The organism is Nonomuraea sp. NPDC059007, assembly GCF_042740555.1.
Taxonomy (GTDB): Bacteria; Actinomycetota; Actinomycetes; order Streptosporangiales; family Streptosporangiaceae; genus Nonomuraea.
Genome location: NZ_JBHYJD010000014.1, coordinates 111,258 through 167,595 on the forward strand (window position 1 = coordinate 111,258; position 56,338 = coordinate 167,595).

A 56,338-nucleotide genomic window follows, 5' to 3' on the forward strand; every position below is an offset into this window, starting at 1 on the left:
GCCCTGGGCCTGGCCGCGGCTCTCGCGGGCGGCACCGTGGCGGTCGCCTCCACCGCGGCGGCCAAGCCGGTCACCGGCTGCGAGGGCAAGCCGCTGTGCGACGACGACGACATGCACTGGCCCAACCCGATCGGCTCGCCCACTCCCAAGACCTGACCGGTCAGCGCGCGCGGGCGAGGGCCTCGGCGGCCTTCGCCCGCCATGGTTCGGCGCCGATCTCCTCGAACAACGCGTACGCCTCCTGAAGGTGTGACTCGGCGGCCCGTTCGCCGCCCTCCATCATCAGCAGCCCGAGGTTCAGCCGGATCCGGCCGGAGATGAGCCGCTCCCCCAGCCGCTCGGCGAGGTCCAGCGCCGCCGCCAGCGTCCCCTTGGCCTGGTCGGGCTGGCCGAGCGCGATCCTGGCCTCGGCGATGCCCTGCATGACGTAGGCCTCGCCGATCCGGTCGCGGACGTCGCGCACGATCACGGCCGCCGCCTCGAACGCCTCCAGGGCCCGCCGGCCCTCGCCCTTCAGCAGCGCGAGGCGGCCGATGGAGTTGAGTGCCTGGGCCTCGCCGCGTGGCACGCCCTCCTCCCGGAAGATCTCCAGCGCCTGCTCCAGCAGGGGGCTGCCCTCGTCGAGCGTGCCCCGTTCCAGGTGGATGACGGCCAGGTTGACCAGCGCGTGGGCCTCGGCGGCCCGGTCGCCGACGGCGCGCAGCAGGGGCAGGGCCTGTTCGTAGCGCTCCCTGGCGGCGGCGATGTCGCCGCGCATCCGCTCGACCATCGCCATGTTCCGCAGGGCCAGGGCGCGGCCGTGGGTCTCGCCGATCTCGTCGAACAGGTCGAGCGCCTCGGTCAGCATGGGGTGGGCCTCGCCGTACCTCTGCTGGAAGACGGCGAGTGAGCTCAGCGAGTAGACCATCGCGCCCTCGCCGCGGATGTTGCCCGCCTCGCGGCAGGCCTTGAGCGCGAGTTCGCTGACCGCGCGCCACTCGTCGAAGTAGCCGTGGGTCTCGAACAGGGTGATCGCGGTCATCGCGATGCTCCAGCACAGCTCGTCCAGGCCGTGCGCGGCGGCCTGGCGCACGAGCGCGAGCAGCGTGGCGCGCTCGCCGTCGAGCCAGGTCAGCGGGTCGTCGCCGATGAGCGCGTCGGCCAGCGTGGGCGCGAAGGGACCGGATCCCGCCTTGCCGCGCAGGAGCGTGAAGTGGCCGCCGTAGTAGCGCTCGTGGGCGCGCTCGCTGAGGCGGACGAAGGCGGAGCAGGCACGCTCCAGGGTGGCCAGCCGCTGCTCGCGGCGTTCCTCGGTCTGCGCGCGCTCGCCGGCGAAGGCGCGTACGAGATCGTGGATGGCGTAGTGGCCGCCTCGGACGGTCAGCAGGGACGCGCCGACGAGCTCGTCGAGTGCCTGCTCGGCGTCGCCGTCGAGCAGCGCGCCGGCCATCCAGGCGGTCGTCTGCGGGCTGTCGAGCAGTCCGATCCGCCGGAAGAGGGTACGCGCCCGCGCGGACAGGCCCCGGTAGGACACCTCCAGGCTGGCCCGGACCTCCAGGTCGCCGTGGCTGAGCACGTCGAGCATGGTACGTGAGTCGCTGAGCAGGCCGACCAGGGTCTCGATCGTCCACTGGGGGCGCACGGCCAGCCGGGCGCCGGCGATGCGCAGCGCCAGGGGCAGGCCGCCGCACTGGGCGGCGAGCCTCCTGAGCGCGTCGGGTTCCGCGGCGGCGCGCCGTTCGCCGACGTCGCCCATGAGCAGCCGGACGGAACCGGCGTCGTCCAGGACCTCCAGCCTGATCACCCAGTGCTCGGCCATCCCGATGGGGCGCTCGCGGCCGGTCACCAGCACGCCGCAGGGCCCGCCGCCGGGCAGCAGCGGCCAGATCTGCTCGAAGGATCCGGCGTTGTCGAGCAGGACGAGCAGCCTGCGTCCGGCGACCGTGGAGCGGAACAGGGCGCCGCGTTCCTCGGCCGAGCGCGGGATGGCGCTGACGCCGAGCGCGCGCAGGAACATGCTGAGCACGTCGGTGGCCTCGGTCTGCCCGTCGCGCAGGTCCACGTAGAGCTGGCCGTCGGGGTAGTGCGAGGACAGCTCGTGGGCGGCGTGCACGGCCAGTTCGGTCTTGCCTACGCCGGCGCGGCCCACGACGGCGGCCATGGGCAGCGGCCCGTCCGCGCCCGAAGTGGCCAGCATGCCGGTGAGCCTGGCCAGCTCGGCGGAGCGGCCGGCGAGCGTGGAGATCATCGGCGGGAGCTGGCGCGGCACCGGCGTGAGCCTGACGGGCGGCGCGGGCCGGTCGAGCTCGTCCTCCTGGTTGAGGATGGCCAGCTCCAGGCGGCGCAGCTCGTCGCTGGGCTCCAGCCCGAGCGTGTCGAGGAGCATCTCGCGGTAGGCGCGGAAGGCGTCCAGCGCCTCGGCCTGCCGTCCCGAGCGGTACAGGGCCAGCATCAGGTGGTTGTGCGGCCGCTCGCGCAGCGGGTGGGCCTCGACCAGCCGCCGCAGCTCGCCGACCAGCTCCAGGTGGCGCCCGAGCCCCAGTTCCAGCTCGACGCACTGCTCGTTGGCCAGCAGCCGGCGTTCCTCAAGATCATGGACCATCGGCCGGATCAGGTCGCTGTCCACGTCGGACAGCGCCGGCCCGCGCCACAGCGCCAGCGCCGCGCGCAGCGTGCGCGCGGCCCGCTCGGGCTCCTCGCCGCGCGCCCGCGTGATCAGATCGTCGAACTCGGCCAGATCCAGCCGCGCCGGCTCCACCTTCACGACGTAGCCGGGCGAGCGCGTGATCAGCGTGTGGTACGGCTGCGCCGTGTCGTGAAGCACGCGGCGTAGCTGCGAGATCCGGATCTGCACCTGGTTGCGCGCGGTGCCCGGCGGGTTCTCCCCCCAGGCCGCCTCGATCATCCGCTCCAGCGGGACGACCCGGTTCGCTTCGAGCAGCAACATGGCCATGACGACCCGCTGGAGGCTGCCCCCGAGATGGAGCTCCTGTCCCTCGTGTTCGACCAGCAGCGGTCCGAGAATCTTGAATCGCATCCGCTCTCCTCCGCCGGTGATGCTTCCAAGCGGGTGTTGCACAAGATCTGCACTCTGATCGCAACCCAGCTAGGCACGGGGATACTACGCGAGCCGAGCTATCTCGGCGAGTGCGGATCGGGCGGATGCGGCGTCGTGAACCCGGAAGACCCGGGCTCCCTGGAGCGCGGAAACGGCGAGTGTCGCGATGGTCCCCGCGTGCCGCCGATCCACCGGCAGCCCGCCGAGCGTCTCGCCGACGAAGTCCTTGTTGGACACCGCCACGAGGACGGGCCATCGCGTGGCCACCATTTCGTCCAGGCGTCTGCTGACCTCCAGCGAGTGGAAGGTGTTCTTGCCGAAGTCGTGGGCCGGATCGATGAGGATCGCGTCGCGGGCCACGCCCGCGGCCACGGCGCGCTCGGCCAGGTCGACGGTGTAGCCGATGACGTCGTCCACCACGTCGGCGTAGGCGATGCGGTGCGGGCGGGTGCGCGGCTCCACGCGACCTGCGTGCGCGCACACCAGGCCGGTGCCGTGGCGGGCGGCCACCTCCGCGAGGCCGGGGTCGACGCCGCCCCAGGTGTCGTTGAGCAGATGGGCTCCGGCGCGGGCGACCACCTCGCCCACCTCGGCGCGCCAGGTGTCGACGCTGATCAGGAGGCCGGGGTGGCGTTCGCGCACCGCCTCGACCAGGTCGGCCACGCGGCGGATCTCCTCGGCGGCGTCGACGTCGTCGCCGGGGCCCGCCTTGACGCCGCCGATGTCGACGATGTCGGCTCCTCCGGCCACGGCCTGGTCCACGGCGTCGAGCGCGGCGGCGAAGCCGTACGTGCGGCCTTTGTCGTAGAAGGAGTCTGGCGTGCGGTTGACCACCGCCATGATGGCGAACTGCCCGGGGGCGAAGGTGCGCTCTCCCAGGCGCAGCGTCCCGGTCATCAGAGGTTCCGCCGTCCGCCGAGGTGGCGACCGGGACGGGCGCGTCGGCCCGCGAGGCCTAGCCCATTACCGGCAAAGTGCGCCGGCAGGCCTTGCGGAGCCGCGTCCGGGTCGTCCAGGCCGGCGCGCGGGCCGGCTGCATCGAACTGGAACCTTGTCTTCTGGGGCCTGAAGCCCCGTCCCGTCGCGGATACCGGATCCCCTCCGCCCTGGCCGGGTGGCGGGCCCGCCTCTCGGACGTGGGTCGCGCGTGCGTCCGGGAAGGCAGTCGGTAGTCGGGTCATGCACAGAATGTTAGGCGGCACTTCCCTTCTCCGCCGTCGCCAGGAAGTCCTGGGCGCTCAGCGGCAGTCTCTTGCGGGCGTGCACGACGGCGATGACGCGCCGCACCGCGGGTTCCAAGGAGCGCACGACCAGGCCCGCACGGACGGCCATCTCGGCCAGGCCCCGATACCACAGCAGGGAGGCCTGTCCCGTTCTGACCGCGTTCAGCCAGCCGTTGCGCTCGTCGGTCTCGAGCACCACCACCGGGGTGACCGCGAACTTGCCGAACATGGCGTCCAGCTCCCTGCGCCGCAACGATCCTCGTGCGGGCAGTGCCAGGCGCATGCCGTGGAGACGGCCCATGGGGACCGGATCCGGCAGGTCGAGGCCCGGCGGGGAGATCAGCACGATCTCCTGCCGTTCCAGCGGATGGGTGATCAGGTCCGTGGGGACCGGGAGGTCCGTCAGGCCGAGGTCGGCCCTGGCCTCCCTGATGGCCGTGACGACTCCGTCGCGGCCGTCACATCGCACGATCTGCACGCGAACCCCTGGATGCTCGGCGGTGTAGGCGGGCACCAACCGGCCCGCCAGTCCGGCTTCCAGGCTGGGAGTGGCGGCGATCCGCAGCTCCACCTCAGGGGATCCGCCGTGGCTCGCGAGCGCTTCGATCTCGCTTACGGCATCGAGTGCCTCCCTTGCCAGCTTGATGACTCTCCTGCCCTGCGCCGTGACCACGACGCCCCGACCCGAACGCGCGAAAAGCGTCATGCCCAGCTCGCGTTCAAGGTCCCGAATCGCCCGCGAAAGCGCAGGTTGCGCGATGTAGAGCGATCTGGCCGCGTCGGTCATTGTGCGGTGCTCCGCAGTTGCGACCACATAGCGGAGCTGCTGCAGATTCATGCCACTGAAGCTAGGACAACAGCCCCCGCCCGGTCCGGCACATAGCGGAGATCACCTCGAATGATTTCGGACCGTAACCGAGTACGCCCACATCCGTGACGGGTGATAAATCAGTATGCTTCTGCCCCAAATTCGGCAAAGGTCCGGTCTTGTCGGCAACGGGGTGAAGGGAGTTCACGGTGACGGGGAACGGGCAGCACCCACCGCCGCCCCACGGGCAGGGGCAGCCCCAGATTCCACCGTCGCGTCCGTGGCCGCCTCCGGGCTACCGAAAGCCGCAGGAACAGCCGTCGCCGCCCCAGGGGCCGTCCTATCCGCCGCCTCCGCCCCAGGGGCACCCGCCGCAGGGCCGTCCGCCGTACGGCCGGCCCGCGCCGCCCCAGGGCCCACCACCGCAGGGCCCGCCCGCGCCGCCCCAGGGCCGTCCCCCTTACGGACAACCGCAAGCACAACCGCCCTACCCGCAGCCTCCTTACGGACAACCGCAAGGACAACCCCAAGCACGGCCGCAAGGGCAGCCCCCGTATCAGCAGGCACCGCACCGGCAGCAGCCGTACCCGCAGCCGCCCCGGCCCCCGCAGGGCGGGTGGCCGCCGCCCCCGCCGCCGCCGGGGCAGTTCCGGCAGTGGCCGCAGCCGCAGCGCAAGAAGTCCGGCAGCACGGCCGCCGTGCTCGGCGCGGTCTTCGGCGTGGTGGCGGTGATCGGGGTGCTGCTCGTGGTCGGTTCCGCGCTGCTGATGGGCGGCGGGTCGCGTACCGAGACCTCGACGCCGATCGCGGTGCCGACCTACACGCCCCCGACGCGCAGCCACACCAGGGAGCCGATCCGGCCCACCCGGCGCCCGACGCCCACCGAGACGCGGTCGGAGGACACCGAGACCCGGCCCGACGACACCGAGACGGTCAACCCGCCCGCCCAGGTGAAGCTCGACACGAGCCTGAAGACCAACTCCATGTACCGGGCGGGCGCGCTGCCGCGCACGACGTGCCGGGCCGGCAACACCAGCATCTTCAGCCACAGCCAGCTCAAGGCACTGATCCTGAAGACGGGCAGGTGCATGGACCAGGCGTGGGGGCCGATCCTGAAGCGCCAGGGCATCGGGTGGAGCCCGCCGGGCTACGCGATCGCCGCCAAGCGCGGCCGGGGCGCCTGCGGGGACTACCCGTCGCCGGGCAGCATCGTGCCGTACTACTGCCCGCGCAACAACACCATCTACGCCTCCACCTCGGCCATGGCCAAGGGGAACGGCAACGCCCTCGGCTACGGCCAGATCGTGCCGTGGAACGGGGCGATCATCAGCATGATGGCCCACGAGTACGGCCACCACGTGCAGAACATCAGCGGCGTCATGAACTCCTGGTGGTCCAGGACCCTGGACTCCACCAGCCGCAGCGGGAAGCTGGCACTGAGCAGGAGGCTGGAGCTCCAGGCCACGTGTTTCGGCGGCATGTTCATGAAGGCCGTGGCGCCCAGTTACCCGATCAGCGCGGGCAACCGCGCCAAGCTCTTCTGGTTCTACTCCCGGGTCGGCGACCATCCCGGATACCCCCGCGACCACGGCTCTCCGGCCAACAACCACCGCTGGTTCCGCCAGGGCTGGGACCGCAACCAGGCCCTCCAGTGCAACACCTGGATGGCCTCTTCGTCCTCGACCTCCTGAGGTCATCCTTCGTTCATCTCAGATTGGCCAGTTGTCTGTGATGTCCCTTTATGGGGGCTAGAATCTGGCAATCTTGTGCAACCGGGGGCAAAGTCATGGGTTTTGCCTGGTAAATGCTTGAAGGAGCCGGTGTGACGAAGGACGAAGAGGTCGGCACCGTGCCCGCGGACAGGAAACGGCGGGCAACACGCCGCACCCGCGGCGCCCGGCCGGCCGGGGAGGGCAGGCCCAAGTCCGCCGCCCCCCGCTTCGCCAAGCCCCTCACGCTCGCCTCCGTCCTCGGCTGGACGATGCTCTCCGTCCTCGTGCCCGGCGCCGCACACCTGCGCGCCGGGCGCCGTCGTATCGGGCTGACGCTCATCGGCGTCTACGCCGTCATCCTGCTGACCGCGCTGGCCATCGTCCTGATCAACATGACCCGGCCCGGTATCTTCATCGGCTGGACGACCGCGATCACGGTCCTCGCGGCGGTGGGCGCGCTGGCGTGGTTCGCGCTCATGCTCGCCTCCTACATCGCGCTGGGCCCCAGCAAGCTCGGGCAGCAGGGGCAGATCGTCTCCGGCATCGCCGTCGGCATCCTCGGCGTCGCCGTCATGTCGCCCTTCGCCCTGACCGCCCAGCTCGTGATGAGCGGCCAGGACGCGCTCCAGCAGATCTTTCCCAGCGGCCAGAAGGACCCCGACATCGCGCCGGTCAAGCAGGAGGACCCCTGGAACGGCCGCGACCGCGTCAACTTCCTGCTGGTCGGCGGCGACGGCGCGGGCAACCGCGACGGGGTGCGCACCGACAGCATGACCGTGGCCAGCGTGCACGTGCAGACCGGCAACACGGTGTTGTTCAGCCTCCCGCGCAACCTGCAGCACATACGCTTCCCGGCCGGCACCCCGATGGCCAAGCACTTCCCCAACGGCTTCCAGGCGGAACTGCCCAACGGCGGCCTGCTCAACGAGGTCTGGAAGTTCGCCAACGACAACCCGCAGGTCGCCGGCGGCAAGAACAAGGGCCCCCGCGTCCTCATGGACGCCATCGGGCAGACACTCGGCCTCAAGATCGACTACTACGCCCTGGTCAACATGTACGGCTTCGCGTACCTGGTCGACGCCATCGGCGGCCTCAAGATCCGCGTCGAGCGGGACATCCCCTGGGGCGGCCTGTACGGCACCGCCGGCACCATCAAGGCCGGCACCCGCGTCCTGTCCGGCGAGGAGGCCCTGTGGTACGGCCGCTCCCGCGTGGGCAGCGACGACTTCTCCCGCATGGCCCGCCAGCGCTGCGTCATCGGCGCCTTCGCCCAGCAGGCCACGCCCATGAAGGTGCTGAGCAACTTCGAGAAGGTCGCCCGCGCCGCCAAGCGCATGGCCTCCACGAACATCCCGCACGAACTGCTGGAGCACCTGGTCAACCTGGCCGTGAAGGTGAAGGGGGCCAGGATCACCAGCCTGCAGTTCGTGCCGCCGGAGTTCTACTCGGGCCGCCCCGACTGGATCAAGATCCGCAAGGCGTCGGCCAAGGCGCTCACCGACTCGCTGAAGCCGGCCCGCAAGACGCAGGTCGCCAACGCCTCGGCCGCCCCCTCGGCCTCCGGCACCCCCACACGGAACGGCGCCGCCGCCCCGGCCGAGACCCCGACCCGCAACACCAACAAGTCCGCCAAGAGCCTGTCGGAGCTCTGCGGGCTGAGCTAACGGGCCGGAAGACCCGGCTAGCGGCCGGCCGGCGAGCCGGCCTCGTCGGGCCAGAGGCCGTTGGAGTCGCGCAGCTCGGCCACCTCCCTGCGCAGCGCGGCGAGCTCGTCCAGGATCAGCCGGGCCGACATCTCGGCGTGGCTCTCCAGCTCGGCGCGCTCCTCGGCCGACTCCTCCTCCATGGCGCTGACGACCACCGCCATGAACAGGTTCAACACCACGAACGAGCACAGCAGGATGAAGACCACGAAGAACACCCACGCGCCCGGGTGGACGGTCATGACCTCGCGGGCGATGTCGGGCCACGCCTCGCCGGTCATGGTCTGGAACAACGTGAACAGGGACGTCTGCAGGTCGCCGAAGTAGGCGGGGGCGGTCGCGCCGTACAGCTTGGTGCTCATGACCGCGGCCACGTACAGGACCAGCGCCAGGAGCACGACGATGGAGCTCATCCCCGGCATGGCGCGGAGCAAGGCGGACACGACCCGCCGCAGGCTCGGGACGGCGGAGATGAGGCGCAGCGCGCGCAGGACCCGCAGGGCCCGCAGCACGGACAGGTTGCCGCTGGCGGGGGCCAGGGCGACGCCGACGATGAGGGCGTCGAAGATGTTCCACGGGTCGCGGAAGAACCGGGAACGCTCCACGTAGAGCTTGGCCAGCAGTTCGGCGACGAAGACGTAGAGGGCGGCGTGGTCGATGACGCGCAGGGCCGTGCCGTATTCGGCGACGATCGAGGGGAAGGTCTCGAGGCCGAGTGTGGCCGCGTTGACGAGGATGACGGTGATGATGATGCGCTGGAAGCGCTGATGTTCGATACAGGCGCGAATGCGGTCACGCACGTGCAGGCTCCCCAAAGGTTGATCAAGACCCGTCCATGATGACGTAACACTTATGGACGGTAGATAAACAGTTGATCAACGCATCGGAGTCAGACGGAACACCCGTAACTCCCGTCCCGATACCCGCGTGTAGTGGTCGTAGACCGGCCACATCGCCAGCAGGTCCGGCCAGGCGGCGGCCCGCGCCTCGCCCTCCAGCAGGGTCGCGAGGACGGGGAAGGTGGCGCCGCGGAAGCTCACGGCGGCCTCGGGGGTCTTGAGCAGATTGCCGGTCCAGGAAGGGTGTTGCGGGCGGCCGTAATTGCTACCCACGACGAGCATGCTTCCGTCCCGCTCGGGAAGGCAGGCCAGCGGCGACGAGCGCTTCTGGCCGCTCTTGGCGCCGGTGGTGACCAGCAGCAGCACGGGGGTGACCACGTCGCTGGCGAGCCGGCCGCGGGTGAGCCGGTGCACGAGGCGGTCCATGCGCGGCACGACCACGGGCGCGACCTTGGGGAACCACGACGTCGCCGACAGCCACTGGAAGAACGCCTTCACCCGGCCCACGCTAGGACACAAGCAAGCGCTCGGTCAACGGTCTCATGTGGTAGAAAACGCTCCTATGGCTTATCCCCACGGCCCCTCCCCCTACGGCCCGCCGCCGATGACCCACCCGAACGGGACCACGATCCTCGTGCTGGGCATCCTCAGCCTCGTGATCTGCCTGTTCCTCGGGCCGTTCGCCTGGGCGATGGGCAACAAGGCGCTGCGCGAGATCGACTCCAGCGGCTACTACTACGAGAACCGCGGCAACGTGAACGCCGGCCGCATCTGCGGCATCATCGGCACCTGCCTCATGGGCCTGATCGTCGGCGGGTACATCCTGCTGTTCGGCTTCGCCCTGCTGGCCGGCGCGTTCAGCTCCTGACCCCGTAGCGGCCGATCCCGTTCTCCAGCAGGTCGAAGGCGGCTTCGGCCTGCCTTCTGACGTCGGGCAGGATCTCCCCCCAGCTCTCGCCCGCCTGCTTGCGGCGTACCGCGAGCCTGGACAACATCCGGGTGACCGACAGGATCTGCGCGGCCACCAGCCGGGGTGACAGGTCGTCGGGGTCGGCCTCGACGTCCTCGGCCACCGTGCGTGCCAGCCGCAGGTCCGTGGCGTCCTCCAGTTCCCGCATCCTGGCCATCAGCGAGGGGCTGTCGCCGACCAGCTTGCCGAACTCCTCGGCGCCCTCGTTGAGCCCGTAGCGCCAGTCGCCCGTGTCGAGGGCGTCGAGGAAGTCGCGGCGGAAGGCGGCCAGCACGCTCTCGCCGCGCCCGCGCTCGCGCACGACCTTGCTCGGCAGGTCCTCGACCTCGTCCCAGCGGTCCATGAACAGGTCTTCCTTCGTGCGGAAGTAGTTGAAGACCGTGTTGACCGAGACGTCGGCGGCCCGCGCGACCTCCGCCACCGTCACGTTCTCGAACCCCCGCATCATGAACAGCCCCATCGCCATGTCCGCGATGCGCTCCCTCGTCTCACGCTTCTTGCGCTCGCGCAGCCCTTCTTCCATGCCTTCAATGCTACCAAGTTTGCAGTGACACCAAAATTTCAGTTACCCTAAAAATATGTTGACCACAAAGGGCCTCGGCAAGACGTTCAAGAGCGGTGTGGAGGCCGTACGCGGCGTCGACCTCCACGTGGACGAGGGCGAGATCGTCGGCTTCCTCGGTCCCAACGGCGCGGGCAAGACCACCACCATGCGCATGCTCACCACGCTGCTCACCCCCACCGCGGGCAGCGCCACCGTCGCCGGGCACGACCTGCTGTCCGACCCGCGCGCCGTACGCCGCCGCGTCGGCTACGTCTCCCAGCACGGCGGGCTCAGCCTCGCCGGCCCCGTCGGCGAGGAGCTCGAACTCCACGCCATGCTGTACGGCCTGTCCCGCCCGGCCGCCCGCGCCAGGATCGCCGACGTCCTGGCCCGCCTGGAGCTGACCGGCCTGGAATCGACGCCCGGAGCCGCCCTGTCCGGCGGGCAGCGGCGCCGCTTCGACATCGCCTTCGGCCTGGTCCACGACCCGGTCCTGCTCTTCCTCGACGAGCCCACCACCGGCCTGGACCCGCAGAGCCGGGCCAACCTGTGGACCCACATCCGCGCCCTGCGCGAGGGCGGCGCCACCGTCTTCCTGACGACCCACTACCTCGACGAGGCCGACGCCCTGTGCGACCGCATCGTCATCATCGACCATGGCGTGGTGGTGGCCGAAGGCACCCCGTCGCAGCTCAAGAGCGGCGGGCGTACCCTCGACGAGGCCTTCCTCGACATCACCGGCCGCTCGCTGCGAGAGGACGTGACCGCGTGAGCGCCGCCGCGATCCGCGAGACCTGGCTGCTGTTCCACCACACGACGCGCAACAGCCTGCGTCACAAGGTCGGCCTGCTGGTCGCCGCCGTGCAGCCGCTGTTCTTCCTGGTGCTGTTCGGGCCGATCTTCGCCACGTTCGGCGACTGGGAGACGTTCGTGCCCGGCCTGATCGTCCAGCTCGGCCTGCTGAGCGCGGGCCTGGCCGGCTTCGGCATCGTCTTCGACTGGCGCTCGGGCGTGCTGGAGCGCCTGCGCGTCACCCCCGCCTCACGGCTGGCCCTGCTGCTCGGCCGGGTGCTCAACGACGCGTTCACGCTGGTGATCCAGACCGTGCTGCTGGTGGCCGCGGCCTACGCGCTCGGGCTGCGGGCGCCGGTCGCCGGGGTGCTGGCGGCGATGGTGCTGGTGGTGGTGCTCGGGGTGAGCCTGGCGGCGCTGTCGTACGCGGCCGCGCTCACGCTCGACGAGCACCTGTTCGCCCCGGTGATGACGACAGCCGTGGTGCCGCTGATGCTGCTGTCGGGGGCGTTCCTGCCCATGTCGATGGCGCCGGGCTGGCTGGAGGCGCTCTCGCGCGTCAGCCCGTTCCGGCACGTGCTGGAGGCCATGCGGGAGTTGTTCGCCGGGCACTACTGGAACGCGACGGTCGTCACCGGCCTCGCCGTCGTCGTGGTGTTCACGGCGGTGAGTCTGGTGATCGGGGCCCGGGTCTTCCATCGCGAGAACGCTTAGGCGGGCCGTAGGGCTCGATCTTGGGGTCGGAGAAGGGCGGGCCGGCTCTGCGGCCCGCCTCCTCTGTCACCCGCAGGCCGTACAGGCCGAGGTCGGGGTCGATGAGCACCAGCCCGTAGGCGATGTCGACGTCCTCCTCGGCCAGGCCGAGCCTGCTGATCGCGTCCTCCAGCGTCGCGCCCGGCGGCAGCCGTACGGTGATGAGGACCATAGCCCTCAGGCTACGCTCTTGGCCCTGCGCTGCAGCGCGGCGATGATCCCCGCGGTGTCGACGATGCCGTAACCGTAGTCGTAGTCGAAGCCGACCTCGCTGCGGTCCTCGGCCGTACGGCGCAGCAGGGCCCGCAGCTGCGCGGGCGACAGCCGCGAGGACGGCCAGCGGGTGCGGACGGCGGCGACCAGGCCCGCGGCCACCGGACAGGCGGCAGAGGTGCCGGAGTCGGGCTCGGTGTCGCCGAAGGCCTTGGAACCGGAGAAGTGGGTGTAGGCGCAGATGTCCGGCTTGCGGGCGGTCAGCCGGCCGGGTCCCTGCGAGGAGTAGCCGACCCGCTCGCCGCCGACGTCGACGCCGCCGATCGACAGCGCTCTCGGGTGGGAGTTGGCGCCGACGATGGGCCGGTCGGGGTAGGCGCAGCGGCCGTCCTTGCACTCGCGCCCGCAGTTGCCCGCGGCGAACAGCACGTCGGCGCCCGCCCGGTCGAGGCTGGCCACGATCAGGTTGAACGGGTGGGCGGCGTTGTCGGAGTAGTTGCCGGGGTGGCCGACGGGGAAGTCCCAGGAGGGCGAGAACGACCCCCAGGAGTTGCTGATCACCAGCGACCTGGAGTCGGCGGGCTGGGCGTCCAGGACGGTGCGCAGGTGCGCGAAGGCGGCCACCGCGTCCGACAGCAGCCCGTCGAGCGCCGAGCCGCCCGGCCGGGTCGACAGCAGCACCGGGATGTCGATGAGGCTGGCCTGCGGCGCGCCGATGAGCGTGTCGAAGGCGCACATCGTGCCGTGGTCGACCTCGAACTCCCCCGGCCGTCCGGTGACCCCGGCGGGGTTCCAGCTGCGCTCGGCGTCGAGGGTGACGCCGCGCCCGAGGTGCCTGGCCACGTGCGCGGCGTTGATGCCGGTGTCGAGCACGGCCAGCGCCACCCCGGAGCCGTCGAGCCCCTCGGCGGCAAGACCGGCGGCGTTGATCAGCCGCTCGACGTCGTGCCAGTCGCCGACCGGAGGGTCGCCGCCGCAGGTCAGGCTGGACTCGATCACCGGGTCGGCGAAGACGCCGACCACGTCGGGGCGGATCGTGGGCAGCATGGTGACGCGGGTGGCCAGTTCGTCGTCGGAGATCGTGCCGCGGACGAGCACCGAGGCGTCCTCGGCGGCCAGGGAGAAGTCGAGCGGCTGGTTGAGCGAGAGGGGGTCGCCGCCGGGCAGGGGGACGGGCCGTGGCACGGCGACGGGAACGAAGGCGGAGTCGAGTTCGACTCCGGGCAGTCCGTCGGCGACGTCTGCCGTGGTGGCCGTCTGGCCGGGGTCGGCTACCGCCGCGACCAGATCGGGAGAAGGGCGGAGCTGAATCAGAACCCGCATGGGGACACCACCGAACGTTTGGAGGGAACGAACCTCCCAACATTCCTTCATCCATCGCGGCGCGTCCAGCGCATCGTCACAGGTTTGACCTGCTGAAATGCCCCATAGCTCACTAACAGGACGACATTTGTTCTGGGGCGTCAGCCTTCCTTGGTTTCGGTCCGTAAACTACGGTGAGTCGTCATGACCACCCAGGTGCTGGCCGCCCCTCAGGAGTCCGCTTCCGGGCATTGGCTGGCCGTGCGACCGCGCCTCATACTCGCCAGCGCGTTCATGCTTTTCCTCGAACTCGCGCTGATCCGGTGGACAGGCTCGAATATCGTCCATTTGAGTTATTTCACGAACTTTGTCCTGCTCGGCTCCTTTCTCGGCATCGGGCTGGGATTCCTGCGGGTCGGGCGGACCAAGCGGCAGCCGTACTATTCGCCGGTCGTGCTCGCGGTGCTGGTCAGCGTGGTGCTGGCCTTCCCCGTGACCGTCAACCGCGACACCGAGGGCGTCCTGTACTGGACGAGCCTGTCCATGGAGGGGCCGCCGGCCTGGGTCACGCTGCCCATCGTGTTCGTGGCCGCCGCGCTTGCGCTCATGGGGCCGGCCGAGCTGGTCGGGCGCTGCTTCCCCGAGCTGCCCCGGCTGGAGGCCTACCGCTACGACCTGATCGGCAGCCTCACCGGCATCGGCGTCTTCACCGGCCTGTCGTTCCTGTCGGCGCCGCCCGTGGTCTGGGGGACGATCGCGGCCGTCTGCTTCCTGCTGCTGCTGACGCCGAAGCCGTGGGTGCCGTACTGGGGGCTGGTGGCGCTGCCCGCCATGCTCGTGGCCGGGCTGCTGGCCGCCGAGAGCGTCACCGCCGGCGCCCTGTGGTCGCCTTACTACAAGGTGACCTACAAGCGGATGCCGTACCAGATGCCCGTCTACGACATCTCGGTCAACGGGATTCCGCACCAGCAGGCCATGCCGGCCGAGACGCGGCTGCAGATCGAGCGGCAGTACGCGCTGCCGTACGAGCGGGCCGCCGCGCCGCCGCGCGAGGTCCTCATCGTGGGCGCCGGCAGCGGCACCGACGTGGCCATCGCGCTGTCCAAGGGGGCCACCTCGGTCGACGCGGTCGAGATCGACCCCAAGCTGCGCCAGCTCGGCGGCGAACTGCATCCGGACAAGCCCTACTCCGATCCGCGCGTGACCACGCACATCACCGACGGGCGGGCCTTCCTGGAACAGACCGACCGCAGGTTCGACCTGATCCTGTTCGCGCTGCCCGACTCGCTCACGCTGGTGCCCGGGGCCAGCTCGCTGCGGCTGGAGAGCTACCTGTTCACCGAGGAGGCGATCAAGGCCGCCCGTGAACGGCTCAAACCGGGCGGGGCGTTCTCCATGTACAACTACTACCGCGAGAGCTGGCTGGTGGACCGGCTGGCCTCCACCGTGCAGAGCGCCTTCGGCCACAAACCCTGCGTGGACGTGGTCAGCACCGCCGGGCACCAGGCCGTCATCACCTCGGGCGTCACGCCGCAGGCCCAGCGCTGCGCCGCCGAATGGGCGGGCGCCGCGGCAGGGACGCCCGCTCCGGCGCCCGACGACCGGCCCTTCCTGTATCTGAAGGACCGGACGATCCCGGCGATCTACCTGATCACGCTGGGCCTCATCCTCCTCGTCAGCCTGCTGGCGGTGCGGGTGGTGGCGGGGCCGTACCGGAGAATGCGCCCTTACGCGGATCTTTTCCTGCTCGGCGTGGGGTTCCTGCTCCTGGAGACCAAGAGCGTGACGGGCTTCGCGCTGCTGTTCGGCACGACGTGGGTGGTCAACGCGGTCGTCTTCGCGGGGGTGCTGGTCGCCGTGCTGGCCGCCGTCGAGGTGACCCGCCGCTTCCGCACCCCTCCCCTGAGGGTGATGTACGGCGTGCTGCTGGCCGGCCTCGTCCTGGCCTGGCTGGTGCCGAACGCGTGGCTGCTGTCGTTGCCCACGCCGCTGCGCGCGGTGGCGGCGGTGACGGTCGCCTTCCTGCCGATCTTCGCGGCGAACGTGGTGTTCGCCAAGCGGTTCGCCGACTCGGCCGACGCCACGACGTCCTTCGGCGCCAACCTGCTGGGCGCGATGGTCGGCGGCTGCCTGGAGTACGTGGCGCTGGTGATCGGCTACCAGAGCCTGCTCATCGTGGCCGGGCTGATCTACCTGGGCGCCTTCGTCCTGCTGCCGCGCAAGAACGCCGCCCTCGTGTGAGGGCGGCTCAGGCCGGGGACGGGGCTGTGGGTGCTGTGGCGGGCGGGCGGTAGGCGACCCGCCACAGCGCGGCGGCGAGCAGGACCGCGACGACCGCCCAGGCGGGCAGCGGTCCGCCCAGCAGCCCCAGCAGCACGGGGACCGCGGTGGCCGGCAGCGCCCACGCCCAGATCCACAGCCGCCGCGCCCCGGTGGCGACGCCGATCACGGCGGAGGCGGCGAAGTACACGGCCAGGCCCGCGCACAGCACCCACCGGATCCCGGGGTGCAGGTGCTCGACGGGCTGGGCCACGACGGCGCCGAGCCCGGCCGCCGCCGCGACGAGCCCGGCGGTCATGACGAAGTGGGCGGGCAGCGCGACGGACGGCGGCAGTCCCCGCTCGCTCGTCTCGGGCACGGCGGTCACGCCGTACTGCAGCGTCACCCACCACAGGCACACGACCAGCGCGAAGGAGCCCGCGGCCGCGAGCTTGAGCTCGGTGCTCCAGTCCTGGCCACCGGCCTCGACGACGATCTGCATGACCGCCTCGCCGAGCACGATGATCACGAACAGGCCGAGCCGTTCGCCGAGGTGCGCGGTGTGCAGGACGGCCTCGTAGGGGGCGGGTATCTCGCGCGGAGGGCGGCGGCCGTCGCCGTCGTGCCGCCTGGCGCGCTCCTTGAGCCGTTCGGACTGCGTCTTCAGAGCCTGCAGGAGCCGTCCGGGGTGGCGGGCGTTCTGGAGGGTGAAGAGCAGGTCGAGCAGGATGCCGAGCGCCCACAGCCAGTAGGTGACGGGGGCGGGGGTCCAGAAGGAGACGATCCAGGGGGCCAGGCCGGCGCCGAGCTGGGCGGCGGGCCACGAGGTCACGACGGCCCCCGAGCTCTGGATGGAGCGGGAGCCGCTGAGCCGGCAGACGACGTAGGCGATGGCGAACCAGTCGTCGTGGTTGCCGCCGCCGGGCACGGCGTGCGCCACGTCGGGCGCGGCGGCGGCCATCACCGCGATGCCGAACATGCCGATCAGCATCGCGCGGGTGCGGGTCTTGCCCGCGCGGACGTTGGCGTAGATCGTGAAGGAGGTCCAGATGCTCCAGATCGCGTAGTAGAGCATCACGAACAGCGCGACGCCCGGCCAGGCCGGATGGAGCAGGCGGTGGGCCAGCTGGGCCACCGCCACGACGACGACCAGGTCGAAGAAGAGCTCCAGCCAGCTCGCGTGGCGGTCCGCCGTTTCAGTCGCGCCTACGTCACTCACGCCTACCGAGAATAGAACTCCACCACGAGCTGCTCCTCGACGGGGATGGCGATCTGCTCGCGCTGCGGCTTGCTCACCAGCGTGAAGCGCAGTTCGGACAGCTCGACGGAGAGGTACCCGGCGGGGCGGTCGTCGGCGTAGATGCCCTCGGCCGCGGCCACGAACGGCTGCATCGCGCGCGACTTCTGGCGTACGGCGATGACCTGGCCGGGCTTGACGAGGTAGCTCGGGATGTCGACCTTGCGGCCGTCCACGGTGATGTGGCCGTGGTTGACGTACTGGCGGGCGGCGTAGATCGACGGAGCGAGCCCGGCTCGCAGCACGAGGGAGGCCAGGCGGGTCTCCAGCAGGGTCACCAGCTCGGCGCCTGACGCGCCTTCCTTGCGTACCGCGAGGTCCCAGTAGCGGCGCAGCTGGCGCTCGGAGACGTCGTAGTACCAGCGCAGCTTCTGCTTCTCCATGAGCCGCATGCCGTAGTCGCCGGTGTTGCGGCGGCTGGTCTTCCTGCCGTGCTCTCCGGGCGGGTACGGCCGCGCCTCGAAGTACCGCACGGCTTTCCTGGTCAGAGGGACGCCTGCCCGTCGGGACAGCCGCACCTTCGGCCCGGTGTAGCGCATGTTCACCTCAATGTGGTTAGGTAATACTTACTTAGGCAAGGCTAACCTACTACAGCGTGTGAACTCAAGGAGACCTGCATGCCGCCGATCGCGGAACGCATCCGCACCCTCGCCTCCGGAGCCGGCGTCGCCAGGCTCACCCTCGACGGCGTCCCCTTCCCCGCCCGCGGCGGCGTGGACGAACAGGGCCGTCCCGTGCTGCTGGTAAAGCCGGGCGAGCGCCTGCACGGCCTGGAGGGCGACGCGGTGATCGCGGTCAACCTCACCGCCACCCGGCTGCTGGGCGCCGTCGAGCACCCCCGCGGGCTGGTCGAGGTGCAGGGGTGGGTGCTGGCCGTACCGGAGGAGGACACGCGCGCCGCCGCCGTCGCGGTCGCCGCCGCGTGCGCCGACGAGGACCTGTTCGAGGCCATCGAGCGGTACGGCGAGCCCGGCGCTCCCCGGCTCATGAGAATGGACGTCGCCCAGGTCGTCTACCTGACCGGCCAGGACTCCGGCGTGCTCGACGCCGACGAGTACCTGGAGGCCGAGCCCGACCCGCTGGCCGAGACCGCCGAACGGGTGCTCGCCCACCTGAACGAGTCGCACCGCGCGCAGCTCCAGGGCGCCGTGGCCGCGCACCTGGGCACGCCGGTCGGCGAGGCGTGGCTGTGGGAGCTGGACCGCTACGGCGCGACCGTACGCGTGGACGACACGCTGGTGCGCTTCCCGTGGCCCGTGCCCGCCCAGACCGGCACCTGCCTGGAGACCGCCCTGCGCGGGCTGATCTGCGCCTGCTGATGATATGAAGTGCTGAAGCGCACATGATCGGGAGGCCGCTTTGGACGCGTACACCCCCACCCCCGGCGACCGCTTCACCTTCGGCCTGTGGACCGTGGGCTGGCCGGCCCGCGACCCGTTCGGCGACGCCACGCGGGCGCCGCTCGACCCGGTGGAGAGCCTGCACCGCCTGGCCGAGCTCGGCGCCTACGGCGTGACCTTCCACGACGACGACCTGCTGGCCGTCGAACCCGACCGCGACCGGGCCGTGGCCGCGTTCACCAAGGCGCTGGCCGAGACCGGGCTCAAGGTGCCCATGGCCACGACGAACCTGTTCACGCACCCGGTCTTCAAGGACGGCGCGTTCACCAGCAACGACCGCGACATCCGCCGGTACGCGCTGCGCAAGGTCCGGCGCAACCTCGATCTGGCCGCCTCGCTCGGCGCGAGCGTGTACGTCTGCTGGGGCGGGCGCGAGGGCGCGGAGTCCGACGCGGCCAAGGACGTACGCTCGGCGCTGGCACGCTACAAGGAGGCGCTCGACCTGCTCTGCGATTACGTCGCCGAGCAGGGCTACGACCTGCGCTTCGCCATCGAGCCCAAGCCGAACGAGCCGCGTGGCGACATCCTGCTGCCGACGATCGGGCACGCGCTGGCGTTCATCGGCGAGCTGGAGCGCCCGGAGATGGTCGGTCTCAACCCCGAGGTCGGCCACGAGCAGATGGCCGGGCTCAGCTTCACCCACGGCATCGCGCAGGCCCTCTGGCACGGCAAGCTCTTCCACATCGACCTCAACGGCCAGCACGGCCCCCGGTACGACCAGGACCTGGTCTTCGGCCACGGCGACGTCAAGAACGCCTTCTTCCTCGTGGACCTGCTGGAGCACGGCGGCTACACCGGGCCCCGGCACTTCGACTACAAGCCCGCGCGCACCGAGGACGCCGAGGACGTGTGGGTCTCGGCCGCGGCCAACATGCGCACGTACCTGATCCTGCGGGAGAAGGCCCGCCGCTTCCGCGCCGACCCCGAGGTGCTGGAGGCGCTGCGCGACTCCCGGGTCGGGCAACTGGCCGAGCCGACGCTGGCGCCCGGCGAGACGCTGGCCACGCTGGAGGATCCCGGCTTCGACCTCGACGGCGCCGCGGCGCGCGGGCTGCACGCCTCGCGCCTCGGCCAGCTCGCGCTGGAGCATCTGCTCGGGGTGCGCTGATGCCGCTGGTGGCGGGCGTGGACTCCTCCACGCAGAGCTGCAAGGTGGTGGTGCTCGACGCCTCCTCCGGCCATCTGGTACGGCAGGGCCGGGCCGCTCACCCGGAGGGGACCTCGGTGGATCCGGCGGCCTGGTGGGAGGCGCTGGCCCTGGCCGTCCGCGAGGCGGGCGGGCTCGACGATGTGGCCGCCGTCGGGGTGGCCGGGCAGCAGCATGGGATGGTCTGCCTGGACGAGTCGGGAAATGTCGTGCGGGACGCGTTGTTGTGGAACGACACCCGCTCGGCCGGCGCCGCCCGCGATCTGGTCGGCGAGCTGGGCGGAGGCGCGGCCTGGGCCGAAGCGGTGGGGAGCGTGCCGCCGGCCTCGTTCACCGTCTCCAAGGTGCGGTGGCTGGCCGAGCACGAGCCGGAACACGCCCGGCGGACGGCCGCGGTGTGCCTGCCGCACGACTGGCTGACCTGGCGGTTGCTGGGCGACTCATCCCGGGCCGGTCTTCTGGCGGAACGGCGCCACACGCTTCCGCCGGAACGGCCCCACGCGCTGGAGCGGCTTACCACCGATCGGGGGGACGCGTCGGGGACCGGGTACTGGTCGCCGTTCACCGAGTCGTACCGGTATGACCTGCTGGAGCTGGCCATGGGGAGCCGTCCGGCGTTGCCCCGGGTGCTGGGACCGGCCGAGGCGGCCGGGGAGGCGGGCGGCCTGCTGGTCGCGGCGGGAACCGGTGACAACATGGCCGCCGCCCTCGGCCTCGGGCTGCGCCCCGGTGACGTGGTGGTGTCGATCGGCACCTCGGGGACCGCGTTCGCCGTCGCCGAGCGGCCCGGCGCGGATCCGGGCGGGGTGGTGGCCGGGTTCGCCGACGCCACGGGGCGTTTCCTGCCGCTGGTGTGCACGCTCAACGCCGCCCGCGTGCTGGAGGCCGCGGCCGCCATGCTCGGCGTCGGCCTCGCGCGCCTGGACTCGCTGGCCCTCGCGGCTCCTGGCGGGGCTGACGGGCTGGTGCTCGTGCCGTACCTGGAGGGTGAGCGCACCCCGAACCTGCCCGGCGCCACCGGCTCCCTGCACGGCCTCACCCTGCGTACCGCCACGCCCGGACACCTGGCCAGGGCCGCGGTCGAAGGGCTGCTCTGCCACCTGGCCGACGCGCTGGAGGCGCTGCCGGTCACGGGCGAACGCGTCCTGCTGATCGGCGGCGGGGCCGGATCGCGTGCGGTGCGGGAGATCGCTCCGGCCGTGTTCGGCCGCCCGGTGGCCGTGCCCGCGCCGCAGGAGTACGTGGCCAGGGGCGCCGCCCGCCAGGCCGCCTGGGCGCTGTCCGGCGCCCCCGCCCCACCGGACTGGCCTGCGCCGGGAACCACCGAGCACGAGGCGACCCCGCAACCGTCGATCCGCGAACGCTACCGGCACGCCCTCGGCCTCTAGAAGCCCCTGTGCCTGTGCGCTCGTTGGTGGCTTTGCGGCGGGTTCCGGGGAGTGTGGGGTACGGCAGGCGTCACGGCTGACCGCCTGCCGTACCCCGTGGAGCTTCTCACGCCCCACCCGCCCCCCGCACCCCTGGGGCCCCGAACCCGCGCGGGCGGCCAGGTGCGGCGAGCGCGAGGACAACGGCGGGGACCAGAGCGGTATGGGCTGGTGGGCGCACGGGCCGGACCTGTCCGCACCACGCCCGGCCCGCGCGGATCTACCAGAATGCCAGCCCTCGATCACGGCCCGCTGTGAGCCTTGTGTGTGCATTCGCTCCGCGAGTGACTACCATCGGCGGCTGTGAACGAGACGCGTCCTCGCGCGAGCCGGGCCCTGATGATCGCCGGAGTACTCCTTGGGGTGCTCCTGCTGGCGACGGCGGCCATCCTCTCCAGGGGCGCGCTCGGCGGAGCCTCCCTGAACGCCGTCGGCTGGCCGGGCTCCCCCGGCCATCCAGGCGACCCGGGCCAGAAGACCGCCCAAGCCGAGGCCACCCCCTCGTCCACGCCCCGCCCGTCCCGCGCGCACCCCACCCCCTCCCAGACCCACACCCACCCCCCGACCCCCGTAGTCGGCCAGCCTCCGACACGCACCCCCATGCGCCCCCGCGAGTCCCGCCGCCCCACGCCGGTGGCCCCGAGCCCGGCCGACACCAGCGCGAACTCCCCCGCCGACGTCACCCCCATCGGCCCCAGCGCCCAGACCACCGCCGCCCCGCCCCCCGTCACCCTCCCTCCCGCCGAACCCCACCCATCCGCCACCCCAACCCCCACCAAGACCAAACCCACCAAACCCAGGCCCACCAAGACCCGCACCCCGGGCAAGAAACCCGGCAACCAACCCCGCAACCGCTAACCACCCCAACAGCCTCAACCAACGCCGGCCCAGGGCAGCAGCTCGCCGAGCGGGGCGCGGGCCCGGCCCAGCAGGGCCCGGCGCATCACAACCTGGCCGGGCGCGACACGGCACAGCGCGCCCCGGAGCGCCCCGGCTCTGCGCGGCGGGGCCCAACCCCGAGCCGCCCAACCCCGAGCGGCACGACCCCGGGCGGCACGGCGCGACAGGCCTGCTGCGGCCCCGGGTGGCGCGGCGCGACAGGCCTGGGCGCCGGGTGGCGCGGCCGGCCTGGTGCGGCGGTCACGGCCGCGTGGCGGATGTTCACCACGTGGCGTGGTGGGCGTTCACCGCATCGCCTGGGCGCGCACCGGGCTGCGGGTGGCGGAGCGTGGAGCCGGTGGGCGGGGAGCGGGTTAGTCCATGGCTGCGGGACTGGCGGTGGTGGCTTGTGGCATTTGGCTGGGTGTGGGGGAGGGCGGGTGGGGGTGGGGTCGCGGGTGGGGGGTGGCTCTGGGATGATGGCGGGCACTATGCCTGCCTCCCTGCCGTTCCGTCTGGTGCGTGCCGTGGCGTTCGCCGCGGTGTGCGCGGGGCTGGGCATGGGCGCGCATGTCGTGGCCGGTGCCACCGTGGCGCTGCCCGGCGCGGTGGCGGCCATCGCGTTGTCGCTGCTGGCGGCGTTGCCGCTGACCGGGCGGGAACGTTCGGCCGGTGGGATTCTGGCGCTGCTGGTCGTGGTGCAGGCCGTTCTGCACGTGATGTTCTCCATGCTGCACGACGCGGCGCCGATGGCCGTCCAGGGCGGGCACGCGCACTCCGGGCTGGTGCCGGGGCTGGGCATGCTCGTGATGCACGGGTGGGCGATCGTTCTGACGGCGCTGTGGCTGTCGAAGGGCGAGGCCGCGCTGTGGGGACTGTTCCGCCGGGTGCTGGTGCGGCTCGGCCTGCTGCCCGCCGTACCCGTGATGGAAGGTCCTTCCGCTCCCGTACGGCACGCGGAGCCCCCCACTCCCCGCTCCGCCCTCCTGGAGCACACTCTCTCAGGCCGGGGCCCACCTCTCTTCCTCTCCGCCTGAACCCCTTCGCCCCGGGGCACACCTGACACGTTGCCTTCAAGCACGGCAACCGCTGTGGCCGGGCTGACGCGCGTCCGTGCCACGACCCGCTCAGAGGCCCCGGCAACGGACCGTGCCTGCATCGGCGACCCCTGGCCCGATCAGATCGGGCTCACCTGTCTGTGGCGGCGTGAGTCCTGTGCTCTGGGTGGCCCTGTAGCCGGGCGGAGGGCGTGTCGGGCCAGGCCCGCCATGGGTGTTGATTGCCCGAAATTTCTGGACCTTTGGAAGAGAGAGCTCATCATGCGTATTCGTCATGCCCTCCTGGCCGTCGTGGCCACCGCCGCGGTCGCCGCCTGCGGTGGACAGCAGGCCACCTCCGCCGCCCCCGTCGGCAACGCGCCCACCGGCGCCGCCTCCAGCCCCGCCTCTGACGCGCCCACCGGTACCGGCGGGGAGGCCACGCCCGGCGCCGCGGGCCCGCTGACCATCGCCGATCCCTGGATCAAGACCACGAAGAGCGGCATGACCGCCGCCTTCGGCACCATCGCCAATCCCTCCGCCGCCGCGATCACGATCGTCTCCGCCACCTCCACCGGCGCACCCACGGTGGAGCTTCACGAGACGGTCGGCGAGGGCACGCAGATGACCATGCGTCCCAAGGAGGGCGGCTTCACGATCCCGGCGGGCGGGAAGCTGGAGCTCAAGCCCGGTGGCGACCACATCATGCTGATGGACGTCACCACCCCGGTGAAGCCGGGCTCCGAGGTGGGCTTCACGCTGACGTTCAAGGACGGCGGCACGATGGAGTTCAAGGCCGTGGGCAAGGACTTCGCCGGCGCCAACGAGAAGTACCAGCCCGGCCATGAGTGACGGCGAGCGTCCTGCCGGGATCTCCCGCCGCCGCCTGCTCGCCGGTGGCGCGGCGGCGGGTGGCCTGGTCGCGACGGGTACGCTCGCCGCGGGTCTCCCGGCCGACGCCCAGGTCGCCAACGACTCCGCCGCGGGCCGGTCGGGTCAGGCCACGGCCGGGCGGACGGGAGCGGGGCACACCGGTGCGGGTCAGGCCGCGGCGGGGCAGGTCACCGCCGAGCCGATCGGAACCGGCGCGGCCACGGGGCAACCCGCCGCCCCGCAGGGCGTCGACGGCACGGCCGTGGAGCCGTTCCATGGGGCCCGGCAGGCGGGTGTCGCCACCACGCCCCAGGCCCACGCCGCCTTCGCCGGGCTCGATCTGCGCAAGGGCGTCGGCAGGGAGGCGCTCGGCAGGCTGATGCGGCTGCTCACCGACGACGCCCGGCGGCTCACCCAGGGCCGCGGCGCGCTGGCCGACACCGAGCCCGAGCTGGCGGCGCTGCCCGCGCGGCTGACGGTAACGTTCGGGTTCGGGCCGGGGCTGTTCCGGGCGGCGGGCGTCAAGGGCGGGCCGGAGCAGCTGCCGAGGTTCTCGGTGGACCGGCTGGAGGACCGGTGGTCGGGGGGCGATCTGCTGCTGCAGATCTGCTGCGACGATCCGGTCACGCTGGCCCACGCGCTGCGCATGATCGTGAAGGACACCGCGTCGTTCACGAAGGTCAGGTGGGTGCAGCGCGGGTTCCGGCAGGCGGTGCAGCGGCCGGGGCTGACCCAGCGCAATCTCATGGGGCAGCTCGACGGGACGGTCAACCCCACGCCGGGGACGCCGGAGTTCGAGCGGGCCGTGTGGATCACGGACGGGCCGCTGGCCGGTGGCACCATGCTGGTTCTGCGGCGGATCCGGATGCTCATGGACTCCTGGGACGCCGCGGACCGGGTGGCCAAGGAGTTCACGGTGGGGCGGCGGCTGGACAACGGCGCCCCGCTGAGCGGGCGGGCCGAGCATGACGAGGCCGACTTCGCCAAGGTCAACGCGATCGGCTTCCCGGTGATCTCGGAGTACGCGCACATCCGGCGGGCGCACACCCAGGACCCGGGGCTGCGGATGTTCCGCCGCGTGTACAACTACGACGACGGGGACACCGGGCTGTTGTTCGCCGCCTACCAGGCGGACGTGGCGCGGCAGTTCACGCCGGTGCAGCGCCGCCTGGCCAAGGCCGATCTGCTCAACGAGTGGACGACGCCGATCGGGTCCGCGGTCTTCTACGTCCCGCCGGGCTGCGAGGAGTCCGGCTGGGTGGGCCAGGGCCTGCTGGGCTGACGCAAAGGAGCTGGCGTAAAGGAGCTGGCGTAAAGGACCGGCTCATGGGCCGGAAGAGTAGGGCGACTCCCCGTGAGGAGCCCTATTCTTCCGGCATGGAGATCTGGATCAACCCCGCCTGCTCGAAGTGCCGGTCGGCGATCTCCCTGCTGGACGCCGAGCAGGCCGAGTACACCGTCCGCCGCTACCTGGACGACCCGCCCACCGAGGCGGAGATCCGCGAGGTGCTCTCCCGCCTCGGCCTGGAGCCCTGGGACATCACCCGCACCGGCGAGGACGCCGCCGGGGACATGGCCTCCTGGCCCCGCGATCCGGGCAGCCGCGACCGGTGGATCCGGGCGCTGGCCGAGCACCCGATCCTGATCCAGCGCCCCATCATCACCGCCGACGACGGCCACGCGGTGATCGGCCGGACGGAGGAGTCCGTCCGCTCCGTCCTCCCGCCACGATGATCACCGCCGCGGGAGCCGCGGCGGTGATCACAGCCTGTCGGGCTATTGGATCGGGACCTGCAGTTCCCGGAACCCGGCGATCTTGACGCTCAGCCCCGAGGCCCCGTCCGGCAGTGCGAACAGCCCCCAGAACTCCCGCTTCTGCCCCGGCGCGAACTTCTCGGTGCCCAGCCGGACCCCGGAGACGCCGCTGCACGCGCAGTACGATCCCGGGTCGTCACCGGTCTGGACCTCGATGCGGCCGGGCAGGTACCGGCGGCGGTCCGCCTGATCGGTGAGGACGACCGCGCTGGCGGACTGGTACTTGTACGACTGCCAGTCCTGGCCGTCGTGCAGGTCGTTGTACCACGCCTCCGCCGTGCCCTCGTTGGCGATCGTGTAGGTGAGCAGGCCGAGCCCGCCCGGCAGCCGGCGCAGCCCGGTGACCTCCATGGCGATGGGCTGGCCGTCGGCCTTGGTGGTGCCCGTCAGGTCGTCGCCGGGGCCCACGGTGGAGACGACGTCCTGGGAGGGGGACGGCCGCGCGGCGGCCCGCGGCTTGGCGAAGGTCACCGTGACCCGCCGGTTGCGCCGCTTGCCCTCGTCGGTGTCGTTGCTGTACAGGGGGCGGCGGGAGCCGTACCCCTTGGTCTGAAAGGCGACGCCGTCGCGCGTCAGCAGCGGCGCGAGCGCGGCCTTCACGGCCTGGGCGCGGCGCGCGGACAGCGGGTCGTTGATGGCGTCGTTGCCGGAGGAGTCGGCGTGGCCCTCGACCTTGACCTCGGTGGCGGGCGAGGCCTCGATGAGCTTGGCGGTACGCGCGAGCACCGCCTTGGCCCGCGAGGTGAGCACCGCCTTGTCCACGGCGAACAGCACGTCGGATGACAGGTTCACCCGGAGGTCCTTGCCGTCGTCCGCGGTCTCCTCGGTCCTGTCGTTCGACTCCGACGGCAGCACGACGCGGTGGACGAGCGGGGTGACGGGCTCGGCGTCGGGGTCGGGGAAGTCGCCCTGCGGCGGGTCGTCGCTGACGGGGACGTTGAGCATGGGCGGGGCCAGCGGGGTGACGACGGTCGCGGTCTGCTGGTCGCCGCTGGGGGCGGGCATGACGGCGTAGAGGGAGATCGAGGCGCCCGGCTTGATGAAGTAGCCGATGTCGTCGCGCTTCTCGTCGGTGCAGAGGCAGGGGCTGCCCTCGGGCTTGTACGGCAGGATCCAGGTCCGGGCTTGCTCGTCGAGCACGCCGATGCCGGAGGCCCACCTGATCGCGCCGAGCTTGCGGGTCTCGTCGCCCATCGCGCCGGTCCAGGTGAGGTCCTTGTCCGCACCGGTGTTCGTGAGGCGGATCTGGACCACCAGATGCTTGGCCTTGAGCCGGTTGAGCCCGACCACTTCGACCTTGAGGTCGGGGGTCATGGTGCTGCGGGTCTCGGCCAGGGCGGGGCGGTCATCGCTCGTGGCGGAGGGGGTGACCGCGGGCGTCGTCGTCGCCGGGGTGGTGGCGGGGGTCGCCTCGGGGGCCTTCGTGGGGGGCGGCGCGGCCTGCTGCGGTTGGGGCAGCATCCCGCAGCCGGTGGTGGCCAGCGTCAGGACGGCGGCCAGGGCCAGGATCCGGTTAGACATGGCGGAGATTGTGCCATGACCGAAACACCAAACTATTCGAAAAGGGTACTTTCAGCTCAGGGCGTCGTCCACGGCATCCGGTGACAGAACGTGGTCCAGGACCATCACCGCGCAGCCGGTGATGCCCGCCCCCGCGCCCATCCTGCTCGCCTCGATCCGCAGCGTGCGGGTGGCGAGGGCGGTGGAGCGCCGGTAGACGACCTCGCGGATGCTGGACACCAGGGGACCGAACGTCTCGGCCACGTCGCCGCCCAGCACCACCACCGACGGGTTGAGGATGTTGACCGCGGAGGCCAGCACCTCGCCGATGCGCCGGCCCGCCTCGCGTACCGTCGCCATCGTCTGGGCGTCGCCGGCCCGCACGAGCGCGGTGACGTCCTCGATGGTCTTGACGTCCTTGCCCGCGGCGCGCAGGTCGCGCAGCAGCGCGGTGCCGCTGGCCACCGAGTCGACGCAGTCGATGTTGCCGCACCGGCACAGCACACCGCCGCCGTCGCGTACGGGGATGTGGCCGATCTCCCCCGCCGCGCCGAGGGCGCCGCGCAGGATCTCGCCGCCGGAGATGATCCCGGCGCCGATCCGGGTGGAGATCTTCACGAACATGAGGTCGGTGACGTTCGCGTGGGCGCCGCGGTGCTCGCCGATGGCCAGGACGTTCACGTCGTTGTCGACCAGCACGGGCACGTCGAAGCGGGCCCTGATCAGCGGCGGGATGACCACGCCCGTCCAGGAGGCCATGACCCGGGCGCTCTCGGTGCGCCCCTGGGCGAACTCGACGGTCGCCGGCACGCCCATGCCCACGCCGCGGACCCGCGAGCGCGGGGTGTCGCCGAGCAGTTCGTCCCAGGTGTCCATGAGCAGCGGCAGCACGACGTCGGGCCCCTGCTCGACGTCGATGTGGAAGCGCCGTGCGGCCAGTTCCGCGCCGGACAGGTCACACACCGCCACCCGGGTACGGCTGGCGCCGAGCGCGGCCACCAGCACCACGCCGCCCCCGGCGTTGAACTCCAGCCTGACCGGCGGCCGCCCGCCGGTGGAGGGCGCGTCGGTGCGCTCCACCACGAGGCCGCGCTCGATCAGCTCGCCCACCCGCAACTGCACGGCAGGCCGGGACAGTCCCGTGACCCGGCCGAGGTCCGCTCGCGTCACGGCCTCTCCGGTGCGGATGAGCCGCAGGAACTCGCCACTGGTGGCGAGGGGCGCGGCGGTACGTCGAGGCATCGACTTAGTGAATCACACCTGCTTAAGTCATGAACAGTCCCGACTTTCTTATCTCAAATAGCAAAACTCGGGTTGTGCACGACCCAAACTCTGGCTAATGTCCGTTCTGTCCTTGCTTGGCTGATCATCGGAGCTCGTGTCGTGTCCCCCCTCTCGTCTCCCGCCGCCGTCCACGCCGCCGACCTCGTCGTTTTCGGCGGGACCGGCGACCTGTCCATGCGCAAGCTGATCCCGGCGCTGTACCACAGCGACAGGGACGGCCGCCTGGCGCCAGAGACCCGCGTCATCGCCATGTCCCGGGGCGGGCTCACCGACGCCGACTTCCGGGGCAAGGTCGACGCCGAGGTACGCGACCAGGTCCCCGTCGACGACCCGGCCGTCTGGCAGCGCTTCCTGGGCCGCCTGCACCACGTGTCGGTGGACGTCGGCGGCCCTTCCGGCAACCCGGACAAGTCCGGCTGGGCCGAGCTGTCGAAGCAGCTCGCCGGGCACGAGCAGCGTGACCGCGTCTTCTACCTGGCCAGCCCGCCGATGACGTTCGGCCCGTTCTGCCGCGAACTGCACGAGGCCGGCCTGGTCACCCCGCAGTCGCGGGTGGTGCTGGAGAAGCCGCTCGGCCGCGACCTGCCCAGCGCACAGCGCATCAACGACGAGGTCGGCGCGATCTTCGACGAGCACCAGATCTTCCGCATCGACCACTACCTCGGCAAGGAGACCGTGCAGAACCTGCTCGTGCTCCGCTTCGCCAACGCCTTCCTCGAGCCGATCTGGAACTCCCTCTGGATCGACCACGTGCAGATCACCGTCGCCGAGACCGTCGGCACGCCCGGCCGCCGCGGCTACTACGACCAGGCGGGCGCGCTGCGCGACATGGTCCAGAACCACCTGCTGCAACTGCTCACGCTCACCGCGATGGAGCCCCCGGCGCGCAACGACCGCGAGGCCATCCGCGACGAGAAGGTGAAGGTGCTGCAGGCGCTGCGCCCCATCCAGGAGGGCAGCGAGGTCGACCGCTTCACGGTCCGCGGCCAGTACACGGCTGCGTCCAATGCGCCCGAGTCCGGCGCGGCGGGACCGATGGTCGGCTACCTCGACGAGCCCGCCTCCACCCCGCCCACCGAGGACTCCAAGCGGGTCGAGACGTTCACCGCCATCCGCGCCGAGATCAAGAACTGGCGCTGGGCGGGCGTGCCGTTCTACCTGCGCACCGGCAAGCGCATGCCGCGTCGCGTCTCGGAGATCGTGGTGCAGTTCAAGGACGTGCCGCACTCCATCTACCCCGGCGGCTCGCCCAACCGCCTGGTGCTGCGCCTGCAGCCGGAAGAGGGCATCGAGCTGCACATCATGGCCAAGGAGCCGGGCGCGGGCGAGACCACGCTCAAGCCGGTGCCGCTGTCGCTGAGCTTCGGCGAGACCTTCACCGCCCGCGTCCCCGAGGCCTACGAGCGCCTCCTGACCGACGTGCTGGCCGGCAACCCGACGCTGTTCATGCGCCGCGACGAGGTCGAGGCCGCCTGGCGCTGGATCGACCCGATCCTGGCGGCCTGGGAGTCCTCTCCCGAACCGCCGGAGCCCTACCCCGCGGGCACCGCCGGCCCCGCGGGCGCCCACGAACTGCTCGGCCGCAGCGGCCGGGCCTGGCACGAGGAGGCGTGATGACCAACCGGGAGATCCAGGAGATCACTGACCGGATCGCCGAGCGCAGCGCCGCCAGCCGTACCGCCTATCTGGCGCGCGTCCGCCGCGACGGCGAGGCCGCCCGCGCCCAGGGCCCCGCCCGCGCGCACCTCGGCTGCGCGAACCTCGCGCACGGCTTCGCGGCCGCCTCCGCCGAGGACAAGCCCCTCCTCCGCGGTACGGCCAAGCCCGGCATCGCCATCGTCACCAGCTACAACGACATGCTCAGCGCCCACCAGCCGTACGAGACCTACCCGCCGGAGCTGAAGAGGGCGGTGCGCGCGGCCGGCGGCGTGGCGCAGGTCGCGGGCGGCGTGCCGGCCATGTGCGACGGCATCACCCAGGGCCGCGCCGGCATGGAGCTGTCGCTCTACAGCCGCGACGTGATCGCCATGTCCACGGCCATCGCGCTGTCGCACGACATGTTCGACGCCTCGCTGCTGCTGGGCGTCTGCGACAAGATCGTGCCGGGCCTGTTCATCGGCGCGCTGCACTTCGGGCACCTGCCGGCGATCTTCGTCCCGGCCGGTCCGATGGCCTCCGGGCTGCCGAACAAGGTCAAGGCGCGCACCCGGCAGCTGTTCGCCGAGGGCAAGGTCGGCCGCACGGAGCTGCTGGAGGCCGAGGCCGCCTCCTACCACTCCCCCGGCACCTGCACCTTCTACGGCACCGCCAACTCCAACCAGGCGCTCATGGAGGTCATGGGCCTGCACCTGCCCGGCTCCACGTTCGTCAACCCGCACACCGAGCTGCGTCACGCCCTGACCGAGGCGGCCGGGCGGCGGGCCGTGGAGATCACCGCGCACGGCTCCGAGTACACCCCGATCGGCGAGCTCGTCGACGAGAAGTCGATCGTCAACGCCTGCGTGGCGCTGCTGGCCACCGGCGGCTCCACCAACCACACGCTGCACCTGGTGGCCATGGCCGCCGCCGCGGGCATCGTGCTGACCTGGGACGACCTGGCCTGCCTGTCGAAGGTCGTGCCGTCGCTGACCAAGATCTACCCCAACGGCCAGGCGGACGTGAACCACTTCCGCGACGCCGGTGGCATGCAGGTGCTCATCGGCGACCTGCTCGACCACGGGCTGCTGCACGGCGACGTGCTGACCGTGGCCGGGCGCGGGCTCGACCACTACCGCTCGGCCCCGTCGCTGAAGGACGGCGCGCTGGTCTGGGAGGAGCGCACCGAGGGCAGCTCCGACCTCGGCGTGCTGGCGCCGGTGTCGGCGCCGTTCGCGGCCGACGGCGGGATCCACATGGTCGAGGGCAACCTCGGCTGCGCCGTCAGCAAGGTGTCGGCGGTCAAGCCGGAGCACCTGGTCATCGAGGCACCGGCCAAGGTCTTCGACGACCAGCTCGAACTGCTGGCCGCCTTCGAGGCCGGCGCGCTGGACGGGCAGGACTTCGTGGCCGTCATCCGCTACCAGGGGCCCTCGGCCAACGGCATGCCCGAGCTGCACAAGCTGACGCCGCCGCTGGCCGTCCTGCTCGATCGGGGGCAGAACGTGGCGATCGTCACCGACGGCCGGATGTCCGGCGCGTCGGGGAAGGTTCCGGCGGCCATCCACCTGTCGCCGGAGGCCGCCGACGGCGGGGCCATCGCGCTCGTGCGCGAGGGCGACGTCATCCGGCTCGACTCCGCCGCCGGGACCCTGGAGGTGCTGGCGGACCTGTCGGGACGCGAACCGCAGGGGCGGGCGCTGAGCGACGCCGAGTGGGTGGGGACGGGACGTGAGCTGTTCGCCGCCTTCCGGCGGATGGCCGGGCCGGCCGAGTACGGGGCCGGGGTCTTCGGGGTGAGCGGGGCCGAGCAGCCCGAGCACGGGCCTGGCCTGGGCTTCGCCGCGCCGGCCGGGGCCGCGCACGCGGAGGCCACGCCGTCCCGGCTGAAGGTCATGGAAGAGCACGCCCGCCACGCCGCGGAGCACGCCGGTGGGTGAGCTGCCGTGGCTGGTCGCCGACGTCGGCGGCACCAATGCCAGGTTCGGGCTGGTCACCGCGCCGGGCGAGGCTCCCTCGCACGTCGCGGTGCTGGCCGGGGCCGATCACGCGAGCCTTCCGGATGCCGTAGCCGCCTATCTCGCGGACCACGCGGGCGGAGTGCGGCCGGGGGCGGCGTGCGTGGCGGTCGCGGGACCGATCGGCGGTGACTCCTACCAGCTGACGAACCTGCCGTGGTCGGGGTCGGTCAGGGACCTGGGCGTGCCGTACGCGGTGCTGCTCAACGACTTCGAGGCGCTGGCCGTGTCCCTGCCCCACCTGGGCGCGGACGACCTGGCCGACCTCGGCGGGCCGGTGCCGGGCGACGGGATCAAGGCGGTGCTCGGGCCGGGGACCGGGCTCGGGGTGGCCGGGCTGGTGCCGGCCGACCATGGCTGGATCCCGGTGCCGGGCGAGGGCGGCCACGTCAGCGTCCCGGTGCACGACGAGCGCGAGCAGGAGATCGTCGCCGCGCTGCGCGCGCAGGGGTTGCGGCACGTCGAGGCCGAGCACGTCCTGTCCGGCCCCGGGCTGGCGCGCCTGTACCGGGCGCTGGCGCTGGTCAACGGCGCCGCCCCCGAGGACGGGCTGAGCGCCGCGGAGATCGTCGCCCGCGCCGGCGACCCGCTGTGCGCCGAGACCGTGGACGTCTTCTGCGCCATGCTCGGGACGTTCGCCGGGAACGTCGCGCTCACCCTGGGCGCCAGGGGCGGCGTCTACATCGGCGGCGGCGTGCTCCCCCGTATCGTGGAGCGCGTGCGAGCCAGCGCCTTCCGCCGGCGGTTCGCCGCCAGTCCCAGCATGTCCGGGTACCTGTCGTCGATCGCCACCACGCTGATCGTCGCGCCGCAGCCGGCGCTGACGGGGGCGGCGGCCTGGCTGACCCAGCAGCTTTCGAGGAGAAGTGTCTATGAGCCTGCTTGATCTCGCCCCTGTCGTGCCCGTCGTGGTGATCGACGACGTGGAGACGGCGGTCCCGCTCGCGCGGGCGCTCGTCGCGGGCGGGCTTCCGGTCATCGAGGTGACCCTGCGTACGGCTGCCGCCCTGGAGTCGATCGCGCGCATCGCGGCGGAGGTTCCGGACGCGGTGATCGGCGCCGGGACCATCCGGTCGGCGGCCGACATCGCGGCGGCCGTCGGGGCGGGGTCGAAGTTCCTGGTCTCGCCCGGTACGACCCCGGCGCTGGCCGAGGCGCTGCTGGGGTCCGGCGTGCCGTTCCTGCCGGGGGCGGCGACCGCTTCCGAGGTCATGGCGCTGGCGGAGCGGGGTGTCAAGGAGCTCAAGTTCTTCCCGGCCGAGGCGGCGGGCGGCCTGCCGTACCTGAAGAGCCTGGCGGGGCCGCTGCCGGACGTGCGGTTCTGCCCGACCGGCGGGATCAGGCCGGCCACCGCCCCCGACTACCTGGCGCTCCCGAACGTGGGCTGTGTGGGCGGCACGTGGCTCACGCCCGCCGACGCCCTGGCCGCGGGCGACTGGGCGCGGGTGGAGAAGCTCGCCGCGGAAGCGGCCGCGCTGCGTCCCTGAAGGATCAGCCGAGGCGGGCCAGGGCGGCGGAGATGGCCTGGGCGGCGCCTCTGACGGAGATGCCGAGGCGGGCCAGGGGCAGGGCGACCGCCGGTCCGGCCACCGAGATCGACATGGCCACCTTGCCCGCGGCGTCGAACACCGGCGCCGCCACGCAGGCCACCCCGTCGGCGAACTCCTCCTGGGCGTAGGCGACGCCGTAGTGGCGTACGCGGGCGAGTTCGCGGTCCAGGCCGGTCAGGCTGGTGATCGTGCGGCGGGTCAGGCGCGGCGGGCTGCCCTGGTCGGCCAGCGACTGGCGTAGCCCGGAGTCGTAGGCGAGCAGCGTCTTGCCGATGGCCGTGCAGTGCAGCGGCGCCCGGTCCACGCCGTCGGAGGGCGAGGCGACTCGGTTGTGGCCGTAGACCCGCTCGACGTACTCGGCTTCCAGGCCCGACAGCACGGCCAGGTTGACCGTCTGGCGGGTGGTCTCGTACAGGTACAGCAGGTACGGCAGGACGGCCCGCCTGGTCCCGGGGATGCGGCCCCGGGCGTCGCCGAGCCGGGCGAGCAGGTCGCCGACGAGGTAGTCGGTGCCGGCCCGTTTGGCCAGGGACCGCGAGCACAGGACCGCGAGGATCCGGTGGGCGGTCGACTTGGGCAGGCCGGTGTTCCTGCACAGTTGCGACAGGCTGATCGGCTGCGCCGCGGCGCTGAGCGAGAAGAGGATGTCGATCCCCTTCTCCAGGCTGCCCGGCTGGGCGGCCTCCGGTGCGCGCCGGTGCTGCACGATCGACTTCCCCGGCATGTCCACCATCCTCATCCTCGCCAAGGAGAAGGAAGGGCTTCCCCCGGGGTGCGATCCATGGTTTCGGGTTTACCCGAACCAGGGATCAAGCACACCGTCCTTGCTAACGATTGTGAAACCTTCTGACCTGGCCGTTTGACGGGGAATAGGTGGGGAAGGGCGTGATTTATCCCCCACCAGAGGGCTGGTGTCGCCCATGCCCATCCCGTTTCCCTTCCTTGGCCGTGACCTGGCGGTGGATCTCGGCACCGCCAACACTCTCGTCTACGTCCGAGACCGCGGCATCGTGCTCGACGAGCCGTCCGTCGTGGCGATCAACACCCGCACCGACAAGATCGTCGCCGTCGGCGGCGACGCCAAGCAGATGATCGGCCGCACCCCCGGCTACATCGTCGCCATCCGCCCGCTCAGGGACGGTGTGATCACCGACCTGGAGGTCGCCGAGCGCATGTTGCGCTCCTTCATCCAGAAGGTCCACCGCCGCCGCTACATCGTCCGCCCCCGCGTCGTGGTCGCCGTGCCCAGCGGCACCACCGGCGTCGAGCAACGCGCCGTCAAAGAGGCCTGTTACGAGGCCGGCGCCCGCCAGGTCTACCTCATCGAGGAGCCGATGGCCGCCGCGATAGGCGCCGGCCTGCCCGTGCACGAGCCGGCCGGCAGCATGGTCGTCGACGTGGGCGGCGGCACCACCGAGGTGGCCGTGATCTCGCTCGGCGGCATCGTCAGCTCCACCTCCATCCGGGTCGGCGGCGACGAGCTCGACCAGGCGATCATCGCCCACACCAAGAAGGAACACGGCCTCATGCTCGGCGAGCGCACCGCCGAGCAGCTCAAGATGAACATCGGCTCCGCCTACCCCGACGGAGACGACCCGATGGCCGAGATCCGCGGCCGCGACCTGGTCAGCGGTCTGCCCAAGACCGTCCCGGTGAGCGCCGCAGAGATCCGTGCGGCGCTGGCCGAGCCGGTCAACGCCATCGTCGAAGCGGTCCAGGCCACGCTGGACGAGTGCCCGCCCGAACTGTCGGGCGACCTCATGGACAGCGGCATCGCCCTCACCGGCGGCGGAGCGAAGCTGCTCGGGCTCGACCGGCGGCTGTCGGAGGCCACCGGCATGCCGATCAAGCTGGTGGAGAACCCGCTGCAGTCGGTGGTGCTCGGCTCCGGCCGGTGCGTGGAGGAGTTCGGCCGCCTGAAGGACGTCTTCGTACCGGAGACCCGTCGCTGATCTGGAAGGAGGCGACCTGCGGATGCGCTCGGGGGCCGCCGGGGAGGAAGAAGGATGAGACGGGGCCGGGGCGCGCTCGGCAGGAAACCGGGCCGGGGCCGGCTGGTGGTGGGCGTCCTCGTGCTGGCCGCGGCGCTGCTCATCGCCGCCGACCGGGAGGCCGCGCTGCAACCGCTGCTCACCGCGGGCGCCGCGGTGGCCGGACCGGTCGAGAGGGCGGTCTCCGGCCTGGCCGCCGGCGGCTCCGACAGCCGCCGGATCCGGGCGCTGGAGCAGGAGAACGCCCGCCTGCGGGCCGAACTCTGGACCCGCCCCCACCGGCCCGACCCCGCCACGCCAGGACCGCGCTTCGTCGCGGCCCAGGTCATCGCGTACGGCGGGCAGCAGGGCCTGTCCGCCACCGTCACCATCGACGCCGGCACCGCCTCCGGCGTCCGACCCGATCTGACCGTGCTCAACGGCGACGGCCTGGTGGGCAGGGTCGTCGCCGCCGGTCCCGGCACCGCCACCGTCCTGCTGGCCAGCGACGCCACCTCGGTCGTCGGCGCCCGCCTCCAGGGTGAGAAACCGGGCGAGGTCGGCACCGTCACCGGCGGCGGCAAGCCCGGCGGCCTGCTGCGCCTGAACCTGCTCGACGCCGAGGCCCCGGTCTCGGCGGGCCAGAAGGTGGTGACGTTCGGCTCGCGGCGGATGGTGCCCTTCGCCCCCGGCGTCCCGATCGGCACCATCGTCAGCGTCTCGCCCGCCACCGATCCCCTCACCCGTACCGCCCTGGTCCGTCCGGCGGCCCGCCTCACCGCCCTCGACGCGGTCGCCGTCGTGATCCCGCCGGGGAACGCGCCGTGATGCCCGCGCGGGCCTGGGCGGCGGTCGCGCTCGCGCCGCTGATCCAGGTGGTGCTGGTCAACCGGCTGTCGCTGCCCGGCGGCGTCACCCCCGACCTGACCCTGCTGGCGGTCCTGGCCGCCGCCCGCCTTCGGGGGCCGGTCGCGGGCGCGGTGGCCGGGTTCGCCGCGGGCGCCGTCCTCGACCTGATCCCGCCGGCCGTGCACCCGGTGGGGCGCGACGCGCTGGCCCTGTGCCTGGCCGGGTACGTCGCCGGCCACCTGCTCAGGCTGCCGGCCGTCGCCGCCTTCCCGCTGGGCGTGCTGGCCGGGCTGCTGTTCACCGCGGGCGTCCACGCGGCGCTCGGCGACCCGCGCGCCGGGGGCCCGGCGCTCGTCCACGTCCTCCCCCTGGCCGCCGCCTACACGGTGGCCGCGAGCCCCCTGGTCTGGTTCCCGATGCGGTGGAAGGCGCCCGATGCGTTCCCGGCTGCTGGTCCTGCACGTGCTGATCGCCTCCTTGCTGCTCATCCTGCTCATCCGGCTGTGGGACGTGCAGGTGCGCCACGGCGACGACTACGCCAGGGCCGCGGCGGAAGATCACGTCAGGCAGGTGGTCGTGCCGCAGGTCAGGGGCGGGATCCTCGATGACCGCGGCCGCCCGCTGGTGCGCAACCGCACCCGGCTGGCGGTCACGGTCGACCACGTGGCGCTGACCCGCCGGCGCGACGGCGGGCGCGCGGTGCTCGACCGGCTGGCCTCCGTGCTCGGCGTCCCGGCCGCGCGCCTGGCCGAGCAGGTCCGCCTGTGTACGGCCGGCGTCCGCCCCCCGTGCTGGCCCGGCTCGCCGTACCAGCCGATCCCCGTGGCGGGGGAGGTGAGCACGCGGGCGGCGCTGCAGATCGCCGAGCGGCCCGAGCTGTTCCCCGGCGTGAGCGCCGACCCCGTGCCGGTGCGCGAGCACCCGCGCGGCGAGCTGGCGGCGCACACGCTCGGCTACGTCGCGCCGTCGGGCGGCGGCGACCCGGCCAGTGGCATCGGGCTGTCCGGTCAGGAGGGGCTCGAGGCCCGCTACGACGCCGACCTGAGCGGGCGGCCGGGCAAGCGCGAGGTGGTCGTGGACACCACCGGCCAGGTCGTCAGGACGCTCACCGAGACGCCGCCGGTGGCCGGGCACGACCTGGTGACCAGCATCGACGCCGAGGTGCAGGAGGTGGCTGAGCGGGCGCTGCGCCGGGCGGTGGAGGGGGCGCGCGACCGGCGGCTGCCCGCGGACGCCGGCGCGGCGGTGGTCATGGACGTGCGGACGGGACGGGTGGTGGCGCTGGCCGCCCACCCGGGCTACGACCCGGACGTGTGGTCGGGCGGCATCTCCGGCGACGCCTACCGCGAGCTGCGCGGCAGGCTGCAGCCCAAGGCGATCCAGGGCCAGTGGGCGCCGGGCTCCACCTGGAAGATCACCTCGGCCGCCGCGGCGGTGAAGGCGGGCTACGCGCTCGACGGGATCTATGGCTGCCCGGGGTCGTTCCGGGTGGGCGCCAGGTCGTTCAGGAACTTCCGCGGGATCCCGCTCGGCAGCATGCCGCTGAGCCGGGCGCTGACCGCCTCGTGCGACACGATCTTCTACCGGTTCGCCTACGAGATGTGGCTCAAGGACGGCGGTACGAAGCCCGGCAAACGGCCCAAGGATCCGATGCAGAAGATGGCGGCGGCCTTCGGGTTCGGCAAGCGCACCGGGATCGACCTGCCCGGCGAGGCGGCCGGGCGGCTGCCGACGCGGGCGTGGAAGCGCGCGTTCTGGGCGCAGACCAGGAAGCAGTCGTGCAAGGAGGCCAAGCGGGCCAGGTCCGCCTACGTCCGGGCGATCGCGAAGGAGAGCTGCGTGGACGGGCACCGGTGGTGGGCGGGCGACGCGGCCAACTTCTCCATCGGGCAGGGTGACGTGCTCGTGACGCCGTTGCAGCTGGCCAGGGCGTACGCGGCGCTGGCCAACGGCGGCAAGCTGTTCACGCCGCGCGTGGGCAAGGCGGTCGTGCGGGCCGACGGCAGCGTGGTGCGGCGGATCAAGCCGAAGGTGGCCGGGCGGCTGCCGGTGCCGGGAAAGGTGCTCGCCTACATCCGCAAGGCGCTGGCCGAGGTGCCCAAGAGCGGGACGGCGGCCGGGGCGTTCGCCGGGTTCCCGCTGGACCGGCTGGCGGTGGCCGGCAAGACGGGTACGGCGGAGGCGTACGGCAAGAAGGACACCTCCTGGTTCGCCTCCTTCGCACCGGCCGGCAAACCGCGCTACGCCGTGGTGGTCGTGGTCTCGCAGGGCGGGACGGGCGCGTCGACGGCGGCGCCGGCCGTACGGGAGATCTGGTCGGGCATGTACGGGCTGGAGGGCAGGAAGGCGGCCCTGCGGTGAGGGCACAGCGGCCCGACTGGGTGCTGGCCGTGGCGGCGGTGGCGCTGTGCGGGCTGGGCGCGGTGCTGGTGTGGTCGGCCACCGAGCCCCGGCTGCTGGATGCCGGGCAGGATCCGCTCACCTACCTCAAGCGGCAGCTCGTCAACATCGCCGTCGGGGTCGCGGTGATGGTCGCGCTCTCCGCCACGGGTCACCGGGTGCTGCGGGCGTACACGCCGTGGGCCTATCTGGGCGCGGTGCTCAGCCTGGCGGCGGTGCTGACGCCGCTTGGCCGTACCGTGAACGGGGCGCAGGCGTGGCTCGGTCTCGGGCCGCTGCAGGTGCAGCCGTCGGAGCCGGCGAAGCTGGCGCTCGTGCTGGCGCTGGCCACCGTGCTCGCCGAGCGGGCCGACGGCGAGCGGCGGCCGCGCTCGACCCAGGTCGGGCTGGCGCTGGCCCTGGCCGCGCCGCCCGCCGCGCTCATCCTGCTGCAGCCCGACATGGGCACGTTCCTGATCCTGGCCGCGGTGGTGCTGGGGGCGCTGTTCGCCGCCGGGGTGGCGCTGCGGTGGCTGCTGGCGCTGAGCGGGTCGGCCGTCGCGGCGGGGGCCGCCGCCTGGTTCCTGGGCCTGCTCCAGCCGCACCAGGTGAGCCGTCTCATCGCCTTCGCCGAGCCGGGGGCAGACCCGCTCGGCGCCGGCTACACCGCCAAGGAGGCGCTGGTCACGGTCGGCTCGGGCGGCGCGTTCGGGCGCGGGTTGTTCAACGGCGACCAGACGGCCGGGCGGTTCGTGCCCGAGCAGCACACCGACTTCGTCTTCACCGTGGCCGGCGAGGAACTCGGCTTCCTCGGCTCGGCGCTGATCGTGGCCCTGCTGGCGGTGGTGCTGTGGCGCGGGCTGCGGATCGCGGGCCGCGCGGGCTCGTTCGGCTGCGTCGCCGCGGCGGCGATCGTGTGCTGGCTGGCGCTCCAGACGTTCGTGAACATCGGCATGGCGCTCGGGCTGGCCCCCGTGATCGGCGTCCCGCTCCCCCTGGTCTCCTACGGCGGGTCGGCCACGGTGGCCGCCTTGGCCGCGATCGGCGTCCTGCAGTCGATCCACCGAGGCCATCCACCCAAAGGGCACTGACCTGCGGTTTTCCCTGCCGGAACACAGCCTGGAAATTCGCACTCGGCGTTCCATCGGCCGAAACGGATGATTGCCTCATTGATGCTGTGGAGTTCCCATCAATGGCATGAGCACCACAAGCCGGGCCATCGCCGACTGGATGCGGCTGCGGGACCTCACCACCGTCTTCGGCGGCCCGGGAGCCGACGGCGCCTTCCCCGGCGACGTCCGCCGCGTCCGCGGCCTCCAGGAGGCCGTCGTGGTCGCGATGGCCGACGGGTACGCCTCCGTCACCGGCCGCCCCGCCCTCGTCGACCTCGGGTGCGCGGCCCACGGGGCGGGCGCCGTCCTCGGGGCCGCCGCCAACCACACCCCGCTCATCGTCACGACCGGTCCGGGGCGGACCGGCGAGGGCCGCGAACCCGCCGGGCCCGCCGTCAAGTGGTCCTGCGCGCCCGCCCCGCGTGACGTGCCCGCCGCGCTGGAGTGGGCCTACCACGTCGCCCTCACCCCGCCGCGCGGCCCCGTGTTCCTGTCGCTGCCCGCCGGACTGGCCGCGGCCGACGCGGACCCGGCGCCCGCGGTCCGCCCCCTGGCCGCCGCGGCCGCCCCCGACCCTATCGCGCTGGCCGTACTGGCCGAGCGGCTCGACCGCGCACGCTCGCCCGTGCTCGTCGTCGGCGCCGACGTGGACGCCTCGGGCGGCTGGGCGGCCGCGGTCGAACTCGCCGAGCGCTGCGCCCTGCCCGTCTGGGAGGCCGCGCAGTCCGGCCGCGTGTCCTTCCCGCAGTCCCATCCGCACTACCGCGGCGCCCTGCTCCCGGACGCCGGGCCGGCCGCCCGCCAGCTCGCCGCCCACGACCTGGTCCTCGCCGCCGGCGTCCCGCCGCCGGAGGGCGTCGCCGCCGTCCTGCTCACCTCCGACCCGTCCTGCGCCGCCTTCGGCGACGTCATCGTGGGCGACGTACGGCAGGCGCTGACCGCCCTGACCGAACTCACCAAGCTCAGGCAGGAACCCCTGCCCGGCACCTGGCCGGCGCCCTCCCCCGCGCCCCGCGGCAGCCGTCCGATGAGCCTCGTCACCGCGCTGGCCGCGCTGGCCGAGGGCGCGCCCCCCGAGACGATCTGGGTCAGCGAGTCCCCGCCCAGCCGCCCCGTCTTCCACGACCAGATCAGGATCGACCGGCCCGGCTCGTTCCTGTGCGCGGCGGGCGGCGGCGCCGGGCACGGGCTGCCCGCCGCCATCGGCGCCCAGCTCGGCGAGCCGTCCCGGCCGGTCGTGGCCGTCGTCGGCGACGGGTCGCTGCAGCACGCCGTCGCCGCCCTGTGGAGCGCCGCCGCGTACCGGGTGCCGCTGACGGTCGTGGTCCTCACCGACGGCACGCAGGCGATGCTGCGCTGGCTGTCGCGCCTCGACGGCGCGGGCCCCGGCGCCGACCTCTGCGCCATCGCCAAGGGGTACGGCGTCGCCGCCGGCCACGTGGAGTCCGCCGAGGCGCTGACCGCCGCGCTGCGCGTCGCGACCGCCTCCGACCTGCCCATGCTCGTCGAGGTCCCCGTGAACGGGCCTTAGCGTGGGCGCACCCAGGCCCGCGTGCACCGCCGCGCACCCTATTGAGCGGCGGGCACGACGGGAGGCCCGGCGGCGTCCCGGTCACCGTGGTTCGTGTCCGAGGCGCGCTTCCATGCCCGTGCCGGGCGCCGCCGCTGCCTTCGGGAAGGGGGTGATCGCATGAAGACGGGCTCCGGCGTCAGCTGGATCCGCTAGTCCACGCACCCTCCGGAGGGCCCCCGTACCGTGGTGGCGCCGATCCCCGGGGCGGGAGCCGTACCCTTCCCGCCGCGGCCGGACCCTCCGGAGCCTCAGAGCCCCGGCCTGCGATGCGACCCAGTGCGACGCCTGATCGTCTCCCAACCGTTAGAGTCTTGGGAGAAAAGGCATGCCGGGCGGAGGATCGGTCGGTTTGAGACGGCGGGATGACGACGGTGAGAGGGCGGCGAGGGTGGGAAAGCGCGGTCCGCTGACCCCCGACGACCCGTCCGAGATCGGCCCGTATGAGCTGGTCAAGCGCCTTGGCTCGGGCGGTATGGGCACCGTCTACCTGGCCAAGGGCGCCGACGGGTCCAAGGTGGCGCTGAAGGCGATCCGCCGCGACTTCGCCGCCGACCCGGTCTACCGGGCGCGCTTTCACGAAGAGGTGTCCAACGCGCGCAAGGTCGCCTCGTTCTGCACCGCGCGCGTACTCGACCACGGCGAGCACGACGGCCTGCTCTACCTCGTCACCGAGTACATCGACGGCGTCTCCCTGGAGGACCACCTCATCGAGCACGGCGCGCTGGAGCCGTCGGTGCTGCACGCGGCCGCGGTGGGCGTGGCGGCGGCGCTGACCGCCATCCACGCCGTCGGCCTGGTCCACCGGGACCTGAAGCCGGCCAACGTCATGCTCACCCTCGCCGGGCCGCGCGTGATCGACTTCGGATTGGCCCGTTCCACGCACGTCAACTCCCGCCACACCAACGCCGGCATGGTCATGGGCACACCCGGCTGGATCGCGCCCGAGCAGGTCTTCGAGGGGCGTACCAGCCCGGCGGGCGACGTGTTCGCGTGGGGTTCTTTGATCGCTTACGCGGGGCTGGGCGGGCACCCCTTCGGCGAGGGCGACGCCTACGTCATGGCCGCCCGCGCCAGGACCGCCCCGCCCGACCTGCGGGGGCTGCCCGCGCCGCTGGACCGGCTGGTGGCGGCGGCCATCCACCCCGACCCGGCGCGACGGCCCGCGTCGCGGCAGTTGCTGCTGGAGCTCGTGGGCGCGGCCGACGAGCCCGCCGCCCAGCTGGCCGCAACCCGCCACCTGACCAGCATGTGGGACCCGGCGGTGGCCCAGAACCCCCCGGGCCGCCCGGCCCCCTTCACCCCACCCCCGGCCCCCCACCCCGGCTCCCCGCCCCCACACCCCGGCACGTCGGGCCGGCCCCCACGCCCCGGTACCACGGGCCAGCCCCCGCACCCTGGTGCCTCGGGTCAGCCCCCACACCCCGGCCCTCCGCCACAGGCGGGTCCTCCCGTCCCCAGCGCCCCCAGCCCCGCGGGCCCCGGCCGCGCCGCCCCTGGTTCTGGTGGGCCCGGTCCGGCCGCCGGCGGGCCGGGTCACGGGGTTTCGAGCCCCGGCCGGCACGGCTCCGAGGCGCCCGGCCACAGCGCTCCCGGGCACGGCGCACCCGGTTCGGGTGGGCCCGGTTCGGGTGGGCGGCCCGGTTCGGGTGGGCCTGGCAGGCAGGGGCCCGGGCATTCGACCACGGGTCAGGGGCCGCTGCCGGGGCCGGCGGGTCCCGGGCCGCGTCCCGGGCATGATCCGCGTCCCGGGCATGATCCGCGTCCTGGGCATGATCCGCGTACCGGGCCGCCTGTGCGTGATCCCCGGCGCTCTGGGCCCGGGGTGACCGGGCCGGTGCCGCTGGCCCAGCACTCCACGACCGGGCAGGGGCCGCTGCCCCGGCCTTCCGCCACCGGGCAGGGCCCGCTGCCGCCGCGGGGTTTCGGCGTACCCCAGCGATCGGCGCGGCGGGGCTTGTCGGGGTGCCTCATCGCCGCGGTGATCGTGCTGGTGGTGATCGTGCTGTTCATCTCGCTGATGGCATGGATGTTCCGCGGCCCGTCGGCGGCGGGTGAGGGCGCGCCGGTCCAGGACGGCAAGCTGAAGTTCACCGTGACCGCCACCAAGTGCCCCAAACCGGCCAAGACCGCTGAGCGCCGTCAGTGCCGCCTGTCCGTACGGGTGTCCAACATCGGCCAGGAGGCCAGGGTCCTCTACCCGGGCCAGCAGAAGCTGATCGATCAGGACGACGTCCTCCACGGCGCCGCCAGGCTCCTGGACAAGGCGGGCAAGGAGGTCACCCCGGTCCGGATCGACCCCGGCCAGTCGTTCACCGGAGCCCTGGAGTTCGACCTGCCCAAGACCTCCAGCGCGGAGAGCGTCGAACTGCACGACTCCGGCCTGAGCCGCGGCATACGCGTCGAACTCGGCTAGCTCACCACCAGCCGGGCCGCCCGAACCCTCGAACCCATCGAGGAGGCCGGGCGTGGCCAGGCGATCCGGCCCGCGATGGACGAGAGATGGCCCTGGTCCCCGGCCTGCACTCCGAAGGAGGCTTCCGGTCCCCGGCAGGGTCAGCGGGCGGCTCCGGAGCTCCAGGCCCAGGCGGCGATCCCGACCCGGTTGGCGGCGCCGACCTTGCGCTGGATGTTGGCCAGGTGGGTCTTGACGGTGCCGGGGCTGATGAACAGTGCGGTGGCGATGTCGGCGTTGGTCCTGCCGTGCGCCACCAGGACGGCGATCTCGCGTTCGCGGTCGGTGAGAGGGTCGGGTGGCGGCGCCTGGCCGGCTTCGGCACGAAGGTGGCGCAGCAGCCGCACGGTGACCTGCGGGCTGATCAGCGTGTCGCCCGCCATCGCCGCCCGGACGGCCTCGATGAGCAGCGTCGGCCCGGAACGCTTGAGCAGGAACCCGGCCGCGCCGTTGCGCAGGGCGGTGTGGACGTAGTCGTCGAGGTCGAACGTGGTCACCACGATCACCCGCGTCTCCCGCGCGAGCCGCCGGGTGACCTCCAGGCCGTCGAGGCCGGGCATGCGGATGTCGGCCAGGACGACGTCGGGCCTGAGGTGCGTGGCCAGTTCGACCGCCTTGGCGCCGTCGGCCGCCTCGCCCACGACGGTCATGTCGGGCTGGGAGTCGAGGATGAGCCGGAAGCCGATCCTGACGTCGTCCTGGTCGTCGGCTATCACGATCCGTGTGGTCATCTTCTCCGCTCTCGTGGGACGGCGGCGCCGTACCGTGTCATGCCGGGATCACCGCCGTGAGCCGCCAGCCGTCGGCGTGCGGGCCCGCTTCCAGTGAGCCGCCGGCGGCGGCGAGCAGTTCCGACAGGCCCGCGAGGCCGAATCCGCCCTTCCTGGACAGGCCGATGCTCCTTCTCCCGTCGGTACGGCCCGCCGCCCCGTCGTCCTGAACCCGGACCTCCAGCCGGAGCCGGTCGGCCCGCACGCTCACCTCCACGGCGCCCGCCCGCGGCGCGTGGCGGCGGACGTTGGTCAGCGCCTCGCTCACCACCCGGTACGCGGTCGCCGACGCCTCACGCGAGACCCCGTCGGCCGCGACGTCGAAACTCACCCGCACCGACGGCGGGAACCCGCCGGCCAGTTCCTCCACGCGTTCGAGCCCGGGGGTCGGCGCCCGGTCCGGGTCGTTGAGCATGTGGACGGTGCGGTCGAGCGAGGCGAGCGCGCGCCGGCCGCCGTCCTCGATCCGCCGCAGGGCGTCGGCGACCTGTTCGGGCAGTCCGGGTGTGAACCCGGCCGCCTGGGCCTGCACCAGCATGCCGCTGACGTCGTGGGCGACGAAGTCGTGCAGGTCGCGCGCGAGTGCGAGCCGCTGATCCTGTACGGCCGCCGCCACCGCCCGCCCCCGGGCCTGGTCCAGCCAGCGCAGGTAGAGCCCGGCCCCGGCCGCCGCGACCGCGGGCAGCGCCCAGGCCGCGCACGCGCCCAGGATGAGCGGCGGCGGAGCGTTCCACACCTGCCTGAGCAGCACCAGCGCGACCGCCAGGCCGGGCACGAGGGCGGCGGCCGGGCGGCGGCGCGCGGCCAGGAGCGTCAGCACCAGCAGCGCGGGCAGCTCGGCGAAAAGCCACCAGGTCCCGGCCTGTGCACCACCTCTGGCCATCACGGTGACGGCGGTGACCAGCAGCGAGACGCCCCCGGCCACCAGGGCCACGACCTCGGGTGGCAGAGCCGCGAACCTGGGCGCCCGGCGCGGGAGGAGGGCCGTCGCCGCCGCCAGGACGGCGGTGACGGCTGCGAACACGTGCATGGGTTCGAGGGTAGAGGGGCGCCGGAGCGGGTGGCATCCGCCGAACGGCGGAGGCGGGGCCGGTGCGCGGGCCATCGGATCCGGCGAACGGCAGATGTGCGCCGGCCGCCCCCGCCGCGAGGCTTGGGCCATGAACACGACGAAGGTTGCGACAACCGCCCGCTGGCCCCGCCGGGCGACGTGGGGAGCGGCCGCGTGGTCGCTGGCGTACGGCGGTCTGGGGCTCTTCTGGGCGTACGGCGGAGCCGGCTTCCCCTTCGGCGAAGGCGACGTCCCCGACGCCCGCGCCGAGTCCTTCATGGGCGCGGCCACGGCCGCCGGAACCGCCCCGGTCATCGCCGGGCTCGGCCTCGCGGGCGCTCTTCTGGCGGTGGCCATGACCCGCGACTGGAGCGGCCAGGCGCGGCGCTGGAGGGCGGCGGCCAGGGTCGCGATGCTGGTTCCCGCGTGGGCGATGGCGTTCCTGCTGGTGGTGCTGGTGCCGGATGCCCGGATCATGACGGCGGTGGGGTACGCGCCGATCTTCCTGGTGGGTCTGCCGTTCGGCTGGCCGGACGCCAACTACTTCGAGCTGGCCTTCCCCTGGCCGGTGGTGAACATGCTGATCTGCCTGGCCGGCGGCCTGCTGTGGGCGCCGGCGGCGCTGGCGGCCACCCGCCGCAGCGCGGGCGCGTGTCAGAGCTGCGGCCGCGCGGACGGCCACGCCGCGCACTGGAGCACGCCGGCGGGCGCGGCACGCTGGGGCAGGTGGGCCGCGTACACGGCCTTCGCCGTTCCGCTGTTCTACTCGGTCGTGCGCTGGGCGTGGGCGCTGAAGATCCCGCTGCTGTTCTCGGAGGAGGGGATCAGGTGGCTGCACGAGACCGGGATGGCGTGGGCGGGCGCGGGGCTGGCCACGTTCGGCGCGGTGGGCGGCGTGCTGACGCTCGGCCTGGTCCGCCCGTGGGGCGAGATCTGGCCGCGCTGGGTGCCGGTGCTCGCCGGCCGGCCGGTGCCGCGCAAGCTGCCGCTGGGCGCGGCCACGGCGGTGACGGCGGTCCTGGCCTCGGCCGGGGCGGTGGCGATCCGGGTCACCGACTGGACGGACCCGGCGTCGTGGCTGGTGAGCCCGATGGCGTACTGGCCCATCTGGGCCGTGGCGCTCGGCCTGGCCACCCTGGCCTACTACTACCGCACCCGCCCGGCCTGCCTTCGCTGCGGCCTCGGCGCCCGGTGACGCCCTCCCGGAGGCTACGCCCGCGCGAGGAGGGCGGCCTCGGTCAGCGGGGACTCGTGGGTGCCCGCCACCGTGCAGGCGTGGGCGCCGGTCAGCGAACCCAGCCGGACCGCCGTCTCCAGGTCGTGGCCGCGCAGCCGGCCGTACAGGAAGCCGGAGACGAAGGCGTCTCCCGCGCCGTTGGTGTCGACGACGGGGCCGGGCGGGGCGGCGGCGGGGAAGGCGCGCGGGCCGGTGCTGCCGCGCTCCAGGACGAGGCAGCCGCCGGCGCCGCGGGTGCACACGACCGTGTGGGCGCGGCCCTTGTCGAGGATGCGGCGCATCGTGGCCGGCGGGTCGGGCAGGGCGGCGGCCGAGAGGAAGACGAGGTCGGCCTGGTAGGCGAAGTCCTCGTGGTAGGGGTTGACGCCGTCCCAGTCGTGCAGGTCGGTCGAGGTGGGGACGCCGGGCAGGCCGGCGAAGACCTTCCTGCTGAAGTCGGTGATCGACAGGTGGGCGTGGCGGGGGCGCGGGCCGGAGTAAAGGGACGGGGGCAGCGTCTCGCCGGGTGTGGCGCGGGGGTCGAACAGCGAGGTGCGGCGGCCGTCGGGGCCGACGAGCAGGACGCTGCGGCGGGTACCGGCCACGGCTTCGCCGAACGAGCAGTCGACGCCGCTCAGCGCGCGGCGGACCAGCGCGCCCTGCGGGTCGTCGCCGATCAGGTCGGCGAACTTGGTGCGCAGGCCGAGCGCCGCGCAGCCGAGCGCCACGCCGGCGCCGGTGTTGCCGATCCGGTCGATCACGGGCGGGACGGTGTAGGTGTCGGCGTACGGCAGGGGCAGTCCTGGCACGTAGACGGTGGTGTCGACGCCGGCTCCGCCGACCACGAGGACGTCGTGGGTCACCGGTTCACCAGCGGGCCGGAGCCGGTGGAGCCGCGGACGACGAGCTCCGGCTGGAAGACCAGCTCGACGTGCCGGGCGGGCGCGCCGTTCACCTCCTCCAGGAGCGTCTGCACCGCGGCCGAGGCCATCGCGCCGATGGGCTTGCGGACGGTGGTGAGCGGCGGGTCGGTGAACGCGATCAGCGGCGAGTCGTCGAAGCCCACCACGGACACCTCGCCGGGCACCGACAGGCCGCGCTCGCGGCAGGCGCGGATCGCGCCGAGCGCCATGAGGTCGCTGGCGCACACGATGCCGGTGCAGCCGCGTTCGAGCAGCTGGGCGGCGGCGGCCTGGCCGCCTTCGACGGAGAACAGCGAGTGGGCGATGAGGCCGTCCACCTCGGTGGCGCCGAGCAACTGCGCCATCGCCTGCCGGTAGCCGTCGATCTTGCGGATGACCGGCACGAAGCGGCGCGGGCCGAGCGCGAGGCCGATGCGCTCGTGCCCGAGGTCCACGAGATGCTGGACGGCCAGCCGCGCCGCCAGCCGGTCGTCAGGGGAGATGAACGGCGCGTCGATGTGCTCGCTGTAGCCGTCGACCAGCACGATCGGCAGCCCGCGGTCGGTCAGGCGGGTGTAGCGGTCCATGCGCGCGGTGGTGTCGGCGTGCAGGCCGGAGACGAACACGATCCCGTTGACGCCGCGGTCGACGAGCAACTCGGTGAACTCGTCCTCGGGGGCGCCGCCCGGCATCTGGGTGCACAGCACGGGCGTGTAGCCGTGCTGGGTGAGCGCCTTCTCGATGGCCTGCGCGAACGCGGGGAAGATCGGGTTGTCGAGCTCGGGGGTGACCAGCCCGACCAGGCCGTTGCTGCGCTGGCGCAGGCGGGGCGGGCGCTCGTACCCCATGAGGTCGAGCGCGGTCATGACGGCCTGGCGGGTGGCCGCGGAGACGCCGGGCTTGCCGTTGAGCACCCTGCTCACGGTGGCCTCGCTCACCCCCGCCTGGGCTGCGATGTCGGCGAGGCGGGCGTGTCCGTTCATGGGCGCTACTTTACTTTCCACCACACCGCGGAATCGGGAGCGCCGGGCGTGGCGGCCGACGACAGCACGGGCGCGCCCTCCAGGGCGAAGTCGACGGGTCGCGCGGTGAGGTTGACGGCGCAGACGAGGTCGCCGCGGGCGAACATCAGCGTGCCTTCCGGCGAGTCGAGCCAGCGCAGCTCACCGGTGATCTCGCGGCGCAGCCGCAGCGCGGCGCGGTAGAGCTCCAGGGTGGAGCCGGGCACGCCTTCCTGGGCCTCGACGCTGAGCTCGGACCAGCTCGCCGGGATCGGCAGCCACGGCAGTTCCCAGCCGAGCTCGCGGGTCCAGGGCAGCGGCACACGGCAGCCGTCGCGGCCGCTCTCGGGGTCGCGCAGCCGCTGCGGGTCCTGCTGGACCTCCTCGGGCAGGTCGAGCACCTCGGGCAGCCCCAGTTCCTCGCCCTGGTAGACGTAGGCGGAGCCGGGCAGCGCCAGCGTGAGCAGCATCGCGGCGCGGGCGCGGTCGAGGCTGCCGTAGCGGGTGACGTGCCGCCTGACGTCGTGGTTGGACAGCACCCAGGTGGACGGCGCGCCCACGGAGGCGGCGCTGGCCAGGGAGGCGTCGATGGCCTCGCGCAGGCGGGGCGCGTCCCAGGGGGTGCTCAGGTAGTGGAAGTTGAAGGCCTGGTGGAGCTCGTCGGGGCGGACGTAGCGGGCCAGCCGCTCGGGCGTGGGCGCCCAGGCCTCGGCGACGCCGATGCGCTCGCCGGGGTAGGAGTCGAGGATGTGCCGGAAGTGGCGGTGGATGTCGTGGACGCCCTCGTTGTCGAAGTACGGCACGACGTCGGAGCCGATCATCCGGATCTGGTCGCTGTGCCCGATGTCGGGGAGGTCGTGCGGTTTGACCATGCCGTGGGCGACGTCGATGCGGAAGCCGTCCACGCCGAGGTCGAGCCAGAAGCGCAGGATCGAGTCGAACTCGGCGCGCACCTCGGGGTTGTCCCAGTTGAGGTCGGGCTGCTCCTTGTCGAACAGGTGCAGGTACCACTGGCCGTCCTCGACCTGCGTCCAGGCCGGGCCGCCGAAGATCGACTCCCAGTCGTTGGGCCGGTCGCGGAAGATGTAGCGCTCGCGGTGCCGCCCGCGCAGCGCCTCCTGAAACCACGGATGGGCCGAGGAGGTGTGGTTCGGCACGATGTCCACGATGACCCGCAGGCCGAAACCGTGCGCCTCGTCGATGAGCGCCTTGGCGTCGGCCAGCGTGCCGAACAGCGGGTCGACGTCGCGGTAGTCGGCGACGTCGTAGCCGAAGTCGGCCATGGGCGAGGTAAAGAAGGGGGTGAGCCAGACGGCGTCGACACCCAGGCTCTTCAGGTACGGCAGGCGGTCGCGCATACCGATCAGGTCGCCGACGCCGTCGCCGTTCCCGTCGGCGAAGCTGCGGACGTACACCTGGTAAATGACGGCGTCGCGCCACCAGTCGGTCATGCAAACCCCCCAATAGTCCCGTACATGACATCTCTTTCCGCAAGTTTCCGCAAGTCTTTCATGCACCACCAACCCCTGATTTTTCGCCACACTTACCCCTAGAGTGGGATAAAACCCCCTATGTGAGGTGACTCACCACCCGGAAGCTTGGCTGAGGCACAAGACAGAAGTCAGGCGGCGTGTCAACCCCTGCGCGCCCGATCCATAGAGATTTTTTATGGCAAGCCTGGACATCAGGCTGTAACCGCGATGTACTACCTCATCAATCACAGCGGAACCTGGCTGCAAGGTGCTGCCCATGAGCTCGGTCGTTCTCGACAAAGTGACCAAGGTTTACCCGGGTGACCACCTGGCGGTCGATCGCATGAGCTTGAAGGCGGAGGACGGCGAGTTCCTGGTCCTGCTGGGCCCCTCCGGCTGCGGGAAGTCCACCCTGCTGCGCATGATCGCCGGGCTGGAGGAGATCACCGAGGGCGACCTGTGGCTCGACGGCAAGCTCGCCAACCACCTCGCCCCCCGCGACCGCGACGTGGCCATGGTCTTCCAGAGCGGCGCCCTGTACCCCCACCGCTCGGTGCGCGGCAACATCGCCTTCCCCCTGGAGATCGCCAAGGCCGACCCCGCGCTGGTCAAGGAACGTGTGCAGGAGCTGTCCAAGGCGCTGCACATCGACGAGACGCTCGACCGCCGCCCCGGCACCCTGTCCGGCGGCCAGCGCCAGCGCGTGGCCATGGGCCGCGCCATCGTCCGCCAGCCCAAGATCTTCCTGATGGACGAACCGCTGTCGAACCTCGACGCCGGCATGCGCACCGAACTGCGCATGGAGATCTCCGCCCTGGTCAGGTCGCTCGGCGTCACCACGATCTACGTCACCCACGACCAGGTCGAAGCGCTCACGCTGGCCGACCGGATCGCCATCATGAACCGCGGCGTCCTGCAGGACGTCGGGACCCCGGCGCAGATCTACAACGACCCGGCGACCGCGTTCGTCGCGGCCTTCCTCAACTCCCAGCAGCTCAACCTGCTGGCGGCGACGGTACGCACCCCGCAGAACCAGTACGTGATGCTGGACTTCGGCCCGCACCGGCTGACGATCCCCTGGAGCGACCCCCGGGCGTACGCGATCTCGCAGTACACGGGCAGCCAGGTGCTGGTCGGCATGCGGCCCGACGGGCTGGCGCCGGTGCCGGAGACCTATGACGGGCCGGCGTTCTTCGGCCGGGTCAGGGCGCTGGAGTACCACGGGCACGAGTGGCTGGCCTATGTGGAGTGCGGGGCGCCCGGCGTGGCCGTACCCGAGCCGCCCGACCCCCGCCGGCGCGTCAACGGCCACGCCCAGGAGTCGGCGGGCCTGGGCACGCTGCTGCGGCGGCTGTTCGCCTCACGCGTGGTGATGGAGGAACAGGAGCAGGAGCAGGCGGAGGAGAGCGGCCACCACCGCAGGACCGACCTGATCGTCCGGCTGGGCGTGCGCCCGGCCTGGCGGGTCAACGACGCCGCCAAGGTGGCCGTGGACGTCTCCCGCCTGATGGTCTTCACGCAGGAGGGCGCCCGCATCGACGCCCCCCGCCGCGCCACCACCTGACGAGCGCGCGTCCTACGGCGTGGCGTTGCGGTCGATGGCGAGGTAGGTGCCGCGCAGGCGGGCCAGGTGGGCGTGCTGGGCCTCGCGGGCGCCGGGCTCGTCGCCCGCCTCCACCCGGGCGAGGATCTCGCGGTGGTCGCGGTCGACGTCGTGCCAGAACCGGCCGGGGGCGCGTGAGCGCAGGAAGCGCTCGTCCAGGACCTGGAAGACGGGCCTGGCCACCACCTCCAGCAGCGGGTTGCCGCAGGCGCCGAGCAGCAGCGCGTGGAAGCGCTTGTTCGGCTCGTACATCTCCTCCGGCGAGGCCGCGCCGGGGTCGAAGAGCGTGGCCCGCAGCGCCGCCAGGTCCTCGGGGGTACGGCGCAGCGCCGCGAACCCGGCCGCGGGCACCTCCAGCAGGTCCCGGATCTCCAGGAACTGGTCAACGGTGAGCTGGGTGTCGCCGGCCAGCAGGTTGAGGCTGGTGGCGAGGTAGTCGCTGATCTGCTCGGGCCGCGGCGTCACCACGAAGCTGCCCCCGGCCACGCCCCTGACGGTGGCGATGAGGTTCTGGCTGGCCAGCAGGCGCAGCGCCTCGCGCACGGTGCTCCGGCTCACGCCGTAGGCGGCCGACAGCTCGGGCTCGACCGGCAGCCGGTCACCGGGGCGGAACCGGCCGGCCACGATGAGCTCCCGCAGTTCGGCGGCGAGCGCCTGGTAGGCGGGCGGCTTCTTGGTCACACCGTCAGACCCTACTCGGCGGGTCCCGGCCGTGGCGCTTGAGAGATTCGGCCCCGCCCGGCCCTGCCGGACGGGGCCGGCGAGGTGCCGGGGTGGTGGGTTCGGCCTCCCCCACGGTGAGGCCGATCCTGCCGTTCCGAACCCCGCCGTACGAGGGGCCCCGTTCCACTTCTGGGAACAGCGTTCCAATCTGAGGCGGCTGTGTCAATGGCAAGAACCGGAGCGGCCTGGCCGTACCGGAGAAAACCGGAGTTCAGGCGCGGTGACCGAGTCGTGCGGAAAGTCGGTCGGTGGCCTCCAGAAGGGCCGCGGCGCACGCGTCGGCCTCGCCGACGAAGCGTTCGGCGGGCCCGCAGACGCTGATCACCGCGGCGGGCAGGCTGTGGTGGTCGAGGATGGGCGCGGCCACCGAGGCGGCGCCGCGCTGCCGTTCGGAGATCGACATGGCGTAGCCGCGGCGGCGGATCAGCGCCAGCTCGGTGCGCAGCCGCTCCGGGTCTGTGACGGTGGCCGGGGTCAGCGGGTCGAGCGGCGCCGACAGGTAGGAGTCGATCTCCACCTCGGGCAGGAAGGCGAGGAACGCCTTGGACGAACCCCCCGCGTGCAGCGGGTACGGCACGCCGAGCGAGACCGCCATGATGACCTCGCGCGGCGGCTTGACCTGGTCGATGTAGACGCGGCTGAGGCCGGTCCTGATCGACAGCGTCGCGGTCTCGGTCGTGCGGGCGCTCAGCCCGGCCAGCTCGGGCGCGGCCAGGCGGCGGATGTCGATGCGGTCCAGATAGGCCAGTCCCAGCCGCATCGCGGTCAGCCCGAGCGAGTAGCGGCGGCTGTCCTCGTCGAGTTCGACCAGGCCGCGGCTGCGCAGGGAGGCCAGCACGCGGTGGACCGCCGCCTTGGACATGCCGAGGCTGTCGGCGAGCTCGGTCACCCCGAGCGTGCTGGTGCCCGCCTCGGCGAAGCGGACGAGTACGTCGGCCGCCCGCTCGACGGTCGCGACGGTCTGGCTGGACATGCTGGAGCCTTTCACCTGCGATGCAACCCCACCGGTACGGGTGGGTCAGTCATGATCCTCGTGTCCACGAAGTCCCACCATTCTTCCTGTGACACGCGCTGCGACTCCCAGGAAGAGTCGCTCTTGAGGGTGGCCAGGGCCTTTCTGTAGGCGCCCCAGGCCGCCTCGTCGTCGAAGGCCGCCCAGTTCTCCAGCATGTAGACGTCACCGACGACGCTGTAGAACCAGCGCACCTCCTTCACCATCGGCAAATCACGGTAGAACCAGCGCTCGCGCTCCTCCAGCCACTCCCAGAAGGCCGCCATGTCCCTGCGGGCGCGTTCGGCGAGCCGCATCCGGTAGACCAGGTAGATCATGGGTACAGTCTGAAACCTAATTCCAATAATTGGAACAACCGGGAGTGAGCCATGTGGCAGGACGGGTTGCGTGTGTACGACTTGGCGCAGCCGATGCGAAGGGGTATGCCCCAATCGCCCAATCATCCCCCATTTCGCATGCTCCTGGAGCGCCGGCACGGAGACGTGGTCCGCGCCGACGGCGGTTCCGCCGCCAACGAGCTGATCGTCACCGGCGGCCACGTCGGCACCCACGTGGACGCGCTGGCCCACGTCTCGCACGACGGCCTCCTGTACGGCGGAGCCGACCCGGCCGACCTCACCACCAACGACGGCTTCAGCTCCCTGGGCATCGACTCCTTCGACCCGTACGTGGGCCGGTGCGTCCTGCTCGACGTGGCCCGCGTCCACGGCGCCGACTTCCTGCCCCCGGGCTACGAGGTGAGCGTCGCCGACCTGGAGAAGGCCGCCGAGGGGGTGGAGATCCGCGCCGGCGACGCCCTGCTGATCGGCACCGGCTGGTCGCGCGTTTGGCACGATCCCGGGCGGTTCACCGGCCAGACGGCGGGCGTACCGGGGCCGGGGGTCGAGGCCGGGCGCTGGCTGGCCGAGCGGCGCCCGCGCGTGGTCGGCGGCGAGACGATCGCCTTCGAGCACATCGCGCCGGAACGCGGCCACGCCGCGCTGCCGGTGCACCGGATCATGCTCGTGGAGTCGGGGATCAACATCGTGGAGACGATGCGGCTGCACGAGCTGCTCGACGCGGGGGTGCGCGAGTTCCTCCTGGTACTCAATCCGCTGCCGATCGTGGGCGCCACCGGCGCGCCGGTCCGGCCGCTGGCCGTTCTGCCCGGGGAGCGCGCATGACCACACACGTGCAGCTGCTGGCCGCCTTCGCCGCGGGCTGCCGCGACGACGGCCTGCCCGGCGAGGTCCGCGCGGACGTCGCCGGCCGGATCCTGGACGTGCTCGGCAACTGCCTGGCCGCCTACGCCGAGCCGGACGCCGACGCCGCGCCCGCGGTCCTGCGCGCGGCCCTGCGGTGGAACGGTACCGGGGAGGCGACGACGATCGGCAGCGGCCACCGCCTGCCCGCCCCGTCGGCCGCCCTGGTCAACGGCACGCTCGCGCACTCTCTCGACTACGACGACACCCATCTGCCCTCGGTGCTGCACCCGAGCGCGCCCGTGGTGCCCGCCGCGCTGGCCGCCGCCGAGGCCACGGGCGCCGGCGGGGCGAGCCTCGCGGCGGCGGTCGCCGCCGGGATCGAGGTGTGCAACCGCCTCGGCATGGCCTCCTACCTGCCCGAGGCGGGCAACTCGCTCTTCTTCGACAAGGGCCAGCACGCCACGTCCATCTGCGGCACGCTCGGCGCCGCGGTGGCGGCCGGGATGCTGTACGGCCTGCCCGCCGAAGGGCTGGCCGACGCCATGGGCATCGCCGCCAGCATGGGCGCCGGGGTCATCGAGGCCAACAGGACCGGCGGCACCGTCAAGCGGGTGCACTGCGGCTGGGCCGCGCACGCCGGGGTGTCGGCCGCGGTGCTGGCGCTCGAAGGCGTGACCGGGCCGCCGACGGTGCTGGAGGGACGGTTCGGCTTCTTCCAGGCCTGGCTGGACGGCCGGTTCGACGCCGGGGCGCTGCTCGACGGGCTGGGCGGGCGGTGGGAGCTGCTGCGCACCGTCTACAAGCCGTACCCGACCAACCACTTCACCCATCCCGCGATCGACTGCGCGCTCGCCCTGCGCGACCGGCTCGGCCCCGAGGCGCTGGCGGAGGCCGAGATCGAGCTGGGGGTGCCGGCGCCGGTCCTGCGCACGATCGCGGAACCGGCCGAGGAGAAGGCGGCGCCCCGCTCCCCCTACCACGCGAAGTTCTCCGGCCCGTACACGGTCGCCACGGCGCTGCTCGGCTCGGGCGGCGGGCTCGGTGTCTGCCTG

Annotated in this window: 51 protein-coding genes (2 of these 51 only partly in view); 30 read left to right on the forward strand and 21 right to left on the reverse strand. The window is 72.6% G+C overall.

Features of this window, described 5'->3' with window-relative positions; all coding sequences use genetic code 11:
- A protein-coding gene (locus ACFWY5_RS24260) for a hypothetical protein (RefSeq protein ID WP_379634510.1) crosses the window boundary here: on the forward strand, positions 1–156 show its 3' portion. The gene continues 18 nt to the left of window position 1, outside the view; 156 of the gene's 174 nt are visible here — the last part of the coding sequence; its start codon lies off the left edge, out of view; it ends in the stop codon at positions 154–156.
- A 4-nt stretch (positions 157–160) separates the two neighbouring features.
- Here the strand turns inward: ACFWY5_RS24260 and ACFWY5_RS24265 are convergent, their stop codons facing one another.
- The 3 genes from ACFWY5_RS24265 to ACFWY5_RS24275 all read right to left on the reverse strand — a co-directional run bounded on the left by ACFWY5_RS24265 (position 161) and on the right by ACFWY5_RS24275 (position 5,098).
- Positions 161–3,016, reverse strand: a complete 2,856-nt coding sequence (locus ACFWY5_RS24265; protein ID WP_379616381.1) for a BTAD domain-containing putative transcriptional regulator — start codon at positions 3,014–3,016, stop codon at positions 161–163.
- Positions 3,017–3,100: 84 nt separating this feature from the next.
- The gene (folP, locus tag ACFWY5_RS24270; protein WP_379634513.1) at positions 3,101–3,934 is read right to left on the reverse strand and encodes a dihydropteroate synthase; all 834 of its coding nucleotides are present in this window, start codon (positions 3,932–3,934) and stop codon (positions 3,101–3,103) included.
- Between the two features lie 294 nt (positions 3,935–4,228).
- The gene (locus ACFWY5_RS24275) at positions 4,229–5,098 is read right to left on the reverse strand and encodes a LysR substrate-binding domain-containing protein (RefSeq protein ID WP_379616385.1); all 870 of its coding nucleotides are present in this window, start codon (positions 5,096–5,098) and stop codon (positions 4,229–4,231) included.
- A 668-nt stretch (positions 5,099–5,766) separates the two neighbouring features.
- On the opposite strand from ACFWY5_RS24275, the gene ACFWY5_RS24280 reads away from it, so the two are divergent.
- Both ACFWY5_RS24280 and ACFWY5_RS24285 read left to right on the forward strand, forming a co-directional pair.
- Positions 5,767–6,759, forward strand: coding sequence for a neutral zinc metallopeptidase (locus ACFWY5_RS24280; protein WP_379616387.1), 993 nt, complete (start codon positions 5,767–5,769; stop codon positions 6,757–6,759).
- Between the two features lie 131 nt (positions 6,760–6,890).
- Positions 6,891–8,444, forward strand: a complete 1,554-nt coding sequence (locus ACFWY5_RS24285; protein ID WP_379616389.1) for an LCP family protein — start codon at positions 6,891–6,893, stop codon at positions 8,442–8,444.
- Between the two features lie 17 nt (positions 8,445–8,461).
- Here the strand turns inward: ACFWY5_RS24285 and ACFWY5_RS24290 are convergent, their stop codons facing one another.
- Positions 8,462–9,283 carry an ion transporter gene (locus tag ACFWY5_RS24290; protein WP_379616391.1) on the reverse strand — a complete coding sequence of 274 codons (822 nt, stop codon included), beginning with the start codon at positions 9,281–9,283 and terminating at the stop codon, positions 8,462–8,464.
- A gap of 75 nt (positions 9,284–9,358) precedes the next feature.
- Positions 9,359–9,820, reverse strand: coding sequence for a nitroreductase family deazaflavin-dependent oxidoreductase (locus tag ACFWY5_RS24295; protein ID WP_379616393.1), 462 nt, complete (start codon positions 9,818–9,820; stop codon positions 9,359–9,361).
- Positions 9,821–9,884: 64 nt separating this feature from the next.
- On the opposite strand from ACFWY5_RS24295, the gene ACFWY5_RS24300 reads away from it, so the two are divergent.
- On the forward strand, positions 9,885–10,190 hold the full coding sequence (locus ACFWY5_RS24300) for a DUF4190 domain-containing protein (protein WP_379616395.1): 306 nt from the start codon (positions 9,885–9,887) through the stop codon (positions 10,188–10,190).
- Here the strand turns inward: ACFWY5_RS24300 and ACFWY5_RS24305 are convergent.
- Positions 10,180–10,815: a TetR/AcrR family transcriptional regulator gene (locus ACFWY5_RS24305; protein WP_379634515.1), complete on the reverse strand. Its 636-nt coding sequence runs from the start codon at positions 10,813–10,815 to the stop codon at positions 10,180–10,182. The two genes, ACFWY5_RS24300 and ACFWY5_RS24305, sit on opposite strands and share 11 nt — an antisense overlap.
- A gap of 55 nt (positions 10,816–10,870) precedes the next feature.
- On the opposite strand from ACFWY5_RS24305, the gene ACFWY5_RS24310 reads away from it, so the two are divergent.
- Both ACFWY5_RS24310 and ACFWY5_RS24315 read left to right on the forward strand, forming a co-directional pair.
- Complete coding sequence (locus ACFWY5_RS24310; RefSeq protein ID WP_379634517.1) at positions 10,871–11,608, forward strand: ABC transporter ATP-binding protein; 738 nt, start codon at positions 10,871–10,873, stop codon at positions 11,606–11,608.
- Entirely contained in the window at positions 11,605–12,342 is a 738-nt protein-coding gene (locus ACFWY5_RS24315; protein WP_379616401.1) for an ABC transporter permease, read from the forward strand. The genes ACFWY5_RS24310 and ACFWY5_RS24315 overlap by 4 nt, the downstream gene beginning before the upstream one ends.
- On the opposite strand, the gene ACFWY5_RS24320 is transcribed toward ACFWY5_RS24315, so the two are convergent.
- Both ACFWY5_RS24320 and ACFWY5_RS24325 read right to left on the reverse strand, forming a co-directional pair.
- The gene (locus ACFWY5_RS24320) at positions 12,287–12,553 is read right to left on the reverse strand and encodes a hypothetical protein (protein ID WP_379634519.1); all 267 of its coding nucleotides are present in this window, start codon (positions 12,551–12,553) and stop codon (positions 12,287–12,289) included. The two genes, ACFWY5_RS24315 and ACFWY5_RS24320, sit on opposite strands and share 56 nt — an antisense overlap.
- Before the next feature lie 5 nt (positions 12,554–12,558).
- On the reverse strand, positions 12,559–13,917 hold the full coding sequence (locus ACFWY5_RS24325; RefSeq protein WP_379634521.1) for a S8 family serine peptidase: 1,359 nt from the start codon (positions 13,915–13,917) through the stop codon (positions 12,559–12,561).
- Between the two features lie 183 nt (positions 13,918–14,100).
- Here ACFWY5_RS24325 and ACFWY5_RS24330 point away from each other — a divergent pair, with 183 nt between their 5' ends.
- A complete protein-coding gene (locus ACFWY5_RS24330) occupies positions 14,101–16,137 on the forward strand; it encodes a spermidine synthase (protein WP_379616407.1) in 2,037 nt (678 codons plus the stop codon).
- A 7-nt stretch (positions 16,138–16,144) separates the two neighbouring features.
- On the opposite strand, the gene ACFWY5_RS24335 is transcribed toward ACFWY5_RS24330, so the two are convergent.
- Positions 16,145–17,374, reverse strand: a complete 1,230-nt coding sequence (locus tag ACFWY5_RS24335) for a low temperature requirement protein A (protein WP_379634523.1) — start codon at positions 17,372–17,374, stop codon at positions 16,145–16,147.
- A gap of 2 nt (positions 17,375–17,376) precedes the next feature.
- Positions 17,377–17,991 carry a 30S ribosomal protein S4 gene (gene rpsD, locus ACFWY5_RS24340; RefSeq protein ID WP_379616458.1) on the reverse strand — a complete coding sequence of 205 codons (615 nt, stop codon included), beginning with the start codon at positions 17,989–17,991 and terminating at the stop codon, positions 17,377–17,379.
- Between the two features lie 78 nt (positions 17,992–18,069).
- Between rpsD and ACFWY5_RS24345 the strand changes: the two genes are divergently transcribed.
- The 8 genes from ACFWY5_RS24345 to ACFWY5_RS24380 all read left to right on the forward strand — a co-directional run bounded on the left by ACFWY5_RS24345 (position 18,070) and on the right by ACFWY5_RS24380 (position 25,949).
- Entirely contained in the window at positions 18,070–18,771 is a 702-nt protein-coding gene (locus ACFWY5_RS24345) for a DUF2470 domain-containing protein (RefSeq protein ID WP_379634525.1), read from the forward strand.
- A gap of 40 nt (positions 18,772–18,811) precedes the next feature.
- Positions 18,812–19,960 carry a xylose isomerase gene (gene xylA / locus ACFWY5_RS24350; RefSeq protein ID WP_379634527.1) on the forward strand — a complete coding sequence of 383 codons (1,149 nt, stop codon included), beginning with the start codon at positions 18,812–18,814 and terminating at the stop codon, positions 19,958–19,960.
- Complete coding sequence (locus tag ACFWY5_RS24355; RefSeq protein ID WP_379634528.1) at positions 19,960–21,387, forward strand: xylulokinase; 1,428 nt, start codon at positions 19,960–19,962, stop codon at positions 21,385–21,387. Before xylA ends, ACFWY5_RS24355 begins: the two co-directional genes overlap by 1 nt.
- 342 nt (positions 21,388–21,729) lie before the next feature.
- Positions 21,730–22,284, forward strand: coding sequence for a hypothetical protein (locus ACFWY5_RS24360; protein WP_379616418.1), 555 nt, complete (start codon positions 21,730–21,732; stop codon positions 22,282–22,284).
- A gap of 512 nt (positions 22,285–22,796) precedes the next feature.
- Complete coding sequence (locus tag ACFWY5_RS24365) at positions 22,797–23,342, forward strand: MFS transporter (RefSeq protein WP_379634530.1); 546 nt, start codon at positions 22,797–22,799, stop codon at positions 23,340–23,342.
- Positions 23,343–23,624: 282 nt separating this feature from the next.
- Positions 23,625–24,194 (forward strand): copper chaperone PCu(A)C, encoded by a 570-nt coding sequence (locus ACFWY5_RS24370; RefSeq protein WP_379634532.1) that lies wholly within the window; start codon positions 23,625–23,627, stop codon positions 24,192–24,194.
- Positions 24,187–25,497, forward strand: a complete 1,311-nt coding sequence (locus ACFWY5_RS24375) for a Dyp-type peroxidase (RefSeq protein WP_379634534.1) — start codon at positions 24,187–24,189, stop codon at positions 25,495–25,497. Before ACFWY5_RS24370 ends, ACFWY5_RS24375 begins: the two co-directional genes overlap by 8 nt.
- A 95-nt stretch (positions 25,498–25,592) precedes the next feature.
- Positions 25,593–25,949: an ArsC/Spx/MgsR family protein gene (locus ACFWY5_RS24380; protein ID WP_379616425.1), complete on the forward strand. Its 357-nt coding sequence runs from the start codon at positions 25,593–25,595 to the stop codon at positions 25,947–25,949.
- A gap of 42 nt (positions 25,950–25,991) precedes the next feature.
- Here ACFWY5_RS24380 and ACFWY5_RS24385 read toward each other — a convergent pair whose 3' ends face one another.
- Complete coding sequence (locus ACFWY5_RS24385; RefSeq protein ID WP_379616427.1) at positions 25,992–27,551, reverse strand: OmpA family protein; 1,560 nt, start codon at positions 27,549–27,551, stop codon at positions 25,992–25,994.
- A gap of 51 nt (positions 27,552–27,602) precedes the next feature.
- Positions 27,603–28,772, reverse strand: a complete 1,170-nt coding sequence (locus ACFWY5_RS24390) for an ROK family transcriptional regulator (protein WP_184963984.1) — start codon at positions 28,770–28,772, stop codon at positions 27,603–27,605.
- Positions 28,773–28,913: 141 nt separating this feature from the next.
- Here ACFWY5_RS24390 and zwf point away from each other — a divergent pair, with 141 nt between their 5' ends.
- From zwf to eda, 4 genes are read left to right on the forward strand one after another with little or no spacing between them, the layout of a single operon-like run.
- The gene (gene zwf, locus ACFWY5_RS24395; RefSeq protein WP_379634536.1) at positions 28,914–30,428 is read left to right on the forward strand and encodes a glucose-6-phosphate dehydrogenase; all 1,515 of its coding nucleotides are present in this window, start codon (positions 28,914–28,916) and stop codon (positions 30,426–30,428) included.
- Complete coding sequence (edd, locus tag ACFWY5_RS24400) at positions 30,428–32,389, forward strand: phosphogluconate dehydratase (RefSeq protein WP_379616432.1); 1,962 nt, start codon at positions 30,428–30,430, stop codon at positions 32,387–32,389. The genes zwf and edd overlap by 1 nt, the downstream gene beginning before the upstream one ends.
- Positions 32,382–33,353 (forward strand): glucokinase, encoded by a 972-nt coding sequence (gene glk / locus ACFWY5_RS24405; RefSeq protein ID WP_379616434.1) that lies wholly within the window; start codon positions 32,382–32,384, stop codon positions 33,351–33,353. Before edd ends, glk begins: the two co-directional genes overlap by 8 nt.
- Positions 33,340–33,954, forward strand: a complete 615-nt coding sequence (gene eda / locus ACFWY5_RS24410) for a bifunctional 4-hydroxy-2-oxoglutarate aldolase/2-dehydro-3-deoxy-phosphogluconate aldolase (RefSeq protein ID WP_379634539.1) — start codon at positions 33,340–33,342, stop codon at positions 33,952–33,954. Before glk ends, eda begins: the two co-directional genes overlap by 14 nt.
- Before the next feature lie 4 nt (positions 33,955–33,958).
- On the opposite strand, the gene ACFWY5_RS24415 is transcribed toward eda, so the two are convergent.
- Entirely contained in the window at positions 33,959–34,741 is a 783-nt protein-coding gene (locus ACFWY5_RS24415; RefSeq protein ID WP_379616438.1) for an IclR family transcriptional regulator, read from the reverse strand.
- A gap of 196 nt (positions 34,742–34,937) precedes the next feature.
- Here ACFWY5_RS24415 and ACFWY5_RS24420 point away from each other — a divergent pair, with 196 nt between their 5' ends.
- The 7 genes from ACFWY5_RS24420 to ACFWY5_RS24450 all read left to right on the forward strand — a co-directional run bounded on the left by ACFWY5_RS24420 (position 34,938) and on the right by ACFWY5_RS24450 (position 44,313).
- Complete coding sequence (locus tag ACFWY5_RS24420) at positions 34,938–35,969, forward strand: rod shape-determining protein (RefSeq protein WP_379616440.1); 1,032 nt, start codon at positions 34,938–34,940, stop codon at positions 35,967–35,969.
- A 54-nt stretch (positions 35,970–36,023) separates the two neighbouring features.
- Complete coding sequence (gene mreC / locus ACFWY5_RS24425; RefSeq protein ID WP_379616442.1) at positions 36,024–36,815, forward strand: rod shape-determining protein MreC; 792 nt, start codon at positions 36,024–36,026, stop codon at positions 36,813–36,815.
- Positions 36,815–37,444, forward strand: a complete 630-nt coding sequence (mreD, locus tag ACFWY5_RS24430; RefSeq protein WP_379634640.1) for a rod shape-determining protein MreD — start codon at positions 36,815–36,817, stop codon at positions 37,442–37,444. The genes mreC and mreD overlap by 1 nt, the downstream gene beginning before the upstream one ends.
- On the forward strand, positions 37,332–39,197 hold the full coding sequence (mrdA, locus tag ACFWY5_RS24435; RefSeq protein ID WP_379616463.1) for a penicillin-binding protein 2: 1,866 nt from the start codon (positions 37,332–37,334) through the stop codon (positions 39,195–39,197). The genes mreD and mrdA overlap by 113 nt, the downstream gene beginning before the upstream one ends.
- Entirely contained in the window at positions 39,194–40,306 is a 1,113-nt protein-coding gene (gene rodA, locus ACFWY5_RS24440; RefSeq protein ID WP_379616444.1) for a rod shape-determining protein RodA, read from the forward strand. Before mrdA ends, rodA begins: the two co-directional genes overlap by 4 nt.
- Positions 40,307–40,412: 106 nt before the next feature.
- Complete coding sequence (locus ACFWY5_RS24445; RefSeq protein ID WP_379634541.1) at positions 40,413–41,858, forward strand: thiamine pyrophosphate-dependent enzyme; 1,446 nt, start codon at positions 40,413–40,415, stop codon at positions 41,856–41,858.
- Positions 41,859–42,288: 430 nt separating this feature from the next.
- Positions 42,289–44,313: a serine/threonine-protein kinase gene (locus ACFWY5_RS24450; RefSeq protein WP_379634543.1), complete on the forward strand. Its 2,025-nt coding sequence runs from the start codon at positions 42,289–42,291 to the stop codon at positions 44,311–44,313.
- Positions 44,314–44,453: 140 nt separating this feature from the next.
- On the opposite strand, the gene ACFWY5_RS24455 is transcribed toward ACFWY5_RS24450, so the two are convergent.
- Both ACFWY5_RS24455 and ACFWY5_RS24460 read right to left on the reverse strand, forming a co-directional pair.
- Positions 44,454–45,083 (reverse strand): response regulator, encoded by a 630-nt coding sequence (locus tag ACFWY5_RS24455; RefSeq protein ID WP_379634545.1) that lies wholly within the window; start codon positions 45,081–45,083, stop codon positions 44,454–44,456.
- Between the two features lie 37 nt (positions 45,084–45,120).
- Entirely contained in the window at positions 45,121–46,152 is a 1,032-nt protein-coding gene (locus ACFWY5_RS24460; RefSeq protein WP_379626531.1) for a sensor histidine kinase, read from the reverse strand.
- A gap of 130 nt (positions 46,153–46,282) precedes the next feature.
- Here ACFWY5_RS24460 and ACFWY5_RS24465 point away from each other — a divergent pair, with 130 nt between their 5' ends.
- Positions 46,283–47,368 (forward strand): hypothetical protein, encoded by a 1,086-nt coding sequence (locus ACFWY5_RS24465; RefSeq protein ID WP_379634548.1) that lies wholly within the window; start codon positions 46,283–46,285, stop codon positions 47,366–47,368.
- Between the two features lie 14 nt (positions 47,369–47,382).
- On the opposite strand, the gene ACFWY5_RS24470 is transcribed toward ACFWY5_RS24465, so the two are convergent.
- The 3 genes from ACFWY5_RS24470 to ACFWY5_RS24480 are packed head-to-tail and all read right to left on the reverse strand — an operon-like array spanning position 47,383 to position 50,743.
- Positions 47,383–48,252, reverse strand: a complete 870-nt coding sequence (locus ACFWY5_RS24470) for a carbohydrate kinase family protein (RefSeq protein WP_379626536.1) — start codon at positions 48,250–48,252, stop codon at positions 47,383–47,385.
- Positions 48,249–49,274, reverse strand: a complete 1,026-nt coding sequence (locus ACFWY5_RS24475) for a LacI family DNA-binding transcriptional regulator (protein WP_379626538.1) — start codon at positions 49,272–49,274, stop codon at positions 48,249–48,251. The genes ACFWY5_RS24470 and ACFWY5_RS24475 overlap by 4 nt, the downstream gene beginning before the upstream one ends.
- 5 nt (positions 49,275–49,279) lie before the next feature.
- Positions 49,280–50,743, reverse strand: coding sequence for a glycoside hydrolase family 13 protein (locus tag ACFWY5_RS24480; RefSeq protein WP_379634550.1), 1,464 nt, complete (start codon positions 50,741–50,743; stop codon positions 49,280–49,282).
- Between the two features lie 298 nt (positions 50,744–51,041).
- On the opposite strand from ACFWY5_RS24480, the gene ACFWY5_RS24485 reads away from it, so the two are divergent.
- A complete protein-coding gene (locus ACFWY5_RS24485; protein WP_379626542.1) occupies positions 51,042–52,328 on the forward strand; it encodes an ABC transporter ATP-binding protein in 1,287 nt (428 codons plus the stop codon).
- A 12-nt stretch (positions 52,329–52,340) separates the two neighbouring features.
- On the opposite strand, the gene ACFWY5_RS24490 is transcribed toward ACFWY5_RS24485, so the two are convergent.
- From ACFWY5_RS24490 to ACFWY5_RS24500, 3 genes are all read right to left on the reverse strand, one after another.
- Entirely contained in the window at positions 52,341–53,048 is a 708-nt protein-coding gene (locus ACFWY5_RS24490; RefSeq protein ID WP_379626544.1) for a FadR/GntR family transcriptional regulator, read from the reverse strand.
- A 253-nt stretch (positions 53,049–53,301) separates the two neighbouring features.
- Positions 53,302–54,063, reverse strand: a complete 762-nt coding sequence (locus tag ACFWY5_RS24495; protein ID WP_379626546.1) for an IclR family transcriptional regulator — start codon at positions 54,061–54,063, stop codon at positions 53,302–53,304.
- A gap of 11 nt (positions 54,064–54,074) precedes the next feature.
- Positions 54,075–54,419 (reverse strand): hypothetical protein, encoded by a 345-nt coding sequence (locus ACFWY5_RS24500; RefSeq protein WP_379626548.1) that lies wholly within the window; start codon positions 54,417–54,419, stop codon positions 54,075–54,077.
- Between the two features lie 51 nt (positions 54,420–54,470).
- Here ACFWY5_RS24500 and ACFWY5_RS24505 point away from each other — a divergent pair, with 51 nt between their 5' ends.
- Positions 54,471–55,265 (forward strand): cyclase family protein, encoded by a 795-nt coding sequence (locus ACFWY5_RS24505; RefSeq protein WP_379626550.1) that lies wholly within the window; start codon positions 54,471–54,473, stop codon positions 55,263–55,265.
- Positions 55,262–56,338 carry the 5' portion of an MmgE/PrpD family protein gene (locus ACFWY5_RS24510; RefSeq protein WP_379626552.1) on the forward strand. It continues 330 nt past the right edge of the window, so 1,077 of the gene's 1,407 nt are visible here — the first part of the coding sequence; it begins with the start codon at positions 55,262–55,264; its stop codon lies beyond the right edge, outside the window. Before ACFWY5_RS24505 ends, ACFWY5_RS24510 begins: the two co-directional genes overlap by 4 nt.

Coding starts and splice junctions, on each gene's coding strand:
- ACFWY5_RS24265 (WP_379616381.1), bottom strand. CDS start 3,016: ATGCGATTCAAGATTCTCGGACCGCTGCTGGTCGAACACGAGGGACAG.
- folP (WP_379634513.1), bottom strand. CDS start 3,934: ATGACCGGGACGCTGCGCCTGGGAGAGCGCACCTTCGCCCCCGGGCAG.
- ACFWY5_RS24275 (WP_379616385.1), bottom strand. CDS start 5,098: ATGAATCTGCAGCAGCTCCGCTATGTGGTCGCAACTGCGGAGCACCGC.
- ACFWY5_RS24300 (WP_379616395.1), top strand. CDS start 9,885: ATGGCTTATCCCCACGGCCCCTCCCCCTACGGCCCGCCGCCGATGACC.
- ACFWY5_RS24305 (WP_379634515.1), bottom strand. CDS start 10,815: ATGGAAGAAGGGCTGCGCGAGCGCAAGAAGCGTGAGACGAGGGAGCGC.
- ACFWY5_RS24310 (WP_379634517.1), top strand. CDS start 10,871: ATGTTGACCACAAAGGGCCTCGGCAAGACGTTCAAGAGCGGTGTGGAG.
- ACFWY5_RS24320 (WP_379634519.1), bottom strand. CDS start 12,553: ATGGTCCTCATCACCGTACGGCTGCCGCCGGGCGCGACGCTGGAGGAC.
- ACFWY5_RS24325 (WP_379634521.1), bottom strand. CDS start 13,917: ATGCGGGTTCTGATTCAGCTCCGCCCTTCTCCCGATCTGGTCGCGGCG.
- ACFWY5_RS24330 (WP_379616407.1), top strand. CDS start 14,101: ATGACCACCCAGGTGCTGGCCGCCCCTCAGGAGTCCGCTTCCGGGCAT.
- rpsD (WP_379616458.1), bottom strand. CDS start 17,991: ATGCGCTACACCGGGCCGAAGGTGCGGCTGTCCCGACGGGCAGGCGTC.
- ACFWY5_RS24345 (WP_379634525.1), top strand. CDS start 18,070: ATGCCGCCGATCGCGGAACGCATCCGCACCCTCGCCTCCGGAGCCGGC.
- ACFWY5_RS24355 (WP_379634528.1), top strand. CDS start 19,960: ATGCCGCTGGTGGCGGGCGTGGACTCCTCCACGCAGAGCTGCAAGGTG.
- ACFWY5_RS24365 (WP_379634530.1), top strand. CDS start 22,797: ATGCCTGCCTCCCTGCCGTTCCGTCTGGTGCGTGCCGTGGCGTTCGCC.
- ACFWY5_RS24370 (WP_379634532.1), top strand. CDS start 23,625: ATGCGTATTCGTCATGCCCTCCTGGCCGTCGTGGCCACCGCCGCGGTC.
- ACFWY5_RS24375 (WP_379634534.1), top strand. CDS start 24,187: ATGAGTGACGGCGAGCGTCCTGCCGGGATCTCCCGCCGCCGCCTGCTC.
- ACFWY5_RS24380 (WP_379616425.1), top strand. CDS start 25,593: ATGGAGATCTGGATCAACCCCGCCTGCTCGAAGTGCCGGTCGGCGATC.
- ACFWY5_RS24385 (WP_379616427.1), bottom strand. CDS start 27,551: ATGTCTAACCGGATCCTGGCCCTGGCCGCCGTCCTGACGCTGGCCACC.
- ACFWY5_RS24390 (WP_184963984.1), bottom strand. CDS start 28,772: ATGCCTCGACGTACCGCCGCGCCCCTCGCCACCAGTGGCGAGTTCCTG.
- edd (WP_379616432.1), top strand. CDS start 30,428: ATGACCAACCGGGAGATCCAGGAGATCACTGACCGGATCGCCGAGCGC.
- eda (WP_379634539.1), top strand. CDS start 33,340: ATGAGCCTGCTTGATCTCGCCCCTGTCGTGCCCGTCGTGGTGATCGAC.
- ACFWY5_RS24415 (WP_379616438.1), bottom strand. CDS start 34,741: ATGCCGGGGAAGTCGATCGTGCAGCACCGGCGCGCACCGGAGGCCGCC.
- ACFWY5_RS24420 (WP_379616440.1), top strand. CDS start 34,938: ATGCCCATCCCGTTTCCCTTCCTTGGCCGTGACCTGGCGGTGGATCTC.
- mreC (WP_379616442.1), top strand. CDS start 36,024: ATGAGACGGGGCCGGGGCGCGCTCGGCAGGAAACCGGGCCGGGGCCGG.
- mreD (WP_379634640.1), top strand. CDS start 36,815: ATGCCCGCGCGGGCCTGGGCGGCGGTCGCGCTCGCGCCGCTGATCCAG.
- ACFWY5_RS24445 (WP_379634541.1), top strand. CDS start 40,413: ATGAGCACCACAAGCCGGGCCATCGCCGACTGGATGCGGCTGCGGGAC.
- ACFWY5_RS24455 (WP_379634545.1), bottom strand. CDS start 45,083: ATGACCACACGGATCGTGATAGCCGACGACCAGGACGACGTCAGGATC.
- ACFWY5_RS24460 (WP_379626531.1), bottom strand. CDS start 46,152: ATGCACGTGTTCGCAGCCGTCACCGCCGTCCTGGCGGCGGCGACGGCC.
- ACFWY5_RS24465 (WP_379634548.1), top strand. CDS start 46,283: ATGAACACGACGAAGGTTGCGACAACCGCCCGCTGGCCCCGCCGGGCG.
- ACFWY5_RS24475 (WP_379626538.1), bottom strand. CDS start 49,274: ATGAACGGACACGCCCGCCTCGCCGACATCGCAGCCCAGGCGGGGGTG.
- ACFWY5_RS24480 (WP_379634550.1), bottom strand. CDS start 50,743: ATGACCGACTGGTGGCGCGACGCCGTCATTTACCAGGTGTACGTCCGC.
- ACFWY5_RS24485 (WP_379626542.1), top strand. CDS start 51,042: ATGAGCTCGGTCGTTCTCGACAAAGTGACCAAGGTTTACCCGGGTGAC.
- ACFWY5_RS24495 (WP_379626546.1), bottom strand. CDS start 54,063: ATGTCCAGCCAGACCGTCGCGACCGTCGAGCGGGCGGCCGACGTACTC.
- ACFWY5_RS24500 (WP_379626548.1), bottom strand. CDS start 54,419: ATGATCTACCTGGTCTACCGGATGCGGCTCGCCGAACGCGCCCGCAGG.
- ACFWY5_RS24505 (WP_379626550.1), top strand. CDS start 54,471: ATGTGGCAGGACGGGTTGCGTGTGTACGACTTGGCGCAGCCGATGCGA.